This is a genomic window from Arthrobacter sp. SAFR-179 (assembly GCF_059414945.1).
Genome location: NZ_JBPFDM010000002.1, coordinates 463,711 through 520,786, shown reverse-complemented (window position 1 = coordinate 520,786; position 57,076 = coordinate 463,711). Strand labels below are relative to the sequence as shown.

At 66.6% G+C, this 57,076-nt stretch carries 49 protein-coding genes, 4 tRNA genes and 1 riboswitch (1 of these 54 cut by a window edge); of the genes, 38 read left to right on the top strand and 15 right to left on the bottom strand.

Features of this window, described 5'->3' with window-relative positions:
• Nucleotides 1–1,317, top strand: partial view of a polyprenol phosphomannose-dependent alpha 1,6 mannosyltransferase MptB gene (mptB, locus tag ACR65K_RS06785; RefSeq protein WP_440151898.1) — the 3' portion only. It extends 240 nt beyond the left edge of the window; only the last 1,317 of its 1,557 coding nucleotides appear in the window; its start codon lies off the left edge, out of view; the stop codon is at nt 1,315–1,317.
• 25 nt (nt 1,318–1,342) lie between these two features.
• On the opposite strand, the gene ACR65K_RS06780 is transcribed toward mptB, so the two are convergent.
• Nucleotides 1,343–2,050, bottom strand: a complete 708-nt coding sequence (locus ACR65K_RS06780) for a DNA alkylation repair protein (protein WP_440151897.1) — start codon at nt 2,048–2,050, stop codon at nt 1,343–1,345.
• A gap of 80 nt (nt 2,051–2,130) precedes the next feature.
• On the opposite strand from ACR65K_RS06780, the gene ACR65K_RS06775 reads away from it, so the two are divergent.
• The gene (locus ACR65K_RS06775) at nt 2,131–3,033 is read left to right on the top strand and encodes an aldose 1-epimerase family protein (protein WP_440151896.1); all 903 of its coding nucleotides are present in this window, start codon (nt 2,131–2,133) and stop codon (nt 3,031–3,033) included.
• A 32-nt stretch (nt 3,034–3,065) separates the two neighbouring features.
• Here ACR65K_RS06775 and ACR65K_RS06770 read toward each other — a convergent pair whose 3' ends face one another.
• Nucleotides 3,066–3,824 carry an alpha/beta hydrolase gene (locus ACR65K_RS06770; RefSeq protein WP_440151895.1) on the bottom strand — a complete coding sequence of 253 codons (759 nt, stop codon included), beginning with the start codon at nt 3,822–3,824 and terminating at the stop codon, nt 3,066–3,068.
• On the bottom strand, nt 3,824–4,903 hold the full coding sequence (locus tag ACR65K_RS06765) for a LacI family DNA-binding transcriptional regulator (RefSeq protein WP_440151893.1): 1,080 nt from the start codon (nt 4,901–4,903) through the stop codon (nt 3,824–3,826). The genes ACR65K_RS06770 and ACR65K_RS06765 overlap by 1 nt, the downstream gene beginning before the upstream one ends.
• 167 nt (nt 4,904–5,070) lie before the next feature.
• Here ACR65K_RS06765 and ACR65K_RS06760 point away from each other — a divergent pair, with 167 nt between their 5' ends.
• The 3 genes from ACR65K_RS06760 to ACR65K_RS06750 are packed head-to-tail and all read left to right on the top strand — an operon-like array spanning nt 5,071 to nt 8,290.
• Nucleotides 5,071–6,240 carry a Gfo/Idh/MocA family protein gene (locus tag ACR65K_RS06760; RefSeq protein WP_440151892.1) on the top strand — a complete coding sequence of 390 codons (1,170 nt, stop codon included), beginning with the start codon at nt 5,071–5,073 and terminating at the stop codon, nt 6,238–6,240.
• On the top strand, nt 6,240–7,454 hold the full coding sequence (locus tag ACR65K_RS06755; RefSeq protein ID WP_440151890.1) for a dihydrodipicolinate synthase family protein: 1,215 nt from the start codon (nt 6,240–6,242) through the stop codon (nt 7,452–7,454). Before ACR65K_RS06760 ends, ACR65K_RS06755 begins: the two co-directional genes overlap by 1 nt.
• A complete protein-coding gene (locus tag ACR65K_RS06750) occupies nt 7,451–8,290 on the top strand; it encodes a sugar phosphate isomerase/epimerase family protein (protein WP_440151889.1) in 840 nt (279 codons plus the stop codon). Before ACR65K_RS06755 ends, ACR65K_RS06750 begins: the two co-directional genes overlap by 4 nt.
• Nucleotides 8,291–8,418: 128 nt before the next feature.
• Here the strand turns inward: ACR65K_RS06750 and xylB are convergent, their stop codons facing one another.
• Both xylB and xylA read right to left on the bottom strand, forming a co-directional pair.
• Nucleotides 8,419–9,852 carry a xylulokinase gene (gene xylB, locus ACR65K_RS06745; RefSeq protein ID WP_440151887.1) on the bottom strand — a complete coding sequence of 478 codons (1,434 nt, stop codon included), beginning with the start codon at nt 9,850–9,852 and terminating at the stop codon, nt 8,419–8,421.
• 79 nt (nt 9,853–9,931) lie between these two features.
• Complete coding sequence (xylA, locus tag ACR65K_RS06740; RefSeq protein ID WP_440151885.1) at nt 9,932–11,119, bottom strand: xylose isomerase; 1,188 nt, start codon at nt 11,117–11,119, stop codon at nt 9,932–9,934.
• Between the two features lie 147 nt (nt 11,120–11,266).
• Between xylA and ACR65K_RS06735 the strand changes: the two genes are divergently transcribed.
• The gene (locus ACR65K_RS06735; protein WP_440151933.1) at nt 11,267–12,493 is read left to right on the top strand and encodes an ROK family protein; all 1,227 of its coding nucleotides are present in this window, start codon (nt 11,267–11,269) and stop codon (nt 12,491–12,493) included.
• A gap of 51 nt (nt 12,494–12,544) precedes the next feature.
• Here ACR65K_RS06735 and ACR65K_RS06730 read toward each other — a convergent pair.
• Nucleotides 12,545–12,617: transfer RNA gene (locus ACR65K_RS06730), tRNA-Arg, on the bottom strand.
• 206 nt (nt 12,618–12,823) lie between these two features.
• On the opposite strand from ACR65K_RS06730, the gene ACR65K_RS06725 reads away from it, so the two are divergent.
• From ACR65K_RS06725 to ettA, 3 genes are all read left to right on the top strand, one after another.
• The gene (locus tag ACR65K_RS06725; RefSeq protein ID WP_440151884.1) at nt 12,824–13,375 is read left to right on the top strand and encodes a single-stranded DNA-binding protein; all 552 of its coding nucleotides are present in this window, start codon (nt 12,824–12,826) and stop codon (nt 13,373–13,375) included.
• Nucleotides 13,376–13,623: 248 nt separating this feature from the next.
• Complete coding sequence (locus ACR65K_RS06720; RefSeq protein WP_440151883.1) at nt 13,624–14,190, top strand: DUF6993 domain-containing protein; 567 nt, start codon at nt 13,624–13,626, stop codon at nt 14,188–14,190.
• A gap of 61 nt (nt 14,191–14,251) precedes the next feature.
• A complete protein-coding gene (ettA, locus tag ACR65K_RS06715; RefSeq protein ID WP_440151882.1) occupies nt 14,252–15,934 on the top strand; it encodes an energy-dependent translational throttle protein EttA in 1,683 nt (560 codons plus the stop codon).
• Between the two features lie 136 nt (nt 15,935–16,070).
• Here the strand turns inward: ettA and ACR65K_RS06710 are convergent, their stop codons facing one another.
• Complete coding sequence (locus ACR65K_RS06710) at nt 16,071–16,991, bottom strand: acyl-CoA thioesterase (protein ID WP_056336227.1); 921 nt, start codon at nt 16,989–16,991, stop codon at nt 16,071–16,073.
• 63 nt (nt 16,992–17,054) lie between these two features.
• Between ACR65K_RS06710 and ACR65K_RS06705 the strand changes: the two genes are divergently transcribed.
• Entirely contained in the window at nt 17,055–17,714 is a 660-nt protein-coding gene (locus ACR65K_RS06705) for a DUF8185 domain-containing protein (protein ID WP_440151880.1), read from the top strand.
• 42 nt (nt 17,715–17,756) lie between these two features.
• On the opposite strand, the gene ACR65K_RS06700 is transcribed toward ACR65K_RS06705, so the two are convergent.
• On the bottom strand, nt 17,757–18,215 hold the full coding sequence (locus ACR65K_RS06700; protein WP_440151879.1) for a globin: 459 nt from the start codon (nt 18,213–18,215) through the stop codon (nt 17,757–17,759).
• Nucleotide 18,216: 1 nt separating this feature from the next.
• Nucleotides 18,217–18,900 (bottom strand): mechanosensitive ion channel family protein, encoded by a 684-nt coding sequence (locus tag ACR65K_RS06695; RefSeq protein WP_056336230.1) that lies wholly within the window; start codon nt 18,898–18,900, stop codon nt 18,217–18,219.
• A gap of 67 nt (nt 18,901–18,967) precedes the next feature.
• Between ACR65K_RS06695 and ACR65K_RS06690 the strand changes: the two genes are divergently transcribed.
• The gene (locus ACR65K_RS06690) at nt 18,968–19,966 is read left to right on the top strand and encodes an NAD-dependent epimerase/dehydratase family protein (RefSeq protein ID WP_440151877.1); all 999 of its coding nucleotides are present in this window, start codon (nt 18,968–18,970) and stop codon (nt 19,964–19,966) included.
• Here the strand turns inward: ACR65K_RS06690 and ACR65K_RS06685 are convergent.
• A complete protein-coding gene (locus ACR65K_RS06685) occupies nt 19,963–20,436 on the bottom strand; it encodes an OsmC family protein (RefSeq protein ID WP_440151875.1) in 474 nt (157 codons plus the stop codon). The two genes, ACR65K_RS06690 and ACR65K_RS06685, sit on opposite strands and share 4 nt — an antisense overlap.
• Complete coding sequence (pepN, locus tag ACR65K_RS06680) at nt 20,433–23,006, bottom strand: aminopeptidase N (protein ID WP_440151874.1); 2,574 nt, start codon at nt 23,004–23,006, stop codon at nt 20,433–20,435. The genes ACR65K_RS06685 and pepN overlap by 4 nt, the downstream gene beginning before the upstream one ends.
• A 172-nt stretch (nt 23,007–23,178) precedes the next feature.
• Here pepN and ACR65K_RS06675 point away from each other — a divergent pair, with 172 nt between their 5' ends.
• The 3 genes from ACR65K_RS06675 (at nt 23,179) to ACR65K_RS06665 (ending at nt 25,739) form a co-directional block, all read left to right on the top strand.
• Nucleotides 23,179–24,198, top strand: a complete 1,020-nt coding sequence (locus ACR65K_RS06675; RefSeq protein WP_440151873.1) for a hypothetical protein — start codon at nt 23,179–23,181, stop codon at nt 24,196–24,198.
• A gap of 87 nt (nt 24,199–24,285) precedes the next feature.
• Nucleotides 24,286–24,780 (top strand): ribose-5-phosphate isomerase, encoded by a 495-nt coding sequence (locus tag ACR65K_RS06670; RefSeq protein ID WP_056336236.1) that lies wholly within the window; start codon nt 24,286–24,288, stop codon nt 24,778–24,780.
• On the top strand, nt 24,780–25,739 hold the full coding sequence (locus ACR65K_RS06665) for an Fpg/Nei family DNA glycosylase (protein WP_056336237.1): 960 nt from the start codon (nt 24,780–24,782) through the stop codon (nt 25,737–25,739). The genes ACR65K_RS06670 and ACR65K_RS06665 overlap by 1 nt, the downstream gene beginning before the upstream one ends.
• A 154-nt stretch (nt 25,740–25,893) precedes the next feature.
• Here the strand turns inward: ACR65K_RS06665 and ACR65K_RS06660 are convergent.
• Nucleotides 25,894–25,967 (bottom strand) — tRNA-Gly (locus ACR65K_RS06660).
• 131 nt (nt 25,968–26,098) lie between these two features.
• Between ACR65K_RS06660 and ACR65K_RS06655 the strand changes: the two genes are divergently transcribed.
• From ACR65K_RS06655 to ACR65K_RS06630, 6 genes are all read left to right on the top strand, one after another.
• A tRNA-Pro gene (locus tag ACR65K_RS06655) sits at nt 26,099–26,173 on the top strand.
• 81 nt (nt 26,174–26,254) lie between these two features.
• On the top strand, nt 26,255–27,649 hold the full coding sequence (gene tig, locus ACR65K_RS06650; RefSeq protein WP_440151872.1) for a trigger factor: 1,395 nt from the start codon (nt 26,255–26,257) through the stop codon (nt 27,647–27,649).
• A gap of 232 nt (nt 27,650–27,881) precedes the next feature.
• On the top strand, nt 27,882–28,505 hold the full coding sequence (locus ACR65K_RS06645; protein WP_056336241.1) for an ATP-dependent Clp protease proteolytic subunit: 624 nt from the start codon (nt 27,882–27,884) through the stop codon (nt 28,503–28,505).
• Nucleotides 28,506–28,541: 36 nt separating this feature from the next.
• Entirely contained in the window at nt 28,542–29,201 is a 660-nt protein-coding gene (locus ACR65K_RS06640) for an ATP-dependent Clp protease proteolytic subunit (protein ID WP_018769476.1), read from the top strand.
• A gap of 176 nt (nt 29,202–29,377) precedes the next feature.
• On the top strand, nt 29,378–30,658 hold the full coding sequence (gene clpX / locus ACR65K_RS06635; RefSeq protein WP_056336242.1) for an ATP-dependent Clp protease ATP-binding subunit ClpX: 1,281 nt from the start codon (nt 29,378–29,380) through the stop codon (nt 30,656–30,658).
• Between the two features lie 14 nt (nt 30,659–30,672).
• Nucleotides 30,673–31,287, top strand: a complete 615-nt coding sequence (locus ACR65K_RS06630) for a mycothiol-dependent nitroreductase Rv2466c family protein (protein ID WP_056336243.1) — start codon at nt 30,673–30,675, stop codon at nt 31,285–31,287.
• 358 nt (nt 31,288–31,645) lie between these two features.
• Here the strand turns inward: ACR65K_RS06630 and valS are convergent, their stop codons facing one another.
• Entirely contained in the window at nt 31,646–34,267 is a 2,622-nt protein-coding gene (gene valS, locus ACR65K_RS06625) for a valine--tRNA ligase (RefSeq protein WP_440151871.1), read from the bottom strand.
• Between the two features lie 72 nt (nt 34,268–34,339).
• On the opposite strand from valS, the gene ACR65K_RS06620 reads away from it, so the two are divergent.
• A complete protein-coding gene (locus ACR65K_RS06620; protein ID WP_440151869.1) occupies nt 34,340–34,720 on the top strand; it encodes a DUF488 domain-containing protein in 381 nt (126 codons plus the stop codon).
• A gap of 18 nt (nt 34,721–34,738) precedes the next feature.
• On the top strand, nt 34,739–35,497 hold the full coding sequence (locus ACR65K_RS06615; protein WP_440151868.1) for an SDR family oxidoreductase: 759 nt from the start codon (nt 34,739–34,741) through the stop codon (nt 35,495–35,497).
• A 15-nt stretch (nt 35,498–35,512) separates the two neighbouring features.
• Here ACR65K_RS06615 and ACR65K_RS06610 read toward each other — a convergent pair whose 3' ends face one another.
• Nucleotides 35,513–36,520, bottom strand: a complete 1,008-nt coding sequence (locus tag ACR65K_RS06610; protein ID WP_440151867.1) for an endonuclease/exonuclease/phosphatase family protein — start codon at nt 36,518–36,520, stop codon at nt 35,513–35,515.
• Between the two features lie 395 nt (nt 36,521–36,915).
• Here ACR65K_RS06610 and ileS point away from each other — a divergent pair, with 395 nt between their 5' ends.
• From ileS to ndk, 4 genes are all read left to right on the top strand, one after another.
• A complete protein-coding gene (ileS, locus tag ACR65K_RS06605) occupies nt 36,916–40,236 on the top strand; it encodes an isoleucine--tRNA ligase (RefSeq protein WP_056336248.1) in 3,321 nt (1,106 codons plus the stop codon).
• Nucleotides 40,237–40,239: 3 nt separating this feature from the next.
• Nucleotides 40,240–41,598: a bifunctional folylpolyglutamate synthase/dihydrofolate synthase gene (locus ACR65K_RS06600; protein WP_440151865.1), complete on the top strand. Its 1,359-nt coding sequence runs from the start codon at nt 40,240–40,242 to the stop codon at nt 41,596–41,598.
• Nucleotides 41,599–41,600: 2 nt separating this feature from the next.
• Nucleotides 41,601–42,065: a DUF4233 domain-containing protein gene (locus ACR65K_RS06595; RefSeq protein ID WP_056336835.1), complete on the top strand. Its 465-nt coding sequence runs from the start codon at nt 41,601–41,603 to the stop codon at nt 42,063–42,065.
• Between the two features lie 64 nt (nt 42,066–42,129).
• Nucleotides 42,130–42,549 (top strand): nucleoside-diphosphate kinase, encoded by a 420-nt coding sequence (gene ndk, locus ACR65K_RS06590; protein WP_018769466.1) that lies wholly within the window; start codon nt 42,130–42,132, stop codon nt 42,547–42,549.
• Between the two features lie 72 nt (nt 42,550–42,621).
• On the opposite strand, the gene ACR65K_RS06585 is transcribed toward ndk, so the two are convergent.
• Nucleotides 42,622–43,290, bottom strand: a complete 669-nt coding sequence (locus ACR65K_RS06585; protein ID WP_056336256.1) for a vitamin K epoxide reductase family protein — start codon at nt 43,288–43,290, stop codon at nt 42,622–42,624.
• 438 nt (nt 43,291–43,728) lie between these two features.
• Here ACR65K_RS06585 and ACR65K_RS06580 point away from each other — a divergent pair, with 438 nt between their 5' ends.
• The 12 genes from ACR65K_RS06580 to ACR65K_RS06525 all read left to right on the top strand — a co-directional run bounded on the left by ACR65K_RS06580 (nt 43,729) and on the right by ACR65K_RS06525 (nt 57,073).
• Nucleotides 43,729–47,148, top strand: a complete 3,420-nt coding sequence (locus tag ACR65K_RS06580) for an Rne/Rng family ribonuclease (protein ID WP_440151864.1) — start codon at nt 43,729–43,731, stop codon at nt 47,146–47,148.
• A 151-nt stretch (nt 47,149–47,299) separates the two neighbouring features.
• Nucleotides 47,300–47,397, top strand: a riboswitch (TPP riboswitch).
• Between the two features lie 7 nt (nt 47,398–47,404).
• Nucleotides 47,405–48,925 (top strand): bifunctional hydroxymethylpyrimidine kinase/phosphomethylpyrimidine kinase, encoded by a 1,521-nt coding sequence (gene thiD / locus ACR65K_RS06575; protein WP_440151931.1) that lies wholly within the window; start codon nt 47,405–47,407, stop codon nt 48,923–48,925.
• 263 nt (nt 48,926–49,188) lie between these two features.
• A complete protein-coding gene (rplU, locus tag ACR65K_RS06570) occupies nt 49,189–49,497 on the top strand; it encodes a 50S ribosomal protein L21 (protein WP_056336264.1) in 309 nt (102 codons plus the stop codon).
• A 61-nt stretch (nt 49,498–49,558) separates the two neighbouring features.
• Nucleotides 49,559–49,822, top strand: coding sequence for a 50S ribosomal protein L27 (rpmA, locus tag ACR65K_RS06565; protein WP_009372867.1), 264 nt, complete (start codon nt 49,559–49,561; stop codon nt 49,820–49,822).
• A 117-nt stretch (nt 49,823–49,939) separates the two neighbouring features.
• Nucleotides 49,940–51,529 (top strand): GTPase ObgE, encoded by a 1,590-nt coding sequence (obgE, locus tag ACR65K_RS06560; protein ID WP_440151862.1) that lies wholly within the window; start codon nt 49,940–49,942, stop codon nt 51,527–51,529.
• Nucleotides 51,530–51,533: 4 nt separating this feature from the next.
• Complete coding sequence (gene proB / locus ACR65K_RS06555) at nt 51,534–52,670, top strand: glutamate 5-kinase (RefSeq protein ID WP_440151861.1); 1,137 nt, start codon at nt 51,534–51,536, stop codon at nt 52,668–52,670.
• A gap of 26 nt (nt 52,671–52,696) precedes the next feature.
• Nucleotides 52,697–54,061, top strand: coding sequence for a glutamate-5-semialdehyde dehydrogenase (locus ACR65K_RS06550; protein WP_440151860.1), 1,365 nt, complete (start codon nt 52,697–52,699; stop codon nt 54,059–54,061).
• Nucleotides 54,062–54,140: 79 nt separating this feature from the next.
• Nucleotides 54,141–54,380: a hypothetical protein gene (locus ACR65K_RS06545; protein ID WP_056336270.1), complete on the top strand. Its 240-nt coding sequence runs from the start codon at nt 54,141–54,143 to the stop codon at nt 54,378–54,380.
• 1 nt (nt 54,381) lies between these two features.
• Nucleotides 54,382–55,053 (top strand): nicotinate-nucleotide adenylyltransferase, encoded by a 672-nt coding sequence (gene nadD / locus ACR65K_RS06540; RefSeq protein WP_440151930.1) that lies wholly within the window; start codon nt 54,382–54,384, stop codon nt 55,051–55,053.
• Between the two features lie 7 nt (nt 55,054–55,060).
• Nucleotides 55,061–56,431, top strand: a complete 1,371-nt coding sequence (locus ACR65K_RS06535; protein ID WP_440151859.1) for a hypothetical protein — start codon at nt 55,061–55,063, stop codon at nt 56,429–56,431.
• A gap of 39 nt (nt 56,432–56,470) precedes the next feature.
• Nucleotides 56,471–56,872 carry a ribosome silencing factor gene (gene rsfS, locus ACR65K_RS06530; RefSeq protein WP_056336274.1) on the top strand — a complete coding sequence of 134 codons (402 nt, stop codon included), beginning with the start codon at nt 56,471–56,473 and terminating at the stop codon, nt 56,870–56,872.
• Nucleotides 56,873–57,000: 128 nt separating this feature from the next.
• Nucleotides 57,001–57,073, top strand: a tRNA-Ala gene (locus ACR65K_RS06525).
• Nucleotides 57,074–57,076: the final 3 nt, after the last annotated feature.

Below are 57,076 nucleotides of genomic sequence, written 5' to 3'. Positions count from 1 at the left end.
GCGGCTGGGGGCATGCTGCTGGTCCGCGCCTGGCTGCGGCTCGGCCAGAAAGTCCGCGTATGGGGACCGCAGTCCCGGCGGGTCACCTTGGCTGCATTGGTGGCGTGGGGCCTCCCCATGATGTTCACCGTGCCGCTCTTCAGCCGGGACGTTTACGCCTACATCGGGCAGGGCCGCCTGATGGTGGAGGGTTTCAACCCTTACGAGAACGGCATCTCCGCCCTGTCCAATTACTTCCAGCTCGGCGCAGACAAGATGTGGACCGAAGCCCCGGTTCCCTATGGGCAGCTGTTCCTGTGGATCGAGCAATTCGTGGTGTGGGCCACCAATGTCCAGCCCGAGGCCTGCGTCATGCTGTTCCGGCTGGTGGCAGTGGCCGGTGTGGTGCTGTGCGCCATTTACGTGCCCCGGCTTGCCGAGCTGCACGGGGTGAACCCGCACAGGGCCCTCTGGCTGACCGTGGCAAACCCGCTGTTCCTGACCAATTTCATCGCCAGCGTCCACAACGACTCGCTGATGATAGGGCTGGCCCTGGCCGGATTGTATTACTCCGCCACCCGGCGGGAGGTCCGGGGCATCGTGCTGGTGACCCTGTCCATCGCCGTCAAGCCCATCACCATCGTTTTCCTGCCGTTCATCGGCCTCCTGTGGGCCGGGAAGAACGCAGGCTGGCTGCGGAAGGCTGCCTTCTGGGCCTTGACGGCCGGCATCAGCCTGGCGCTCCTGGCCGCGATGAGCCTGGTCAACGGGTTCGGCTTCGGCTGGATCAACGGATTGTCCGCCCCAGGCAGCATCTCCATCTGGTACGCCCCGGTGGGGCTGCTCGGCATGGTGGTGGGGTCCCTGGCCAACGCGTTCGGACTGGACGGGTCCGTGCCCGCAGGCTGGGTGTTCGACGCCGGGAAGCTGCTCGCCGTGGGCATCGTCGCCTGGCAGATCTTCAAGGGTGACTACGACCGCCTCATGCGCCGCCTTACGCTGGCCCTGGCCGCGGTAGTCCTGCTGGCCCCCATCATCCAGTCCTGGTATGTCGTCTGGCTGATCCCGCTCTTCGCCGTGACCGGCATCCGCAACGACTGGCAGGTCAAGGCCCTGTACTTCGTGGTGTCCTTCTTCATGATCTACGCCATCTCGGACCAGCTGGACGTCTTTCCCTACCTGCAGACCCAGGATCTCGGCTTCGCCCTTGCCCTGGCCCGGATCGCCGCGGCACTGACGGCCCTCCTGTTCGCCCTGTACCTGATCTTCTGGGACCCCGGAACCCGTAGCCTGTTCCGCAAAACGCACGAGCCCGTCGTCGAACGCCCCGTGATCTAGCAGTACCCCTGCACAGCGGGCGAGCCTACTGCGGCGCCCGCCAGGCGGCGATCCTGCGCAAGGCCTCCCTGCGGGACAACGGGTTCATGGCGTCCCCGTGCCGGACGACGAAGGCTTCCACCCACCCCGGATCCGTCTTGGCGTATTCACGCAGGGCCCAACCGATGGCCTTCCGGATGAAGAACTCCCGGTCCGCCAGGTTCGGTTCGATCACGGCGGCGAGCAGCGTGGTGTCGGTGGCCCCTTTCGCGCACAGCTGCGAGGTGATGGCGGCTCTGCGCATCCAAAAGTCCGGATCGCGGCTCCACTGCCTGATGGTTGCCGATACCGCTACCGGGTGCGCCTGCAGCAGGCCGCAGATGCGTGCGGCCACTCCGTCCACAAAGTCCCACCACGCGCCGGTGCGGATTATTTCCACGTAGACGGGCAGCATGTCCGGATCCTTGGCCACCAGCCGGATTCCGGTCAGGTCGATGGCCGCATACCGCTCCTCCCGGAATGTGGAGGTGCGCCACAGCTCCAGCACCGTGGCGCGCAGCTGCCCGGGTGACGCGGGCGGGAATTCTGCTGCAGCCCGCGCAGCAATGCGCCGCACGTCGGGAACGCGGACGCCCAGGGAGGGAATCGCGGACTTCATGTAGGCCTGGGCGCCGGCGGCGCGTTCCGGGTTGGCGAGTACCCGCAGCGCACCCCTGACGGCCGCGATGAGGGCTTGGTTGGCAGCCGTTTCCATAGCGCAACTCTAGCCACCCGTAACCGGTCAGGGTGGGGTACGCTAGTGAGCGCTAACACATACCGAACCTGGGGGAATCCATGCCCGGCACCGATGTCCATCTGGCCCACGGACCCTATTCCGCCGTCGTCACCCTGCGCGCCGGCGCCCTGCGCGAACTGCGCCACGGGAACCGGGACCTGGTGGTGGGCTTTGGGCCCGAAGGCGCTGTTCCCGATTACCGGGGCGTTATCTGCGCGCCCTGGCCCAACCGGCTGGCCGACGGTACCTACACCTACGCCGGCAAGTCCTATGCCGCCGCCGTTAACGAACCCGAGCGTGGTGCCGCGCTGCACGGCCTGGCCATCCATCAACCGTGGGACGTGCTTGAGGCGGGAGCGGACAAGGCAGTCCTGGGTTGCCGCATTCCCTCCGGCCCGGATTATCCCGGCGAGCTGGAGCTTACCGTCACCTACTCGCTTTCCGATGACGGACTCCATGGCGCTGTCCGGGCCGTCAACACGGGTTCCGCCGCCGCGCCATACGGGGTGTGCCCCCACCCCTACCTGGTGGCCGGGCCGTCCCCGCTGGATGACTGGTCCCTGGAACTTCCGGCCGATGCCTATCTGGCGGTCACGCCGGACAGGCTCCTTCCCGTGGGCATGCGGCAGGTGGAGGAGGGAGCCTTCGACTTCCGCTCGCCCCGGCGCCTGGGGGACGTGAAGATCGACCACGCCTTCACCGACATCTCCCGGGATCATGCCGGCCTGGCGCGGGTTCGCGTGCTGGACCCATCGGGAACGGGGGTGGAACTGGAATGGGGCGCCGAGTGGCCCTGGGTCCAGGTGCACACCGGGGACAAGCCGGTGGGTCCGGACCGCCTGGGCCTGGCCGTCGAGCCTATGACCTGCCCGCCGGATGCACTGCACTCCGGCACCGACCTGGTCCACCTGCAGCCCGGGGCATCGCATTCGGCGGCCTGGACCATCCGGGCGTTGCCCTAGCAGACCGGGTAGCCCGGCTGCGTACTGGACCTTCAGTTGCCTGCTGCTCCAGCAGCGGAATTGGCCCACCCCGCACGCTCCAGCCACGCTGCGCACAAAGAGGTCCACTGCGCCGGCCCCGGTTCGCCGGCCGCAAGTCCCAGCCCATGCCTTCCTTCCGGGAAGACGTGCAGTTCCGCCGGAACTCCCGCGGCAATCAATGCCCTGGCGTAGTTCAGGCTGTTGCTCACCGGGACTGCCTCGTCGTCGGCCGTGTGCCAGAGGAATGCCGGCGGCGTGCCGGGCGTGACGTTCAGCTCCGCGGAGAGTGCCGTGAGGAGGGCCGACGGCGGCGAGTCGCCAAGGAGGTTCGCCACCGATCCCTCATGGGTTTCGTGCGTCAGGGAAGCGACGGGGTAGCAAAGCACCGAAAGGTCCGGCACGGCCGCGGGAACGTCGAGGTCCCGGCTTCCGGTGGCCGCCGCCGTGCTGAGGGTGGCGGCCAGGTGCCCGCCGGCGGAGAACCCCAGGACGCCAACGCGGTCCGCGTCCACGGCGAGCCCATGCTGCCCGTTCCGGATGTGCAGCATGGCTTCCTTGGCGTCCTCAAGGGGGCCGGGGTGCCGGTCCGGGGCTACCCGGTAGCGGAGCACAAAGGCATGGATTCCCAGGGAAGCAAGCCACTCTGCCACCGGCTCCGCCTCATGGTCGGCCTGGCGGGCATAGCCCCCGCCCGGCAGCACCAGGATGGCAGGACGTGCTTCTGCGGCGTCCGGACGTGCGCGGACCGCTGTCAGCCCCCGTGGTGCCATCAGGCTGCCGCTTCGGTGCTGCGCCGCAGGGTGACCTCGCCGGTGATGCCGTCCGCAGCGGCGCCTTGCGCCTCTTCGGTGTGGTTCCCCGGCCCGGTGGACCGCGTGGCAATGCGTCCGATGTCCTCCAGGGGCAGCCGGACCGTGGAAAGCGCCGGCCGGAAGTCGCGGAGGGTTTCAATGTCGTCAAAGCCGGCGATGGCGGCATCGCGCGGAATCCGCAGCCCCTCGGACCGCAGCGCCGCCGCGGCACCAATGGCCATCACGTCGTTGACGGCGAAGATGCACAGCCTGGGTGCAGGCGCCTCCCCGGACCGGGCGGCCTTGATCCTGGCGGCCAGTTGAAGTCCGGCGTCATATCCACCGGACCGGTTGAATCCTGTCCGGAGCACCTCTGCCGGCCGGCGTCCGGCGCGCTCCAGTCCTTCCTGGAAGCCGCGGACCCGGTCATCCGATGTCAGGAGTCCCTCAGGGCCGCCCACAATGACGAAGTCACCGTCCCAGCCCTCCGCGAGCCCGGTGGCAAGCTGCCGCGCAAGCTCCTGGTTGGGGACTTTGACCACGTGGTATCCCTCTGTTGCGGTTGCACCCACGACGGGATGTCCCACCACGGCAACCTGCCCTCCGTTGCGGCAGTACCGGTCAAGTTCGGCCGCCAGCTCGGTGTTGCCGTCCCGGTCCTCGTCACGGCAGGAGCGCGAGCCGGCGATCACAATGGAATCTGCGCGGCGCGCCGCGAAAGCCGCCACCGCTTCCTTTTCTTCGGCCGGGCCGCCGCCGGTAGTGGCGAGCAGCACCATTTTGCGTTGTTCCCGGGCGGCTTCCTGCACGCCCCTGGCGATGGCCGCGAAGTAGGGGTCGGCGATGTCGTGGACTATCAGCCCGATCAGGCCGGAACTGGACTTCGCCAGGCCCTGCGCCTGCGCGTTGGGGATGTAGCCCAGCGAATCCGCTGCCTGCCGTACGCGTTCGGCAATGTCCTTGCCCGGTTTACGGGCCGAGCCGTTCAGCACGCGGGAAGCGGTGGCGGGCGAGACTCCGGCCAGGCGCGCCACCTCGGTAAGGGTACTTGCAGCCACTGCATCTCCTGGTCGTCAAACGGGCTCAAAGGCTAAGCACATTATGGCAGTTCAAACTACTTCCGGAAAGCGCTTGCCAACTGAAAGCCCGCCGTGCATCATTGAAGCAGTGGGAACGCGCTTTCCCAGACAGCTTGAATACATTGCTCACTCACCGTGGAGGACACATGGGCTTCGAAACCAAAACAATCCGCATCGCCATGAACGGCATTACCGGCCGGATGGGCTACCGCCAGCACCTGCTGCGCTCCATCCTTCCCATCCGCGACGCCGGCGGCTTCACCCTCGAGGACGGCACCCGGGTCCAGGTTGAACCCATCCTGGTGGGCCGCAACGAGGCCAAGATCCGCGAACTGGCGGAAAAGCACAAGGTCTCCGAATGGACCACCGACCTGGACGCCGTGATCAGCGACCCCACTGTCGACGTCGTCTTCGATGCCTCCATGACCAGCCTCCGCGCCGCCACCCTGAAGAAGGCCATGCAGGCCGGCAAGCACATCTTCACCGAAAAGCCCACGGCCGAAACCCTCGAGGAAGCCATTGAGCTGGCCCGCATCGGCAAGGAAGCCGGCGTCACGGCAGGCGTCGTCCACGACAAGCTGTATCTCCCCGGCCTGGTCAAGCTCCGCCGCCTGGTGGACGAAGGCTTCTTCGGCCGCATCCTCTCCATCCGCGGCGAGTTCGGCTACTGGGTCTTCGAAGGCGACATCCAGGCCGCCCAGCGCCCGTCGTGGAACTACCGCAAGGAAGACGGCGGCGGAATGACCACCGACATGTTCTGCCACTGGAACTACGTCCTCGAGGGCATCATCGGCAAGGTCAAGAGCGTCAACGCCAAGACCGCCACCCACATCCCCGCCCGCTGGGACGAGGCGGGCAAGGAATACAAGGCCACCGCCGATGACGCCTCCTATGGCATCTTCGAACTCGAAACACCCGCAGGGGACGAGGTCATCGGCCAGATCAACTCCTCCTGGGCGGTTCGCGTGTACCGCGACGAACTGGTGGAGTTCCAGGTGGACGGCACGCTCGGTTCCGCCGTCGCCGGCCTGAACAAGTGCGTTGCCCAGCAGCGCGCCCACACCCCCAAGCCCGTGTGGAACCCGGACCTGCCCGTCACCGAATCCTTCCGTGACCAGTGGCAGGAAGTGCCCGCAAATGCCGAACTGGACAACGGCTTCAAGCTGCAGTGGGAAGAGTTCCTCCGCGACGTGGTGGCAGGCCGCGAGCACCGCTTCGGCCTGTTGTCCGCCGCGCGCGGCGTCCAGCTGGCCGAACTCGGCCTGCAGTCCAGCGACGAACGCCGCACCATCGACATTCCGGAGATCACCCTCTAATGACTTCCCTCATTCTTCCCTCCGAAGACGGCGGCACCAGGGAGTACCGCCTCCAGGGCGGCACCAGCTGGGCCCGGCCCGCCGCGCCCCTGACGGCACGGCGCGCTTACGCGGCGGCCCACGTCATCCCCGAGGTCCTGGCTGACAACACGCCCGGTGCCCCTGCCCGCCTGGACTGGGACGCCACCATGGCGTACCGCCACGAACTGTGGTCCTACGGGCTGGGCGTAGCCGACGCCATGGACACCGCCCAGCGCGGCATGGGCCTGGACTGGGCCGCCACGCAGCAGCTCATCAAGCGCACGGGAGTGGAGGCCGCTTCGGTGGTTTCCGCCAACAACCCGGCCACCGCCGGCAAATCGGTCCGGGACCTGGTCTCCTGCGGCGCCGGCACCGACCAGCTGGACATCGACGCACTGCCTTCCGGCGAAGCGGGCATCAAGGCGGTGCTCGAGGCGTACCGCGAGCAGATTGCCGTCATCACCGAGGCCGGTCCGAAGGTCATCCTGATGGCCTCGCGCGCCCTGGCCAGGGTGGCCAGCGGACCGGAGGACTACCTGAAGGTTTATTCCACCCTGCTGCAGGAGGTGGACCAGCCGGTCATCCTGCACTGGCTTGGCACCATGTTCGATCCAGCGCTGGCCGGCTACTGGGGCTCCGGCGATGTTCCCGCCGCCACCGAGACCTTCCTTGGCCTCATCCGGGACAACGCGGACAAGGTGGACGGGGTCAAGGTCTCGCTGCTGGATGCAAGCCACGAGGTTGCCCTTCGCGCGGCCCTGCCCGGGGGAGTCCGCCTCTACACGGGCGACGACTTCAACTACCCCGAGCTGATCGACGGTGACGGCAGCCATCACTCGGACGCCCTGCTGGGAATCTTCGCCGCGATCTACCCGGCCGCGTCGGTGGCCCTGCAGAACTACGACGCAGGCAACCCCGGGAAGGCGCGGGAGATCCTGGATTCCACCCGGGAACTGGGCAAGCACATCTTCAGCGCCCCCACCTTCTATTACAAGACCGGCATTGCGTTCATGTCCTGGCTCAACGGCAAGCAGCCTGGCTTCCAGATGGTGGGCGGCCTGCATTCCGGCCGTTCGGTCTGCCACCTGGCCAGGACCTTTGAACTGGCCGACCAGGCGGGCCTGCTCAAGGACCCCGCCCTCGCTGCATTCCGGATGTCCGACTACCTCCGGATCAACGGGGTGGGAGTATGAGCGAGTTCTCCCGCCTGTCCATCAACAGCGCCACCACCAAGAAGTGGACGCTTGCCCAGGTGGTGGAGGGCTGCGTCAACGCCGGGATCCCTGCCATCGGCCCGTGGCGGGACCGGGTGGAGGAAGCCGGACTGGACAAGGCCGCCCGCCTGATCAAAGACGCTGGGCTCCGGGTCTCCTCGCTGTGCCGCGGCGGGTTCCTCACTGCGGCCGACGCCGAAGGCCAGGCCGCCGCGCTGGCTGACAACCGCGCCGCCATCCTCGAGGCAGTTGCGCTGGACACCAGGGAACTGTTCCTGGTGGTCGGCGGCCTGGCGCCGGGGGAGAAGGACGTGGTGGCGGCCCGCCGGCGCGTGGCGGACCGGCTGGCCGACCTGGTGCCCTTCGCGCAGGAAAACGGGGTGCGGCTTGTGCTGGAACCGCTGCACCCGATGTACGCGGCGGACCGGGCGCTCATTTCCACCCTGGGCCAGGCCCTGGACCTCGCAGCGCCCTTCGACGCTTCAACGGTGGGCGTCGCCGTCGATACCTTCCACGTCTGGTGGGACCCCGAACTGAAGGCGCAGATCGAACGCGCCGGCACGGAAAACCGTATCGCCTCCTACCAGGTGTGCGACTTCAACATGCCCATCGCTGCAGATCCTTTGCTGTCCCGCGGCTACATGGGCGACGGCGTGGTGGACTTCGCCACGATCGGCAGCTGGGTGCGCGACGCCGGCTACACCGGCGACATCGAAGTGGAAATCTTCAATCAGGAGATCTGGGACACGGACGGCAACACCGTCCTGGCCACAGTGAAGGAGCGCTACGCGGAGCTTGTCCTCCCGTACGCCTGACACGCCCTGGATGTCCTGTCCAGACCGCGGGCTCCTGCTACGTCACGGCAGGAGCCTGCGCCCCACATGGAAGGACCCGGACCAGCGGTGGATGCACCACCGCCGGTCCGGGTCCTTTTTGCTCTCTGCTACTTATTGCCGTCCTGGGTGTAGAGCGAGGCGAACCGCCGGTACCTGGCCAGCACGTCGCCGTCGTCCGTCCCCTGCGGAAGGTCGACGGCGTCAGCCGCCCAGGCGGGGAAACGTCCGGTGAGTGCCGCGGCTGCCTGGCGCGCGGCGCCGTCGGCAACATACTCACCCGGCTGCGGCACCATGATGACGGTTCCCAGCAGGGCCGCTGCGGCTTCCTGCACGGCGGTGGACTGTGCCCCGCCGCCCACCAGGATGATGCGGCGGGCTTCAACGCCCTGGGCCTGCAGTGCTGCCAGGCCGTCGGCCAGGGAGCAGACCACGCCTTCGACGGCGGCGCGCGCCAGGTTGGCGGGGGTGTAGTTGGCCCGGGTGATGCCATGCAGGGAACCGGTCGCATCGGGCAGGTTGGGCGTCCTCTCCCCGTCCAGGTAGGGGACCAGGGTAAGCCCTCCGGCGGCGGGGCCGGCCGAAAGGGCCAGCCGGTTGAACTCCGGCAGGTCCACGCCCAGCAGGGCAGCCGTGGCATCGAAAACGCGGGTGGCGTTCAGGGTGCAGACCAGCGGCAGGTAATGCCCGGCAGCGTCGGCAAACCCCGCCACGAGGCCCGACGGGTCTGCCGCGGGCGTATCCGAGACGGCAAAAACGGTCCCGGACGTGCCCAGGGACATCACGACGTCGCCCAAGCCCGCACCGGCACCGAGCGCGGCTGCCGCGTTGTCCCCGGCTCCGGCAGCCAGGAGGGCGCCTGCCTTCGTCTTTCCCGCTGCTTCCAACGGCCCGAGGACCCTTGGGAGGACGGGCACGTGCCCAAGGGATGCGGTGAGGACGTCCGGAAGGTAGCTGCCGGACGCCGCCGAGTAATAGCCGGTGCCTGAAGCGTCGGAGCGGTCGGTGGCCAAGGCGGCCAATCCTTCTTCTCCGCTGCCGGGACCGTAGCCTGCGAGCCGCCAGGTAAGCCAGTCATGCGGAAGGCAGACGGCGGCCACCTTTGCGGCGTTTTCCGGTTCGTGGGCTGCCAGCCAGCGCAGCTTGGTCACGGTCAGGGATGCGACCGGCACCGTGCCGGTGGCCTTGGCCCAGTACTGCGCGCCGACGGCGGGATCGCCCCCGCCGGCACTTTCGATAAGTTCCGCCGCTGCGCCGGCGCTGCGGGTGTCGTTCCAGAGCAGCGCCGGACGGATGACCGCACCGTCACTGTCCAGGCAGACCATCCCGTGCTGCTGGCCTCCGATGGAGACGGCGCTGACGTCGTCCAGCCCGCCGGCGTCGGCCACGGCCTTTTGCAGGGCAGTCCACCAGTGGTCCGGGTGGACCTCGGTGCCATCAGGGTGGGCGGCGCGGCCTTGGCGGACGAGCGCCCCGGTGTCCGCATCGCGGATGACTACCTTGCAGGACTGGGTGGAGCTGTCTACTCCGGCTACGAGCGGCATGGTGTTCTTTTCTTTGTGCAGGAATGGAAACGCTGCGGGGCCTGGATTGTCTCCCGGCCCCGCAGCGGGTCTTGGACGGCTAGCGGGCGCCCAGGAGGTGCTCGATGGCGAGCTGGTTGAGGCGGACGAACGCGAAGGAGCGTTCGGCGGCCTTGTCGGCGTCGAAGTCCTCAAATGCCGTGGTGTCGCCCAGCAGGTCGGCGGTGGTTTCGCCGGCGCCGAGGGTGGGCTCGCCGAGCTCGAAAACGCCGGAGGTCTTGAGGGCTTCCTGGACCTGGGGGTCCGCCCGGAAGGCCAGCGCCCGTTCCTTCAGCAGCAGGTACATGGCCATGTTGGACTTCGCGGATTCCCACACGCCGTCGTAGCCATCCGTGCGTGAGGGCTTGTAGTCGAAGTGCCGGGGGCCGTCGTACTTCGGGCCACCGCCCGGGAAGCCGTTCTCGAGGAGGTCCACGGTGAAGAAGGCGCTGGTGAGGTCGCCGTGGCCGAAGACGAGGTCCTGGTCGTACTTGATGCCGCGCTGGCCGTTGAGGTCGATGTGGAAGAGCTTCCCGGCCCACAGGGCCTGGGCGATGCCGTGGGTGAAGTTCAGCCCGGCCATCTGCTCGTGTCCGGTTTCGGGGTTCAGGCCCACGATGTCGCCGTGCTCAAGCTGGGCAATAAATGCCAGGCCGTGGCCCACGGTGGGCAGGAAGATATCGCCGCGGGGCTCGTTCGGCTTGGGCTCCAGTGCGATCCGCAGGTTGTAGCCCTTGTCCTTGATGTAGCCGGCGGCGGTGTCCACACCTTCCTTCATGCGGTCCAGGGCGGCGGCGAGGTCCTTGGAGCCGTCGTATTCGCTGCCTTCCCGGCCGCCCCACATCACAAAGGTTTCGGCGCCGAGCTCAGCGGCCAGGTCGATGTTGCGCAGGACCTTGGACAGTGCGAACCGGCGGATCGACCGGTCGTTGGAGGTGAAGCCGCCGTCCTTGAAGACCGGGTGGCTGAAGAGGTTGGTGGTCACCATGGGAACTTTCAGCCCGGTTTCTGCCAGGGCTGCGCGGAAGTTCTTGAGGATGAGGTCGCGCTCCGAAGCGGAGGCCTCGAACGGGACCAAGTCGTTGTCGTGGAAGGTGATGCCGTAGGCGCCGAGCTCCGCCAGGCGGTGGACGGCTTCCACGGGGTCAAGGGGGGAGCGGGTGGCGACGCCGAACGGATCGGCGCCGGTCCAGCCGACGGTCCAGAGGCCAAAAGTGAATTTGTCGGCAGGGGTGGGCGAGAGAGTCATGATGCGTCCTTGCGATCGTGCGCTCCGCGGGGTTGCGAAGCTTTAGTTCATTGCCTGAACTATATGAGCGGACGTAGGCTGGGGTCAAGAGTCAAGGCTGGGATCAGCCGGAAAATGTGCGAGAAGCCTTACCTGTGGAGGTTTGTGATGGTGATGGCGGCGCCTGCAGTGGCGGGGCCGGGAGGCTCGGCCCCCGGAAGCGTGGGCGATGTCCGGCGCAGCAACCTCGCGCTGGTCCTGGGCGCGATCGCCGAGTTCCCGCCCGGGACCCACCCCAGCCGCGCCCAGGTGGCCGGTGCCACCGGCCTGACCAAGGCATCGGTGTCCAGCCTGGTGCTGGACCTCCTGGACGCAGGGATCATCCGGGAGATAGGCCTCAACCCGCAGGGGCGCGGCCGGCCGGGGGTGGGGCTGGAACTCAGCCCCAGCCGGGCCGTCATGGGGATGGAAATCAATGTGGACTACATCTCCGCAGCCGTGGTGGACCTCTCCGGGACCGTCCTGGTCCGGGAGGAACAGGAACGCGACAACCGCAACGGCCCCGACGGGCCCGTGCTGGCCGCGCTCGCAGCCCTGGCGGCCCGGGTCCGGAGTGGGGCGGGGGAGCAGGGCGTCGAGGTCCTGGGCGGCGGGCTGGCTGTGCCCGGACTGGTTGACCCTGCCCAGGCGCGGGTGCTCACCGCACCCAACCTGGGCTGGGTCAACGTGGACCTCGACCTTGAAGCACTGCTGCCCGAGGCTCCCCTGGGCGTGGAACTGTTCAACGAGGCCAATGCCGCAGCCCTTGCCGAACTGCGGCACCGGCCGGATGGTGCGTCTGACTTCCTCTTCGTCTCCGGCGAGGTGGGCGTCGGCGGCGGGATTGTCATCGGATCCGAGCTGTTCACTGGACCGCACGGCCACGCCGGAGAGGTGGGGCATATCGTGGTGGACCCTGACGGAGGGCATTGTTCGTGTGGGGGAACCGGCTGCCTGGAAACGGTTGCCGGCCAGGACGCCATCTTCGCCGCAGCGGGACTGGCCCCGGATGGGGGTTCACGTTCGGCCCATATGTCCGCTCTTATGCGTGCGCTGCAGGCCGGGGAGCCCCGGGCAGTATCTGCGGTCGAACGGGCCGGCCGCTCCCTGGGGATAGCACTTGCCTCGGCCGCGCGGGTGGTCAACATAGAATCCGTGGTCCTTGGCGGACACTTCGCTGTCCTCGAGCCGTGGCTGCGCGCCCCGTTGCTGGCGGGGCTGGAGAAGTATGCGCCCGGCAAATATGACTCCAGCCAGGTGGCGGTGTCCCTGGTGGGCGACTCGGGTGCCCTGCTGGGGGCCGCCGGCAGCGTAATCCGGTCCCTGGTGGAAGCGCCGCACCGGCTGCACGCATAGCAGCCAACGCGCAGCGCCCCGGTCCAAAGACCGGGGCGCCAGGCACCGCGGTGCCCCAGGAGGGAATCGAACCCCCGACCGGCGGATTAGAAGGCCGCTGCTCTATCCCCTGAGCTACTGAGGCGTTGGCTTCCGGCCTTCAGGCCGGCGCCTCAAAAAGTTTACATTGCCCGGATGCCGGCCGTGTCACCCAGTGGCCACTCCTCCTCCACATTCGATGTCCGGATCGGCGTTGTCCACATAGGAAAACCCGTACCTCCTGCCCGCTGTTGTCCCGCGCGATGCTGGTCTTGCCTGCTACAGGCGCCACCATCCAGACAGGACGTAGACATGAGCGAATCGATCACCATCCGGGGCTTCGTTGCCACCGAGATAACCAGTTCAACCACGCCGGGGGGAGTGGCAACCGCTTCCTTCCGCCTCGGCTCTACCACGCGTCGGTTTGACCGTGAATCCAGGACCTGGGGTGACGGACACACCAACTGGTTCACGGTGCAGGGCTACCGCCAGCTCGCGGGAACCCTGGGCTGCAGCATCAGGAAGGGCCAGCCGGTCATTGTGGTGGGCAAGCTGAAGATCCGTACCTGGGAGAAGGACGGGCGGGTGTACCACTCCACCATCATCGACGCCGATGCTGTGGGGCACGACCTCACCTTTGGATCGGCAAACTTCATCCGTACCGCTTCCAGGCCGGCGCTCTCCCTTGTGGAGCAGCCACCGGCCCCGGAGGACATCCCCGGAGTGGATCAGGAGCCGGACGAGCCGGAGGACCGCGAAGACGAAAACCCCGACGACCACGGGCATGCAGCCGTTGTCGTCGAGGACAACGACGGTGGCCTCGCCTCCCTTGACCTGGAAACGGGGGAACTCGCCGAAGTCTAGGAAAGAAGCATCAGGTATCAACGTTCCCATCCAGTCCCGGACGGGCGGAGCAGCGGCACCCCCGGCCGTCCTCCGCCCGCCCGGCCAATCCAGGACGCCGCCAAACCGGTTGCCGGCTTGCCGGCTGACGTGGAAATCCCGTCCGACGTTTCCCGGCGCTGGACTGGCCATCCACGCCCGCTGTACCCGCGGCCACTGCAGATCCCAGCCGCCCAGCCGCTCCGGCGGCACCATGGCACAATGACACCATGCATCCCACCCCTTACCGCTGGCAGAACAACCGCGCCGGTGCAGCACTGGCATGCGCCGTCGTGGCCAGTCTCCTGTCAGGCTGTGCTGCCGGTCCCTTTGGGAACGGAGCGGCAATCGAGGGCGGCAGCGGCGGGAGATCGGCTCCGGCCACGGCTGCCGGCCCTGATGCAAAGGGGCCGATCACGCAGGCTTCGGCTCCTGCAGTCCAAGGAACCGGCGCCAGTGGTGAACCGCTGGCCAACACATCCGACGGTGCGTCAGCGGCCGCAGCTGCCGCAACCGACACGGTGAAACAAACGGTGACGGATACCCTGACCAAACTGGCCACGGGAACGCCGAAACCGGCCACCGCACAGGTCAGTGACGCCCTGACCGGAGCGGGCATTGCACCGGCAGTGCTGCAGGTCTCGCAAAGCCGGACTCCCACCGGGCTGGAGGCAGATGCCATCGAAGCGGCGGTGCTGCAGGGCAAGGACTGCGTCATCGGGCAGGTGCGTGAAGGCGCGGTGACCGTTACAGTCCTTCCGGTACTGGCCAACGGCAAGTGCTTCGTGGGCTCCTGATCCAGCCCACCGGTCCGCTGCAAATGTGAGATCTGCCCGCCAACCCACTAGATTTGAGACCATGGCGGAATTTATCTACACAATGACCAAGGCCCGCAAGGCCGTTGGCGAAAAACTCATCCTTGATGACGTAAGCATGTCCTTCTTCCCGGGCGCCAAGATTGGTGTTGTGGGCCCGAACGGTGCCGGTAAGTCCACCATCCTCAAGATCATGGCAGGGCTGGACCAGCCCTCCAACGGTGAGGCCCGGCTCAGCCCCGGCTACAGCGTGGGTATCCTGCTCCAGGAACCGCCCCTGAACGAGGAAAAGAGCGTCCTGGGCAACGTCCAGGAAGGTGTGGGCGAAATTTACGGCAAAATCCAGCGCTTCAACGAGATCTCCGAGGAAATGGCCAGCCCCGATGCTGACTATGACACCCTCCTTGAGGAGATGGGCAAGCTGCAGGAGGCCATCGACGCCGCCGACGCCTGGGATCTTGATTCCCAGCTGGAGCAGGCCATGGACGCCCTCCGCTGCCCGCCGGCCGATGCCGATGTCACCAACCTGTCCGGCGGTGAGCGCCGCCGCGTGGCGCTCTGCAAGCTCCTCCTGCAGAAGCCAGACCTGCTGCTCCTCGACGAACCCACCAACCACCTGGACGCCGAGAGCGTGCTGTGGCTTGAGCAGCACCTTTCCAGCTACCCCGGCGCCGTTCTCGCCGTCACCCACGACCGGTACTTCCTGGACCACGTCGCGGAATGGATCGCCGAAGTGGACCGCGGCCACCTCTACCCGTACGAAGGCAACTACTCCACCTACCTGGAGAAGAAGCGCGCCCGCCTGGAGATCCAGGGCAAGAAGGATGCCAAGCAGGCCAAGCGCCTCGCAGAGGAACTTGAGTGGGTCCGGTCCAACGCCAAGGGCCGCCAGACCAAGTCGAAGGCCCGCCTGGCCCGCTACGAGGAAATGGCCGCCGAAGCGGACCGTACCCGCAAGCTTGACTTCGAGGAGATCCAAATCCCGCCGGGACCCCGCCTGGGCGGCCTGGTGCTGGAGGCGAAGAACCTCCAGAAGGGCTTTGAAGACCGGACACTGATCGACGGGCTGTCCTTCACCCTGCCCCGCAACGGCATCGTGGGCGTCATCGGCCCCAACGGCGTGGGCAAGACCACGCTGTTCAAGACGATCGTCGGCCTGGAACCGCTGGACGGCGGCGATCTCAAGATCGGCGACTCCGTCAAGATTTCCTACGCTGACCAGAGCCGCGGCGGCATCGACCCCAACAAGACCCTGTGGGAGGTTGTCTCCGACGGACTCGACTTCATCCAGGTGGGCAACGTCGAAATGCCGTCCCGCGCCTACGTGGCCGCCTTCGGCTTCAAGGGCCCGGACCAGCAGAAGAAGGCCGGTGTCCTGTCCGGTGGTGAGCGGAACCGGCTGAACCTGGCCCTGACCCTGAAGCAGGGCGGAAACCTGCTGCTCCTCGATGAGCCCACCAACGACCTCGACGTCGAAACCCTCAGCAGCCTGGAAAACGCGCTGCTCGAGTTCCCCGGCTGCGCCGTGGTGGTCTCGCACGACCGGTGGTTCCTGGACCGGGTGGCCACCCACATCCTGGCCTATGAAGGTGACGAGGAGAACCCCTCCAAGTGGTACTGGTTCGAGGGCAACTTCGAATCCTACGAGGAGAACAAGGTGGAGCGCCTGGGTCCCGACGCTGCCAAGCCGCACCGCGTCACCCACCGCCGCCTGACCCGCGACTAGCCGCCGGGCGACCGGCAGCGGCCGTAAAGCATTAAGAGGAAGGCCGGCACCTGATCTGGACTGATCGGGTGCCGGCCTTTCCCGTGCAAGGATCCCCGCCGGCGCGGGCGCTTGGGCCAGTGGCGGGGCGCTGGTCCTACGTGTCCGCCGGGTCGGCGGGAACGCGCACCATTCCCTCCTGCGCCACGGTGGCCACATGCTGGCCGTCCCGGCTGAAGATCCTGCCGGTGGCCAGGCCGCGTGCGCCCTGCGCGCTGGGGGACTCCTGGACGTAGAGCAGCCATTCATCCACGCGCGCCGGGCGATGCCACCACATTGCATGGTCCAGGCTGGCAACGTTCATGCCCGGGGTGATCCAGCTCAGCCCGTGCCGCCGAAGGACGGACTCGAGCAGGGTGTAGTCGCTGGCGTAGGCCAGGGCGGCGCGGTGCAGGTTGGTGTTGTCCGGCATGGGGCCGAACGTCTTCATCCAGACGGCGTTGCGGGCCTCCCGCGGTCCCTCGGCCGAGACGTACAGCGGAGGATCGACGTGCCGGATGTCGAAGGGCCGCTCATAGGCCCAGTGCCGCGCCACGGGATGGTCGAACCTTCCCAGCAGGTCGGCGGTGCTGGGCAATGATTCGGGGTCCGGGATTCCTTCCGGCATTGCCAGCGAATGCTCAATCCCTGCGTCCTCGCCCTGGAAAGAGGCAATCATGGACAGGATGGGTACCCCGTCCTGGTAGGCGTGGACGCGCCGGGCGGAAAAGGACCGGCCGTCGCGCAGCCGCTGCACACCGAAGGTAATGGGCTTGTTGGCGTCCCCCGGCCGCAGGAAATACCCGTGCATGGAGTGGACAAAACGTTCAGGATCCACTGTCCGGATGGACGCCACGAGTGACTGCGCCAGCACCTGCCCGCCAAACACCCTGTGGTGCGGCTGCTGCTGTGAGGGGCCCAGGAAAATATCCTCGTCCGTCCGGGCGCCCTCAAGCTCACCAAGGTCCAGCAGTTCGATCAGCGATGAGGTGGGGTCTCCGCTTGGCGGGGCCAGGAGTCCGGCTTCGGCTTCAGTCATGGTCCGACTCTAGACGGCGCCCGGGGAGCCACTCAACCGGAGCGCAGCCGGTAGTGTTTAGGTGTGTCTGAACTTCTCACCTCGTCCTTCCGTTTCGCCGATCCCCGGGATCTTGCCGACCTGAGGACGTTCGCCACCAGGGCCAAGGCCATCGACGACGGCGCCATCCGCCTGCAGGCCGCCGGTTCCGTGCTGGCCGCCTACGTGTGTGTCCTCCGGCCCCGGCTGCTGGGCGAATCGACCCCCACCATCCTGGGCCTGCGCACCATGGCGCTTGCGGAATCATCCGCAACGGATGTCACCGTTGCCCTGTCCGCCGTCCTGGACCGGCTGGCACGGGCGGGGGAGAACGACGTCGAATTGCCCGTTCCGCCCACCACCGTCACCGAATCGTGGACGGGAGTGGGCGCCCCACGGGGCGGATGGGAGTTGCTGGGGGCTGTCAGTGACGCCACCCTGCGGGCAGCGGCTCAAGGCGGCATCGCGGAAGTCGCGGGCATTGTGCCGGACAAACCGGGCGCACTCATCGTCAACAATGCCCGGGCTGCCGTTTGGGGCCGGGAACTGGACGGCACAGGCCTGCCCGCGGGAGCGGCTTTCGCAGCTTTCGCGCTGGGCTTCCTGGCCGACGGCGACCAGAAGCTGTACCGCGCCGGCCGCTGGTTCCGGCTGACCGGTCCACGCGGGCACGTCCTGGCACGGACCGGCAGCGGCCTGCTGTAGCTCAAGGCGGCCGGGCCGCGCCAGGGCCTGGCCGGCAGGCGTTCAGGCCTCCGAGGCGCTGTTCACCATGGACAGCGCCGCCCGCTCCATGTACTCCCACAGCGTGCCCTCGTAAAGCGGCGGCAGCTCCAGGGCGTCCACGGCGGTGCGCATATGGAACAGCCAGCGGTCCTTGGCCTCGGGCGTCACCTTGAACGGCAGGTGCCGCATGCGCAGGCGCGGGTGGCCGCGCTCCTCGCCATATGTGGTGGGACCGCCCCAGTACTGCTCCAGGAACATCAGGAACCGGCGCTTTGCCGGGGCCAGATCCTCCTCCGGGTACATCGGGCGGAGCAGCGGATCGGTGGCCACGCCGTCGTAAAAGACATCGATGAGCTTCACGAACGTCTCGTGGCCGCCCACTGCATCATAGAAGCTGTCGGTGTAGCCCGGCTTGCTGAAGGGATCGTTCTGCATCAACTGGGGCCGCTGCCCCGGGCGCGGTTCGATGGGAAGCGACATGCTATTCCCCGGCTTTCTGGTCTGTCTTCTTGGTATCAACATGGGCCGAGCCCTGGTCGGTGGTCCCGTCGTCGGACTCGTGCAGCGGAACATACCGTCCCTGCGAGCGGTTGCCCACCCGGAGGATCTCGCCGTTGCGCAGGTACCAGATGGCGCCGTCGTCGGAGCGGACGCGGGTGATCCGCAAACCCATGGACTCCACCACGCCCACCACTTCGCTGGTTTCGATAATGTCGCCGATCCCGTACTGGTCTTCAATGGTAATGAAGATGCCGGCCAGGAAGTCGCGGATCAGCTGCTGGGCGCCGAAGCCGATGGCAACACCCAGGATGCCCACGCTGGTCAGCAGCGGAGTGATGTCGATGTCGAGGTTCTGCAGCACGTACATCCCGGTGATGATCACCACCAGCACGCCCACCACGCTGTTCAGCAGCGAACCGATGGTTTCGGCGCGCTGCACCCGCCGCTCATGGTCCAGGGCGCGGATGGCCGGCGCCACCCATTTGAACATGGGCTTCTTGAAGAAATTGCTGCCGGTAGCGATGCGCCTGGTGATGCGGGAGATGATGAAAGTGGCTACCAGCCAGACGGCGACGCCGATGCCCAGACTGATCACAATGCCCGGGACGCTGATGCCGTCCGGCTGGGTGTTGGCGGGGGGAAGGATGGACAACATGCTGACCATGGGTGGAAATAGCTCCTAGCGGTATTGCTCTGTTCTCTTTCAACCCTAGCCCCCGTAGCGTAGGGCAATGCGCATTCTCATCCTCGGCGGAACCGCCTTCCTCTCCAGGGAAATCGCCAGCCAAGCGGTTGCTGCCGGCCATGACGTGACGTGCCTGGCGCGGGGAACATCGGCCGAACCGCCGCAGGGCGCCCATTGGGTCAGGACGGACCGCTCAACGGGTCCGGCCGCCTACTCGGAACTCGCCGGCGAATGGGATGCGGTGGTCGAAGTGGCGCGGGATCCCGAACCTGCCCGGCAGGCACTGGCCGGCCTCGCGGAGAAAGCGGGGCATTGGACCTTTGTTTCCAGCTGCTCGGCGTACGCTGACCACTCCGTCCCGGGAGCGGCGGAAGACGCGGAGCTGCTGCCGGCGCTCGCTCCAGGGGAGACGTCCACCCCGGAAAACTACGGCGAGTCCAAGGTGGCCAACGAAGAGGCAACCCGCAATGCAACAAACGGCAGGGCGCACCTGTGCCGGGCGGGCCTCATCAGCGGCCCGGGTGATCCCACCGACCGCTACGGCTACTGGCCTGGCCGCTTTGCCCGCAACTCCGGGCCGGTGCTGGTCCCCGCTATCGGGCACCACCCCACGCAGGTGATCGACGTCCGAGACCTGGCGGCCTGGATCCTGCTCGCGGCGGAGGAGGGGATCACCGGCCCCCTGAACGCCATGGGGGATCAAGTGCCTTTTGCCGAACTCATCAGCGCCTCCCGCGAAGCGTCCGGCTTCAACGGCACCATCAGCACCGCCGGTGAAGAGTGGCTGGTGGAACAGGGCGTCAGCTACTGGTCCGGGCCTGAGTCCCTGCCGCTCTGGCTCCCGCCCGGTCACGACGGCTTCATGGCCCGCAGCAACCGGAAGGCCAGGGCCGCAGGAATGGTGCTAAGGCCCTGGCGGGAAACCCTGGCCGCCACTTTGGACGATGAATGCAGCCGCGGGCTGGGCCGTCCCCGGAACGCCGGCCTGTCACCCGCCACGGAACGGCGCCTCGTGGAGATGCTCCACACCGGAGGCAGAGCCTAAGCAGCCACCGTCACCGGCTGGTGCTCCACCGGGAAATTCACGCTGCGCGCGATGAAGCAGACCTGGTTCGCCTCGTGGTGCAGGGACGCCGCCAGGCCGGCCTGGCCGGCGTCGGCCACCGTCACGTACGGATGCAGCACCACCCGCTCGAACTGGCCGCTGCCGTCCCGGTTGAGCCGCATCAGCCCGGTGGCCTCGTCCCGGTAGTCCGTGACCACTACCCCGTGCTTCACCGCCACATGCAGATAGGACAGCATGTGGCACTGCGCCAGCGCGGCCAGCAGGAGCTGTTCGGGGTTGTAGCGTTCCCGGTCCCCGTGGAACGTCGGATCCGCGGAGCCCCGAAGGGCCGGCAGGCCCGGTATGAGAATGTCATGGTCCCGGGAGTAGGCCCGGTAGGACGAGGTACCGTCACCCCGGTTGCCGGTCCACTGGACCGTCAGCGCGTACCGGTGCTGATCAAGACTCACTGCGGACTGCCGTCCTGGACAACATCGGCGGCCCGGGCACGCAGGGCGCGCGCAACGCCGTCGCGGTTCTCCAGCATCATCCGCCGCAGCGCGGCGCTTTCCGCCGGCAGCGACGCCAGGAACCCGTCCGTCCGGTCAATGGTGGCCTGCGTGGTCAGCAGCGCCGGGTAGAGGCCGACGACGATCTGCTGGGCGAGTGCGTGGGTCCGGGTTGCCACGATGCCCGGCACGGCCGCGAAGTACTTTTCCGAGTACGGTTCCAGCAGCGTGCGGTCCAGCACGCGCATGAAGCCCGCTACCGCCGATCCCTGCAGCGCGTTGGACAGCTCGCCCTTGACCACGATGGACTCCCAGGCCGCGGCCTTCGCCTCCGGAGTGGGGATGGCCGCCTTGGCCAGGGCCGCCGCATTCTGTCCGCTGGAGGTGTTGTCCCGCGCCAGCTCGGCATCGATCCCGTCCTGTCCCATCCGGCCGCCGGCCACGAGAGACGCCACGAGTTCCCACCGCAGGTCCTGGTCCACGGCCAGCCCGTCCAGGACAACCGTCCCGTCCAGGAGGCCTGCCACCCGGTCCAGCTGGGACGCGCTCCGCGCCAGCAGCGCAAAGGACTTGATGAACTGCAGCTGGGCGTCGGACCCGCCGGGAACCGTCGAAGCCAGGTCCCACAGCCGATCCACGGCGGCAACCGCAGTGGCTTCGCGGTGGTCTTCGGCCACATAGAAGTTGAGGGTGGTGGCCAGCTGGCGCAACTGGACCAGGATCACGGAGGAGTCCGTTTCCGCGGCGACGTTGGACAGGATCAGCTCCACGTACTTCCGGGCAGGAGTCTCGCCGTCACGGGCGGCGTCCCAGGCGGAGTTCCACACCAGGGTCCGGGGCAGGCTGTCACCGAAATCCTTGAGGTGGGCGGTAGCGGTGGCCAGGGACTTCGGATCAAGCCGCACCTTGGCGTACGCCAGGTCGTCGTCATTGATGAGGATGAGGTCCGGCTGGGCCAGGCCGGCAAGCGCCGGCACTTCGGTGCGTTCGCCGTCGACATCCAGTTCCTCACGGTGCACCCGGGTGAGCTTGCCGCCGTCGTCCAGGTTGTAGAAACCCACGGCAAGGCGATGCGGACGGATGGTGGGCCATTCGGGCACCGCGGACTGCAGGATCGCGAAGGACCGCAGCATGCCGTCCGGGTCCACGTCCAGCTCCGGGCTCAGCGTGTTGACGCCAGCGGTTTCCAGCCACTGCCGGCCCCAGATGTCCAGGTCCCGGCCGCTGGCCTTCTCGAGCTCCACCAGCAGGTCGCGGAGTTCGGTGTTCTGCCAGGAGTGTTTGGCGAAATACTCGCGGACGCCGGCCATGAACTGTTCGGGGCCAACCCAGGCCACCAGCTGCCGGAGCACTGAGGCGCCCTTGGCGTAGGTGATGCCGTCGAAGTTAACCTCAACGTCCTGCAGGTCGTTGATCTCGGCGAAGATCGGGTGCGTGGTGGGCAGCTGGTCCTGGCGGTACGCCCAGGACTTCTCCACCGAGGCAAAGGTGGTCCAGGCGCTGGTGAAGGAGGTGGCTTCCACAGCTGCCAGGTGGGACATGTACTCGGCGAAGGATTCGTTGAGCCACAGGTCGTTCCACCACCGCATGGTCACCAGGTCGCCGAACCACATGTGCGCCAGTTCGTGGAGCACGGTGATGGCGCGGCGCTCGATCTGGGCGCCGGTGACCTTGCTGCGGAAAACGTAGCCTTCCAGGATGGTCACGGCACCGGCGTTCTCCATGGCGCCGGCATTGAATTCCGGCACGAACAGCTGGTCGTACTTTTCGAAGGGGTAGGGGCAGCCGAACTGTTCCTCGAAGAACCCGAAGCCCTGCCGCGTGAGTTCGAAGATGTTCTCTGCATCCAGGAACTGCATCAGGGACTTCCGCGCAAAGACGCCGAGCGGGATGATGCGGCCGTCCGAGCTGGTGACCTCGCTGCGGACGGACTGGTACGGACCGGCAATCAGGGCCGTGACGTAGGAGGACAGGCGGGGTGTCGGCGCGAACGTCCACACGGACCTGGCCGTGCCGTCCTCTGCGGGAGTGGCCTGGACGGGCTCCGGGGTGGGGGAGTTGGAGACAACGTCCCAGTGGGACGGGGCCGTGACGGTGAAGGCGAAGCTTGCCTTCAGGTCCGGCTGCTCGAAGACGGCGAACATCCGGCGCGAGTCGGGAACTTCGAACTGGGTGTACAGGTAGACCTCGTTGTCCACCGGGTCCACGAACCGGTGCAGGCCTTCGCCGGTGTTCATGTAGGGCATGTCGGCCACCACGGTCAGTTCGTTGTGCTCCGCCAGGTCCGGAAGCTGGATCCGTACTCCGTCGGACACGGTGGCGGGATCGAGGCTGGTGCCGTTCAGGGTCACGCTGTGCACGGCCCGGGTCACTGCATCGATGAAGCTGGCTGCGCCGGGCGATGCCGTGAATTTCACGGTGGTGGTACTGCCAAAGACCTCTCCGCCGCGGGTCAGGTCCAGGCTGACATCGTAGGACTCGACGGTGATCAGTTCGGCGCGCTCACGGGCTTCGGCGCGCGTCAGGTTCATACCTGGCAAAGGAGGGCCTCCAGAAAAGTTCGGCTGCCGGCCGGTGGTCCCGGTTCCGGCACTGTGATGCATTCTTTCATCCTTGGGATCCTTGGCAAGTTGCGCAGCTCACAGCCGCCTCCGTTGCCCTCAGGACGGTTGGCCGGGCGGCCGCAGGGGTAGCGTTAAATACATGGGAAAGCTGCTGGATTCGGTGGATACCAAGGCCCTGCGCTTCGCCGTCGGGTTCCCCCTCGTCCTGGCCGCCGCCTTCGTCTACTGCGCGTCGCTGCTGCGCCCGGACCTTCCGGAGCCGCTCGCCATCCAGTGGACGGACGACGGCGGTGCCAACCTCGCGCCCTTCGGCGCCTACGTGGGCGTCGGCGCCGCATTCATTGTGCTCGCGGGCTGGCTGGTCCTGCTGCAGGCCGTCCCGCTGGGCAGGCCGGTGATGATGCGCAGGATCATGATGGGGGCCGGGCTGTTCCTGAGCCTGTTCATTACCTCCGCCCTTGCCGCAGGGCTGATCGGCCAAACCGGGCTGGACGACGCCCGGCAGTCCCACGTGGACATGACAGTCCTCGCCCTCGGCAGCGGCGCGGCCGTGTCGCTGGGCGTCGCCATGGCCATGGTCTACAAGGCCGACCGGCAATGGTCGCCGGACGACGACCGGGCGCTGCAGGCCGCCATCACCAGGGAACTCGATCCCGACCTTGCCCGGGACAGTATCCGGCTCTGGGTCCACGCCAGGAGTTCGGTCTTTGTCATGATCGCCATTGCCTCCCTGTTCCCGGCGGTCCTCATCGCCTTGGCGGTGCCGTGGCTGGGGATCCTGCTGGTGGTCCTGGCCCTCGTCGGGGCCGCGTTCCTCTTCGCCCGGATCCGGGCGGACCGGCGCGGGCTGAAGGTCCTGCTGGCCGGAGTAGTCCCCGTCATGGATGTGCCGGCTGGTGCCATTTCGGATGCCAGCGCCGCGGAAGTGCGGGCCGCGGACTATGGCGGGTGGGGCTACCGGCACCACCGCGGGACCGCCGCCATGCTGGTCAGCAGCGGCCCCGCCGTCGTCGTGAGCAAGACCGACGGCCAGCGCCTGGCCGTCAGCGGCGGCAGCCGGGACTCCGCCGCGCGCCTGGCCGAAGTCCTCACCCGGGTGGCCGCCCGGGCCCGGGGCGGCGGGAATACTCCACCTGCCGCAGGGCTTCCGGAGTCCTGACCGGGGCTGCTCCTAGTATCCTTATCGGTGTTGTTCCGGCCTCCACACGGCGGGCCGCCAGCTCCCACAACCGAACGGACTTTGCACGTGACTTCTTCCCCTGCCTTCCCGCGGGTCCACATCGCCACCGACCACGCAGGCATGGAGCTCAGCGCCCATCTGGTGTCCCACCTGACCGGCAAGGGATACGAGGTGGTGGACCACGGGCCCAAGGTGTACGACGCCCAGGACGACTACCCTTCCTTCTGCATCAACGCTGCCCTCGCCGTGGTCGCAGACCAGCAGGCGGGTGTCCACGCCCTTGGCATCGTGCTGGGCGGTTCGGGCAACGGTGAGCAGATCGCGGCCAACAAGGTCAAGGGCGTCCGCGCAGCCCTCGCGTGGAACCTTTCCACCGCCACACTGGCCCGTGAACACAACGATGCCAACGTGGTGGCTGTTGGCGGACGCCAGCACACGGTGGAAGAAGCCACCGAGCTGATCGAGGCGTTCCTGTCCGAGCCGTTCAGCAATGACGAGCGCCATGTGCGCAGGATCGGCAAGATTGCGGCCTACGAGGCAACCGGCGAGGTCATCGAGTAGTGCCTGAGGGCCATTCCGTCCGCAGGCTCGCGCGCCAGTTCGGCGACGTCTTCGCGGGTGACACGCTTGCCGTTTCCAGCCCCCAGGGCAGGTTCAGCGGGGGAGCGGCGCTGCTGGACGGGCATACCCTGCTCGGTGCCGAGGCGCACGGAAAGCACCTGTTCCTGCATTTCGACAACGCGTTGGTGCTGCACGTCCACCTTGGCCTGTACGGCGCCTGGAGCTTCGGCGGCGACAGCACCTTCACCGGGGCCTCCAGCATTGGTGCGCCGCGGCGCGTCGGCGAGCAGGAGGCCTTCGCTGACGGGGACGACGGCGGGGGCGCGCCTTACGCGGGCCCGCCGGCGCCCGTCGGGGCCGTGCGGGTCCGGCTCGCCGGGAGCCACGGCTGGGCAGATCTTCGGGGGGCCACTACCTGCGAAACCATCACTGCGGCAGAAGCCGGAGCCGTGCTTGCGCGGCTGGGACCTGATCCGCTGCGCAACCTCCGCGGCGACGCGGGCCGCTTTGCTGCCAACGTCCAGGCGCGGAAGACGCCGCTGGCCGCCCTGCTGATGGACCAGAAGGTGATTGCCGGCGTCGGGAACGTCTACCGCGCGGAAGTCCTGTTCCGCCGTCGGCTGGACCCCTGGCTGCCCGGAACGTCACTCCCGGACAGCGACGCCCGGAAGCTGTGGCGCGACATTGTTGCCGTTATGGGCGACGGCGTGGCGGACGGCCGCATCATCACCACGCCACCGAAATACTGGGCCCTCGATGGCACCACCGCGGCCAAGGCCGCCGCAGCCGGGGCGCCGGTGCCGGCCAAAAGCGCCCACTTCCCCGGCCGGGATGACGCCCACTTCGTCTACAAACGGCACGGCCTGCCCTGCAGGGTGTGCCGCACCATCGTGCTCATCGCCGACCTGGCCGGGCGGAACCTCTACTGGTGCCCGTACTGCCAACAGCCGCGGGACTAGCCAATCTCCTTCATGCACGCGGAAACGGGGCACTTCGACACGGACACGCCGCCCGCCGTCGTACATTCTTGCCCTGGCGCTGCCAAAGCGCCCCACGACGGCTCCTGCCTGAACACGAAAAGGCCCCTCCGTGGAGGGGCCTTCTTGTTCTCTATGGAGGGGACGACGGGAATCGAACCCGCGTAATCAGTTTGGAAGACTGAGGCTTTACCATTAAGCTACGTCCCCGAAGGAAGATCCGTTTTTCGCGGAAACTCCGGGCTGGCTGTTCAAGCCGGATACAACTAAACCTAATCCATGGCCTACGTGTCAAATGTGCATTCGCGGCGCGTATCACCGTAGACTTGCCTGTGCACTTACGGGGTGTAGCTCAGCTTGGCTAGAGCGCCTGCTTTGGGAGCAGGAAGTCGCAGGTTCAAATCCTGTCACCCCGACTCTGCGTGACCAGGTCCGGTAGGCCTGGAGATCCATTGCGTTAGCAGAAACCAATCCCACAACCCAGGAGTACTTAGACCGTGAAGAGCGCTGTCGAGAACCTCACCCCCACGCGGGTCAAGCTCAATGTTGAGGTCCCCTTTGAGGAACTGAAGCCCAGCATCGACTCGGCCTACAAGACTGTTGCGTCGCAGATCCAGGTTCCCGGCTTCCGCAAGGGCAAGGTTCCTGCCAAGCTCATCGACCAGCGCGTCGGCCGCGGCTACGTCCTGGAGACGGCCATCAATGACGGCCTCAACGGCTGGTACCAGGCCGCCGTGCAGGAGTCGGGCATCCGCCCCCTCAGCCGCCCCGAGGTTGAGATCACCGAGGTTCCCGATCCCTCCGCGACCGACGGCGGCCTGAAGTTCGCCGCTGAGGTTGACGTCCGTCCCGAGATCGAGCTCCCGGACTACGCCGGCATCGAGGTCCAGGTTGCGGCTGCGGAATCCTCCGAAGCCGACGTGGACAAGGCCCTGGACGAACTGCGCGGCCGCTTCGGCACGCTGAAGTCCGTGGACCGTCCGGCAGCCGACGGTGACTTCCTCACCATCGATATCACCGCCACGATCGACGGCGAGGAAGTGGACTCCGCTGCCGGCCTGTCCTACCAGGTTGGCGCCGGCACCATGCTTGAAGGCATGGACGAGGCCGTGACCGGCCTCAGCGCCGACGAGGACGCCATCTTCGACACCACCCTGGTTGGCGGCGACCACGCCGGCGAAGCCGCCCAGGTCAAGGTTGTGGTGAAGGCCGTCAAGGAGCGCGAACTGCCCGAGGCGAACGATGACTTCGCCCAGCTCGCCTCCGAATTCGACACCCTCGCCGAACTCCGCGAGGACCTGGCCAAGCAGGCCGCCGACTCCAAGATCGTGGAGCAGGGCGTTGAGGCCCGCGACAAGGTCCTGGACAAGCTGGTTGAAATGGTTGAGGTTCCCGTTCCGGACTCGGTGGTCGAAGAGCAGCTCGAAGCCCACTTCCAGGAGGGCAACGGCCACGGAGACGGCGAGCACGACACCGAGGAGCACCGCGAAGAGGTCCGCGCCAACACGGCCCGCGCCTTCCAGAACGAGATCATCCTTGACGCCATCGCCGAAAAGGAAGAAGTCAACGTCAGCCAGAACGAGCTGATCGACTACATCGTCACCACCGCCAGCCAGTACGGCATGGACCCCAACCAGTTCGCCCAGATCATCGACCAGAGCGGCCAGGTCCCCATGATGGTTTCTGAGGTCCGCCGCCGCAAGGCACTGGCTGTTGTCCTGGGCCAGGCCACGGTGACCGACACCGAGGGAAACGCTGTTGACCTCAGCGACTTCGTCCGCCCCGGCGGCGAGGAAGCCCCCGCTGCAGAGGCAGCCGACGCTGACGCGACCGAAGCCCCCGAGGCCGAGGTTGTCGAGGCTGAGGACGCCACGGCAGAGGCCAAGGCCTAGTCCTTAACACCCGCAGTGGCGGCCCCCGGATCCTTCCGATCCGGGGGCCGTTCGCGTTGGACCAGAAACCGCACGGTGGGGATTCGGCGATCGTGCGCCGTCAGCGAACAGCCGTCGGTGCGCGAACAAAACGCCGGGGAAACCGGTTAGTGTCCAAGTAGTGATTTTCAGTGATGTCACCGTCACCAGTGAGAGGTAAGTAAACATGTCACAGCACTCAGAGGCCCCCCGGATGGCGACCGTCGATCCTGCAGCCCAGGACAACTACATTTACAACCGCCTTCTCAAGGAGCGGATCATCTGGCTGGGCTCGGAGGTGCGTGATGACAACGCCAACGCGATCTGCTCGCAGCTGCTCCTGCTTTCGGCCGAGAACCCGGAAAAGGACATCTACCTCTACATCAACTCGCCCGGCGGATCCGTCACCGCGGGCATGGCCATCTATGACACCATGCAGTTCATTCCCAACGACGTCGTAACCGTCGCCACCGGCCTGGCCGCTTCCATGGGCCAGTTCCTGCTTTCTTCGGGCACCAAGGGCAAGCGGTACGCCACGCCCAACGCCCGCGTCCTGATGCACCAGCCCTCCGGCGGCATCGGCGGCACGGCCTCGGACATCAAGATCCAGGCCGAGCTCATCCTGCACATGAAGAAGGTCATGGCGGAACTGACGGCGGAACAGACCGGCCAGTCTGTTGAGACCATCCTCAAGGACAACGACCGCGACAAGTGGTTCACCGCTACAGAGGCCCTCGAATACGGCTTCTTCGACAAGATTGCCGCACACGCCGGCTCTGTGTCCGGCGGCGGCGGAACGTCCAACGGATCGTCCGGCGACTCAGCCTCCCAGAACTAACCGGCAACCAGAACACTTCGATCAGGAGCAAAGACAATGAACTACAACTTCGGGTGGTCCGCCGGCAATCTTCCGTCCAGCCGCTACGTCCTGCCGCAGTTCGAGGAGCGCACGCCCTACGGCTTCAAGCGCCAGGACCCGTACACCAAGCTGTTCGAGGACCGCATCATCTTCCTCGGAGTGCAGGTTGACGACGCCTCGGCCGACGACATCATGGCCCAGCTGCTGGTCCTTGAGTCCACCGACCCGGACCGCGACATCACCCTCTACATCAACTCCCCGGGCGGGTCGTTCACGGCCATGACGGCGATCTACGACACCATGCAGTACATCCGTCCCGAAATCCAGACCGTCTGCCTGGGCCAGGCCGCCAGCGCCGCTGCTGTCCTGCTGGCCGCCGGTACTCCGGGCAAGCGCCTGGCACTGCCCAACGCCCGCGTCCTGATCCACCAGCCGGCATTGTCCGGCGGCCAGGGCGGCCAGGCCTCCGACCTGGAGATCCAGGCGGCCGAGGTCATGCGCATGCGGTCCTGGCTCGAGGACACGCTGGCCCATCACTCCGGCCGCACGTCGGAGCAGGTCAACAACGATATTGAGCGCGACAAGATCCTTACCGCCGAAGAGGCACAGGCCTACGGCCTGATCGACCAGGTGCTTGATTCACGCAAGATCAAGCCCCAGGCAATCACGAGGTAGCAGTACCCAAAGCCGGTGCGGCCCAGTTCATTTGGCCGCACCGGCCTTTTCTTTCCACCCTTGAGGGCGAATGTGACCTAGAGTGGATGTTGTCACAAACCGGCTCACTGGGGCCGGTCAACGATTTCAGCAACGGTGCAGGGCTGCCTGGCAGCAGGATACTAAGGGGTTCACATATGGCTCGGATTGGCGAGAGCACGGATCTGCTGAAGTGCTCTTTCTGTGGAAAGAGCCAGAAGCAGGTGCGCAAGCTCATTGCCGGGCCCGGTGTCTACATCTGTGATGAGTGCATCGAGTTGTGCAACGAAATCATCGAAGAGGAGCTCGCGGAGGTCGCAGACCTCGGCAGCTTTGAACTGCCCAAGCCGCGTGAGATCTTCGACTTCCTGCAGGAATACGTCATCGGGCAGGAGCCCGCTAAACGCTCCCTCGCCGTCGCGGTCTATAACCACTACAAGCGGATCCAGGCGGGCCACGCACCCAAGTCCGGGAGCCTGGGGGACGGCGCGCACCACGACGACGTCGAAATCGCCAAGTCGAACATCCTCCTTATCGGCCCCACCGGCTGCGGCAAGACCTACCTGGCACAGACACTTGCCCGGCGCCTGAACGTGCCGTTCGCCGTCGCGGACGCCACCGCCCTGACCGAGGCCGGCTATGTGGGCGAGGACGTGGAGAACATCCTCCTCAAACTCATCCAGGCCGCTGACTATGACGTCAAGAAGGCCGAACAGGGCATCATCTATATCGATGAGATCGACAAGATCTCCCGCAAGAGCGAGAACCCCTCCATCACCCGTGACGTTTCCGGCGAAGGAGTGCAGCAGGCGCTCCTGAAAATCCTGGAGGGCACCGTTGCCTCCGTCCCGCCCCAGGGCGGACGAAAGCACCCGCACCAGGAATTCATTCAGATCGACACCACGAACGTACTGTTCATCGTGGCCGGGGCTTTCGCAGGCCTCGAAGAGATCATCGGCTCCCGCTCCGGCCGCAAGGGCATCGGCTTCGGCGCGCCACTGAACGAGGCCAGCAAGAAGATAGACTCCTACGGCGAAGTCATGCCTGAGGATTTGCTGAAATTCGGCCTGATCCCGGAATTCATTGGCCGCCTCCCGGTGATCACCACGGTGTCCAACCTGGACCGGGACGCCCTGATCCAGATCCTCTCCACGCCCAGGAACGCGCTGGTGAAGCAGTACCAGAAGATGTTCCAGATCGACGGCGTGGAGCTGGTGTTCGACGACACCGCGCTGGAAGCCATCGCCGACCAGGCCCTGGAGCGCGGCACCGGCGCCCGTGGCCTCCGCGCCATCCTGGAGGAAGTGCTGCTTCCCGTCATGTTCGATCTGCCCAGCCGCGAGGACGTGGCCAGCGTGGTGATCACTGAGGACGTGGTCCTGCGCGGGGCCGAACCTACCATGATTCCGCACGTGGCCAAGCGCCGTAAGTCTGCCTGACCGAGAGGACCTTCGTGACTGCACCTGTAAAGAACAAAGCCGACTTCTGGTTCGATCCCCTCTGCCCGTTCGCCTGGGTCACCTCCCGCTGGATTGGTGAGGTGGAAGCCGTCCGCGATATCGAGACGGAGTGGCACGTCATGAGCCTCGCCGTCCTGAATGAGGGACGCGACCTGGAGCCCGCCTACCGGGAGTCCATGGACAACGCCTGGGGCATGGTCCGCGTGATCATCGCCGCCAGGGAAGAGCATGGCCCGCAGGTCATCAAGCCGCTTTACGACGCCATGGGCACGCTGATCCATAACCAGGGCGAAAAGGACCGCACACAGGTCATCACCAAGGCCCTGGCTGAGTGCGGCCTGCCCGCCTCCCTGGCCGATGCCGCCACCACCGATGCCTATGACCGGCAGCTGCGGGCCAGCCACGATGAAGGCATCTCGCTCGTGGGCCAGGACGTAGGCACGCCAGTGGTCGCGTTCAACGGAACCGCGTTCTTCGGGCCCGTGCTGACCCGCATTCCCCGCGGCGAGGAAGCCGGCAGGATCTGGGACGCCACCACGGCCATCGCCGCGTACCCGCACTTCTTCGAGCTGAAGCGCAGCCGCACGGAGAGCCCTGAATTCGACTGATCACCTACCCGCCGCTTGGCGGGTGAGTCCACAAGGGCCCCGGAAGAACTACCAGCGTGTAGTTCCTCCGGGGCCCTTGTGCATGCCATGGGGCAGGAGAACAATGGTTCTTACCCACTTCGAAAGAAGCGGGACGCAGGAACCAAAGATCCAGTGATATGTAATTTGACGCAGCCATCGGCAAAGTTGAATGCAAGCTACCAGTGACGGTGTAGCAAGACCTGGAGTTCAGAGGATCTTGCCAGACCATCGAGATAACGTCACAAGATGGCCGAAAGTCGAAGCCCCACCAACGGCAAAACGCTGATGGGGCTTCCCCTTTGCCCGGAAATGGGACTTGGCTGAATCCGTACGGCTGTCAGGCCTTGGCGGGTTCGTCGCTCGGAGCGAGGGCGACATCGGTCACCGACAGGTCCCCGTCACCCACCACCAGCGTGATCTCGCGCGCGTTGGACGCCGCCTTCAAGTCAGCCAGCCCTGCCTGCAGCTGCGCTGTCAGTGCCTCCGGGGCCGTGATGGTTGCGGACAGAACCTCCGTGCGCTGCTTGACCTTCGCCTCGGACTTGGCCTTGCGGACACCGCTGAGGGCCACGCCCACGGTTGCCAGCATGGTGGTGTCCCCGCCCGGGATCTCCAGCGCAGCCGGCCAAGCGGCCCGGTGCACCGACCCGTTGCGCCACCAGCTCCAGACTTCCTCGGTGGCGAACGGCAGGAACGGCGCAAAGAGCCGCAGCAGGGTGTCCAGGGTGGTGGCCAGGGCAGCCAGCACGGATGCCTGTTCGGCTTCGCCGGCCGCTCCGTAGGCGCGGTCCTTGATCAGCTCCACGTAGTCGTCCGTGAACTGCCAGAAGAACGTCTCCGTAAGCTGCAGGGCACGGGCGTAGTCGTAGTTGTCGAACGCCTTGGTGGACTGGGCCACGACGTCGGCGAGCTGGGCCAGCAGCGCCCGGTCCAAGGAGTTGGTGAGGGCGGAGAGGTCGCCGCCGAGCACCGAGTTCTCGGTGGCGCCCAGGTTCAGCACGAACTTGGAGGCATTGAGCAGCTTGATGGCCAGGCGGCGGCCGATCTTCATCTGCGCGATCTCGTAGGCGGTGTCGGCGCCGAGGCGTGCCGAAGCGGCCCAGTAGCGGACCGCGTCCGAACCGTACTCGTTCAGCACATCGGTGGGGACCACCACGTTGCCCTTGGACTTGGACATCTTCTTCCGGTCCGGGTCCAGAATCCAGCCTGAGATGGCCGCGTGCTTCCACGGGGCGCAGTCCTGCAGGGCGTCGGCGCGCACCACCGAGGAGAAGAGCCAGGTCCGGATGATGTCGTGGCCCTGGGGGCGGAGGTCGAACGGGTAGACCTTGGCGAAGAGGTCCTCGTCACGGCTCCATCCGCCCACGATCTGCGGGGTCAGCGAGGAAGTGGCCCAGGTGTCCAGGACGTCGGCGTCACCAGTGAAGCCGTTGGGCTGGTCGCGCCGTGCCTCCTCGAATCCGGGGGCAGCGTCCGCTGCGGGATCCACGGGCAGCATCGCGTCGGAGGGCAGGATGGGATTGTCGTAGTCCGGGTTGCCCTCCGCGTCGAGCGGGTACCAGACGGGAATGGGCACGCCGAAGAACCGCTGGCGGGAGACCAGCCAGTCACCGTTCAGGCCGGCGATCCAGTTTTCGTAGCGGGAGCGCATGAAGGTCGGGTGGAAGTCGATCTCCTTGCCCCGGCCGATCAGGCGTTCGCGGCGGTCCTCGTCGCGGCCGCCGTTGCGGATGTACCACTGGCGGGAGGTGACCACTTCCAGGGGCTTGTCGCCCTTCTCGAAGAAGTTTACCGGGTGGGTGATCTTCTTGGGCTCCCCGTCCAGCAGGTCGGCTTCCTTGAGCAGTTCCACCACGGCTTCCTTGGCGGAGAAGGCAGTCTTGCCTGCGATCGCGGCGTACGCTTCCTTGCCGGCGTCGCTGGTGATCCATTCCGGGGTCTCGCCGATGATGCGGCCGTCGCGGCCCATGATGGCGCGGGTGGGAAGCTGGAGTTCACGCCACCAGGTGACGTCGGTCAGGTCGCCGAAGGTGCAGACCATGGCGATGCCGGAGCCCTTGTCAGCCTTGGCCAGCGGGTGCGCTTTGACCTCGAGCTTGACGTCGAACAGCGGGGACTTCACGGTCTTGCCGAACAACGGCTGGTACCGCTCGTCGTCGGGGTTTGCCACCAGCGCGGCGCATGCGGCCAGCAGTTCGGGGCGCGTGGTCTCGATGAAGACCTTGTCCCCGTCTTCTGTGAAGAAGGGGTACCGGTAGTAGGCGCCGGGAACCTCGCGGTCCTCGAGCTCAGCCTGCGCCACCGCGGTGCGGAACGTGACGTCCCACAGCGTGGGCGCCTCGGCCATGTAGGCGTCGCCGGCGGCCAGGTTGGCCAGGAAGGCGCGCTGGGATACAGCGCGGGAGGTGTCGTCGATGGTGCGGTAGGTCAGGTCCCAGTCGACGGACAGGCCCAGGGTCTGGAACAGGTTTTCGAAGACCTTCTCGTCCTCAACAGCCAGTTCCTCGCAGAGCTCGATGAAGTTTTGGCGTGAGACGACGTCGAAATCGCGCTGGTTCTTTGCCGGCTGGGCGGGCGGCCGGTAATCGGCGTTGTAGGGAATGGCGGGATCGCAGCGGACGCCGTAGTAGTTCTGGACGCGGCGTTCGGTGGGAAGGCCGTTGTCGTCCCAGCCCATGGGGTAGAAGACGTTCTTGCCGGTCATGCGCATGTAGCGCGCCTGGACGTCCGTCTGGGTGAAGGAGAACATGTGGCCTACATGCAGGGATCCCGACGCGGTGGGCGGGGGAGTGTCGATCGAGTAGACCTGCTCCCGCGTGGTGTCGGGGTTGAACTTGTAGGTTCCCTCGGCCAGCCAGCGCTGGGTGAGCGCTGTTTCGAGGCCTTCGAGGGCCGGCTTGTCCGGAACGTTGATGGGGGCGGTGGTGGGCGTGTCTGTACCCTGCGTGTCTTCAGCCATTAGGCAATTCTTTCATGCCTGCTTCCATCCCACCCAACCCGTGCCGCCCCGCCGGATGTGAAGGCGGGTAGCATGCGGCGTATGGTCCAACGGCACCGCACTTTTGGCATCAAGCGCATCTACGATCCACCGGCGGACGACGACGGCTGCCGGGTGCTGGTGGACTGGCTCTGGCCGCGGGGGATGCCCAGGGAGGACGCGGCCATCGACCTCTGGCTCAAGGACGTGGCCCCGTCCGCAGGGCTGCGCAAGGACTTCAACCACCGCCCCGGGCGGTTCGCCGATTTCAGCGAACGCTACCGGTTGGAACTGGATTCAAATCCCGCGGTGGAGACGCTGCTGGAGCTGGCCGCCGGGCACCCCAGGGTCACCCTGCTCTACGCCGCCCGCAACACCGAAGCGAACCATGCCCTCGTCCTGCTCGATTACCTCCGGGGACGTCCTGCCGGCTGATCCCGTTAGGGTGGTGCCATGACGAAGGACTTGCAGAAAAAGGCAGCACTTGTGACCGGCGCGAGCAGCGGAATTGGTGAAGCAGCAGTACGTGCGCTGCGCGCCGACGGATGGACGGTCTTCGCCGTGGCGCGCCGCGCCGAACGCCTCGCGTCCCTCGAAAGCGAAACGGGCGCCGTCGCGCTTCCAGCTGACATTGCAGAGGACGACGACGTGTCCCGGCTCCTGGCGCGGGTCACCGAAGCCGGCGGCATCGACACGCTGATCAACATCGCCGGTGGCGCCCGCGGCGCCGACAGGATTGGTGACGCCAGTACGGCTGACTGGGAATGGATGTACCAGGTCAATGTCCTGGGCACCATGAAGCTCACCCGCGCCTTCCTGCCCATGCTGCGCGCCACCGGCGAAGGAACAGTCCTGAACCTCACGTCCACCGCCGGGCTGGATGCCTACGAGGGCGGCGGCGGCTACAACGCCGCGAAGTTCGCCCAGCACGCCATGACCAACGCGCTCCGGCTTGAAGAGGTGGAGAACAATGTCCGCGTCATCGAGGTGGCGCCGGGCCTGGTGCAGACCGAGGAATTCGCGCTGAACCGCTTGGGCGACGCGCAGGCGGCGGACAAGGTCTACCAGGGCGTTGAGAAGCCGCTGACCGCAGAGGACGTTGCCGACGTTGTCCGCTACGCCGTCACGGTTCCGCACCACGTCAACCTGGACCAGATCGTCATCCGGCCGGTGGCGCAGGCCGCCAACCACAAGCTGATCAGGAAAGGTTAAGCCGCCAAGGACGTGCTAGGGGACCCGTACGTTAAGCGTGGCCGCCACTGCGGCATGGTCCGTCCCGGCAATCCGGTGGACCGAGTAGCCGGAAGCGCTGATGTCCGGGCTGGTCACCAGATGGTCCAGCGCGATGCCCGGCAGGCGGTAGCCGCGCATCGGCCAGGTAGGCACCAGCCTGCGGCCAGCGGCAGCCGCAACGTCCACCAAGGGCCGGGTGCCGCCCTGTCCTGACAGCAGCCTGCGGAATTCCCGATGGTCATAGGTGGCGTTGAAGTCGCCCGCCATCAAGACGGGACCAGATCCGTTATCTGCCCTGGCCACTGCGGCCAGGTCGCTGCGCCATTGATCGAGGCCGTCCCCCACCGGGGCCAGGGCATGGACGGCCATCACCCGCAGGCTGGTGCCGTTGGCGTCGCCGAGGTCGAGGCGCGCCACCGGCATGGCGAACCGGGTGTACGGGAGTACTCCGCTGGCTGTCAGCTTGTATGAGGAGTAGATGGCGGAGCCGCCGGCGCGCTCCCTGGCATGGGCAACGCGGTGGGGGAGCAGTCCGTCCAGTCCCGCCGCCGTGAGTTTTCGAGCGAGGTCAGGCGTGTACTCCTCAACCGCCAGCAGGTCCACCTGCAGGTGACGCACCAGCGCCACGATGTCGCCTGCGTCCGCGCCGCCCAACTCAGCGTTGACGCTCATGGCAACCAGGGAGGCGGACGTTCCGGCGGCCTCGGCGGCAGGTTCGCGGATGTCCAGCGGGAAAAGCCAGAAGACCTGGCAGCCCGCCAGGACTGCGGCCAGGACCTGCTGCCATCGGCTCCGCCCCGCGAAGGCCAGGAACAGGGCAGCGGCGGCGGGCACCGCGAGCCACGGCGTGAAGGCCACCAGCTGGACACCCAGCACAGGCCAGTCGCCAGGGACCGCCCGGACCGTTGACACCGCTGCCACCGGCAGGGCAAGAGGAATGAACAGCCACCTGCACACTGTCGCTGCAGGCCGCCGGCCGGGGGGACGTCCGGAAGCTGTCATGACGCGAGTCTAGGCAATGCGGCCCCGCGGCGTCAGCCCGGGACTGGCCCGGTCCGCTGAGGACGTCCAGCACGCCTGGAATGGCACTGGACCCTGCGGCGATAGTAGACTCTGGAGTGGCTATGACCCGGCAATCACCGGTGAGCTTCCGGAAGAACGCGCGGCCGCGCCTTGCAGGGCGGTGGGCGTCAGTAGAACCGGACGGGTAAGCCCGTCACAGCAGTAATGAGAGGCCGGAGCCTGCGGCCGTTCCCCAGGGAACACGCAGCGCCGGTAAGTGAGGTGGTACCGCGGTCAAGTGCAGTCTTCGGACGGCACGGCAGCCGTCCTCGCATCCTGAACGGAACGTCCGGCCCTGCCGGGAGTTCACCCACGCTCAACCCAGGATGTCGAAAATGACGTTTTACCCCAAGGCCTCAGCCTCCAGCACCTCTTCCAACGGCAGCAGCGCCGGTGTTACCGCCTCCGTGAAGTTTCCGGAGATCGAAGAGCGCATCCTGAAGTACTGGGACCAGGACGGCACCTTCCAGGCCAGCATCGACCAGCGCAGCGCCGACGTCCCCGGCGGTGAGCCCGGCAGCAACGAATTCGTGTTCTACGATGGACCTCCCTTCGCCAACGGCCTGCCGCACTACGGCCACCTGCTCACCGGCTACGCCAAGGACCTGGTGGGCCGCTACCAGACGCAGCGCGGCAAGCGGGTGGAACGCCGCTTTGGCTGGGACACCCACGGCCTGCCTGCCGAGCTGGAGGCCATGAAGCAGCTGGGCATGACGGACAAGACCCAGATCGAGGCCATGGGCATCGACAAGTTCAACGACGCCTGCCGCGCCTCGGTGATGAAGTACGCCGATGAGTGGCGCAGCTACGTCACCAGGCAGGCCCGCTGGGTGGACTTCGACAACGACTACAAGACACTGAACGTCGAGTACATGGAGTCGGTCCTCTGGGCATTCAAGCAGCTGCACGACAAGGGCCTGACGTACAACGGCTACCGGGTGCTGCCGTACTGCTGGAAGGACGAGACGCCGCTGTCCAACCATGAGCTGCGCATGGACGACGACGTCTACAAGAACCGCCAGGACCAGACCGTCACCGTCACGTTCCCCATCCTTGCCGGGGACTCGGAACTGTCCAAGGAGCTTGCCGGCGTGCAGGCGCTGGCCTGGACCACCACCCCCTGGACGCTGCCCACCAACGCCGCGCTCGCCGTCGGGCCCTCCATCACCTATGCCGTGCTGCCGGCCGGCCCCAACGGCATCAAGGCCGCCTCTGCGGACGCCCCGGTCACGGGCAGTTTCCTGCTCGCGGCGGACCTCCTGGGTGCCTATGCGAAGGACCTCGGATACGGGAGCTTCGAAGACGCGGAAGCCGCGGTGGTGTCCACCCACACCGGCGCCGAACTGGAAGGGCTTGAGTACCAGCGGCTCTGGGACGACTTTGCCGACAACGAAAAATACGGCATGGAGAACGCCTGGCGCTTCGTGGTGGCCGACTACGTCACCACCACCGATGGCACCGGCATCGTGCACCAGGCGCCGGCCTACGGCGAAGACGACCAGAAAGTCTGCGAGGAGGCAGGCATCCCTGTGGTGCTCTCCGTAGACGAAGGCGCCAAGTTCCTGCCATTGTTCAAGCACGGCGACCTCCACGACATCGTGGGCCTGCAGGTCTTCGAGGCCAACAAGCCCATCACCCAGGTGCTGCGCGCCCAGGGTCGGCTGGTCCGGCAGGCCAGCTACGAGCACAGCTACCCGCACTGCTGGCGCTGCCGCAACCCGCTGATCTACCGTGCGGTGTCCTCCTGGTACGTGGAGGTCACCAAGTTCAAGGACCGGATGTCCGAACTGAACCAGGAGATCAACTGGATCCCCGGCAACGTCAAGGACGGCCAGTTCGGCAAATGGCTGGAGAACGCGCGCGACTGGTCCATCAGCCGCAACCGTTTCTGGGGCAGCCCCATCCCGGTGTGGCAGTCAACCGATCCCGAATACCCCCGCACCGACGTTTACGGCTCCCTGGCCGAGATCGAGGCGGACTTCGGGCGGCTCCCGCTGAACAAGGACGGCGAAGTGGACCTCCACCGGCCCTTCATCGACGAACTGACCAGGCCCAACCCGGATGATCCGCGCACCCCCGAAGAGGGCCAGTCCGTCATGCGCCGCGTGGAAGATGTCCTGGACGTGTGGTTCGACTCCGGCTCCATGCCCTACGGCCAGGTGCACTACCCGTTCGAAAACGAGGCCTGGTTCAACACCCACAACCCCGCGGACTTCATCGTGGAGTACATCGGCCAGACCCGCGGCTGGTTCTACATGCTGCACATCCTGTCCACCGCGCTGTTTGACCGGCCCGCCTTCCGCAACGTCATCAGCCACGGCATCGTGCTGGGCTCCGACGGCCAGAAGATGTCCAAGAGCCTGCGCAACTACCCGGACGTCTCAGAGGTCCTGGACCGCGACGGTTCCGACGCCATGCGCTGGTTCCTCATGTCCAGCCCCATCCTCAGGGGCGGCAACCTGATCGTCACCGAGCAGGGCATCCGCGACGGCGTCCGCCAGGTCATCCTGCCGCTCTGGAACGTGTACAGCTTCTTCACCCTGTACACGAACGCCGCGAACGGTGGCGCCGGCTACGACGCCAAGCTCCGCTACGAGGGCTACCGGGACACCCTTGACCAGTACCTGCTGGCCAACACCGGTGACCTGGTCCGCACCATGACGGCGCAGCTGGACACCTATGACATTTCCGGCGCCTGCGACTCCCTGCGCAGCTACCTGGACATGCTCACCAACTGGTACGTCCGCCGCAGCCGCCAGCGGTTCTTTGACGAGGACCAGGACGCCTTCGACGCGCTGTTCACCGCGCTGGAGACCGTGACCCGGGCGGCGGCATCGCTGCTGCCGCTGGTCTCCGAGGAAATCTGGCGCGGCCTGACCGGCGGCCGGTCCGTGCACCTTGCCGACTGGCCGGACGCGGACCTCTTCCCCGCGAACCCGTCCCTGGTGGAAGCCATGGACCGGGTCCAGCAGATCTGCTCCACCGGTTCCTCGCTCCGCAAGGCAGCCAACCTGCGGGTCCGGCTGCCGCTGCAGGAACTGACAGTCGTGGCACCCGGCGCGGACGCCCTGCAGGGGTTTGCCGCCGTCGTCGCCGATGAACTGAACCTCCGTTCCGTCCGCCTGCTGGACGCCGCCACCGCTTCACCGGAGGAGTTCGGGATCCAGCAGAAGCTGGTGGTCAACGCCCGCGCTGCCGGGCCGCGCCTGGGCAAGAACGTCCAGGTTGCCATCAAGGGGGCCAAGTCAGGGGACTGGTCCGTAAACGACGACGGCGTGGTCACCTCCGGGGGGCTCCAGCTGGAGCCCCAGGAGTACACGCTGGAGACAGTGGTGGCCGAGTCCGAGGGGGCCTCGGCAGCTGTCGCCGTGCTGCCCGGCGGCGGGTTCGTCGTCCTGAACACGGAAGTCACCCCCGAACTTGAGGCCGAAGGGCTGGCCCGCGACATGGTCCGGGCCATCCAGCAGGCCCGCAAGGATGCCGGGCTCAACGTCAGCGACCGGATCCGTACCACGGTCACCGCACCGCAGAACGTCGTGGATGCCCTGCTGGCCAACGCCGAACTGGTAAAGGGCGAGACCCTCACCGTGGACCTCACGGCAGAACCGGGCACAATGTCTGAACCCGCCGTCGCGGTTGAAAAAGTGGAGGCCTAGGACATGACTGACGAATTTTCCGTGGAGAGCGTCTACGCCGAACTGCTGGGACGGGCGCCGGAAAACAAGATGGAGCCCCGTCTGGCTCCGCTGTTCCGGGCAATGGACGTGCTGGGTGAGCCCAACAAGGCGTTCCCGATCATCCACGTGACCGGAACCAACGGCAAGACGTCCACGTCCCGGATGATCGAATCGGTGCTCCGCGCCCACGGCCTGAGCACCGGACGCTACACCAGCCCGCACCTGTCCAAGGTCACCGAGCGGATCAGCATTGACGGCCATCCGGTATCCGACGAGACATTCGTCAGGATCTGGGACGAGATCAGGCCCTATCTGCAGATCGTGGATTCCGAGCTCGAAGCCGAGGGGCAGCCGCGCCTGACCTACTTCGAGTGCCTCACCATCCTGGGCTTCGCCATCTTCGCCGACCAGCCAGTCAACGTGGCCATCATCGAGGTGGGCCTGGGCGGGATCACCGACGCGACCAATGTGGGTGATGGGCAGGTATCAGTCGTCACGCCGATCTCGCTGGACCACACCGAGCTCCTGGGGGACACCACCGAGGACATCGCCCACGAAAAGGCAGGCATCATCAAGCCCGGCGGCTACCTCATCAGCGCTGCCCAGCCCCTCGATGCAGCCCAGGTGCTGCTGGAGAAGGCGAAAGAGGTGGGCGTTCCGTTCCGCTTCGAGGGCGTGGAGTTCGGCGTCGAGTCGCGGACGGTGGCTGTTGGCGGGCAGATGGTGACCATCCAGGGCATCGCCGGCCGCTATCCGGACCTCCTGGTGCCGCTGCACGGTGCACACCAGGCGCAAAACGCTGCCGTGGCGGTAGCCGCTTTGGAGGCATTCTTCGGCGGTGAAAAGGAACTCGACCTCGAAGTGCTGCAGGAAGGCTTCGCGAAGGTAACGTCGCCCGGCCGCCTGGAGGTGGTCCGGACCGCGCCCACCATCATCGTGGACGCCGCCCACAACCCCGACGGCATCAAGGCCTCCGCCGCCGCACTGCAGGAAGCATTCACGTTCACCAGGCTGGTTCCGGTGGTCGGCGTCCTCAAGGAGAAGGACGCCGAGGAGATCCTGCGCGAAATCAGGGAATCGCTGGGGGACATGGCGGTGGAGTACTGCTTCACCCAGTCCAACTCTCCGCGGGCGGTTCCGGCTGCGGAGCTCGCCGAGCTGGCGATCGACCTGGGATTCGGTGAGGACAACGTTCACGTCGCCGAAAAGCTGGATGATGCGCTCGAATGGGCCGTGGAACGTGCCGAAGCCAATGACGACCTTTCCGGCGGCGTCCTGGTCACGGGTTCCATCACCCTGGTGGCAGAGGCGCGGATCCTGCTCGGAAAAACGGAGGCGTGACCGTGGCCAGACTGACCAAAGCCCAGCGCGAGTGGCGCCCCGGCATGCCCAAAAAGCGCCGGTCCACCAAGGTGATGTTCGCCTCCACCGTGCTGCTCCTGGAAGCATTCGTCATGTTCTTCGCCACCCTGGTGGTGTTTGGACTACGCCGCGGAGAGTTCCCGCCGGCCCTGATCCTGGGCGTGGGCATCGCCCTCAGCGTGGTCATGATCTTCGCCTGTGCGGTCCTCAACAAGCCCTGGGGGATCGGCCTGGGATGGATCCTGCAACTGGTCCTGATCCTCACCGGCATCTTCGAGCCCGCCATGTTCCTGGTGGGGGCGCTCTTCGCGGTGGCATGGTGGTACGGAATCCGGACCGGCATCCGCCTGGACCGGGAGGCCGCGCAGCGCGCACGCGAACAGGCAGAATGGGAAGCCGCCCATCCGGACGGGGCCGCTGGTCCCGCCCAGCCGCAGTCCCCGTAGCCTGTCCGGGTAATCCCATCCCCTTAGACTTATCCCGAAACCCCACCAACGCATTGGAGCAGTTGTGACTACTGAGCGCACCCTCGTCCTGATCAAGCCCGACGGCGTCGCCCGTAACCTGACCGGCGCCATCCTGGCCCGGATCGAAGCCAAAGGCTACAGCCTTGTTGAACTGAAGAAGGTTGACGCCACCCGCGAACTGCTGGAGCAGCACTACGAGGAGCACGTGGGCAAGCCGTTCTACGAGCCGCTGGTGGAGTTTATGCTGAGCGGACCCGTAGTGGCGGCCATCTTCGAAGGCCACCGCGTCATTGAGGGCTTCCGGTCTCTGGCCGGTACCACGGACCCCACGACGGCGGCCCCGGGCACCATCCGCGGCGACTTCGGCCGGGACTGGGGCCTGAAGGTCCAGCAGAACCTGGTGCACGGCTCCGATTCGACCGACTCCGCCGAGCGCGAGATCAAGATCTGGTTCCAGGGCTGAGCCCACCGAAATGACAGATAAGGCCAATGTTCTTCGCGAACATTGGCCTTATCTGTCATGTGGCGGTGTGGGCTAGAAGCCGGAGGTTCCCGCAAAGACCTGGATGAACGCGAAGAAGATGGTGGCCACGACGGCAACGTACAGCAGTGCCGTGATGATCCAGCCGGAATCACCCAGCACCCGGGCGGCCCCCGCGGGCATGGGAATCACTCCGGCAGTGATGTTCCTGATGGTGGTCCACACGAAGAGCGGAATCATGGCCGCCCAGACGATCATGCAGAACGGGCACAGGATGTGGATGGAATACAGCGCCTGCGACCACAGCCAAACGACGAACGCGAAGCCGAGCGTGACGCCCACCTGCAGCCCCACCCAGTACCAGCGGGCGAAGGCGGCGCCTGACAGCAAGGCCATGCCCACCGTGATGGTGATGGCGAAGGCCACGATGCCAATAAACATGTTGGGGAAACCGAACAGGGAACTCTGCCACGTCTGCATGACCTGGCCACAGGAGATCCAGGGGTTCACGTCGCACACTGTGGTGTGGTTGGGGTCCTTGAGCACCTCGAGCTTTTCCAGGACCAGGGTTCCGGAGGCCAGCCAGCCCACGATTCCGGTAATGACCAGGAGCCAACCGAACGGCCGGTTCCGGGCCATCCGCGGAACGCCTGCGGCAGCAGTGGTCTGCGGATTCGTGGCCCTTTCCTGCTCATGGGCGCTGACGGGGGAGATGCTGGGCATGGGTGTTGCGTCCTTTTCGTCCGGTGCTCCTGTGCCTGATTGTAACGCCGCAGGCTGGAGCCACTACACAGCAACGGGATCAGCATCCCCTGCTTCCGCGGCGATCCGGCCCGGATGTGAGAGAATGAACGTGGCTGGAAGCCGATCCACATTCGGACTCCGGTCCGGTGGTATGTTCCCAAGACCGCCAATGATGGGCAGGGCAGGCTTCGGATTCTTCCGGCACTCCCGCCACTCCATTGGGCGGCACCTGGTTGTGGCACGCAGAACAACGGGTTTTCAGAACATCCGCCGGCTCCCACGGGCTGCCGCACCCCACTGACGGTGCGAACCTGGGAGTATCCACTTGACTTCTGTCAACGCCTGCGGGTTTTGACAATATGTGCCCCAATGGGTGCCGGATGTGGCGGTACGTCAGGGGCAGGAGTGTTGCCACATATGGACAATGATCAGGAACTGGCCGTTAACGAAGATGCAGCGGCTGCCGGGGCTGCCGCTCCCAAGAGGGCTGTACGCACCCGCCGCAAAGCGGCTCCCAAGACCGACGATGCGGTGACGGATGCAGTGGCCACGGCCCCGGAGGCCGCTGTCCCCGAAGCAAGCGGCGACGCGCCGGTGGAGGAAGCGGCCAAGGCGCCGGCGCGGCGCACACGCGCCCGCAGGAAAGCGGACGCAGCAGAACCCCTGCCAGCCTTTGCTGAGGAACCAGAAGCGGTGTCCGCCGATGCTGCGGCCCCCGACACTGTTGCAGTGGAACCGGCCGCAACCGCTGAAAGCCCTGCCGCAGTCCTGGCCACTACCGCCACGGCAGAGGCCGAAACCAGGCCCGTTCGCCGCCGTCGGGTAGCCACCCGCAAGGCTGCGTCCCCCGCCGCCGCGACTGCAGCGGAATCCGGAGCAGCGGACTCCGCGGGTGCAGAATCAGCGGCTCCGGAAGCCGCAGCCCAGGTCGCCGCCCCGGAACAGGGTGCGGTACAGGAAGACGTTGCAGCGCAGGAGCAGGTCGCCGGGCAGGAAGCCGTTGCCGCCGCCAAGCAGACCCAGGAGCCCAGCGCGGCCCCGGACATTGCGGCCCCGGAAGCTGCCGGCACCCACGAGCCTGCCCAGGAAACCCCGGCCGGGGACAAGGGCGAGGCCGCACCTGCCGCGGCTGCCAGCCCCTTTGGTTCCCTCTTCCTGGAACCTGCATCCCCCACGTCCGTGCTCTTCCAGGCACCGGACCTCAGCACCGTGGTCCGTCCCGCAGCCCCCGCCGTCGAGGAGCCTGAAGAGGAAGAAACCGAAGACGGCGACGATGCCTCCGGCCGCCGCCGGCGCCGCAGCCGGGGCCGCAGGGGCCGCAGCCGCATCGGCGACGGTACGGACCAGGACAGCGAGGGCGGCAGCGCCGAAGCTGACGCCGAGGACGAGGCGGACGAGGACAACGCCACGCAGCCGGAGGACGGTGTGACGTCCCGCCGCCGTCGGCGCCGCCGCCGCGGGGACCAGGACCTTGAACTCACCGGCGGCGGGGATGACGATCCGCCCAACACGGTCACGAGGGTCCGTGCGCCCCGTGCCGTCACTGAAGCACCGGTCAGCAACCGCGTCACCAGCGTGAAGGGCTCCACCCGTTTGGAGGCCAAGAAGCAGCGCCGCCGCGAATCCCGCGACACGGGCCGCCGCCGCACGGTGATCACCGAGGCCGAGTTCCTGGCCCGCCGCGAATCCGTTGACCGGCAAATGATCGTCCGCCAGCGCGACGACAGGATCCAGATCGCCGTCCTCGAAGACGGCGTCCTGGCCGAACACTTCGTGTCCAAGACACAACAGGACTCACTCATCGGCAACGTGTACCTGGGCAAGGTCCAGAACGTGCTGCCGTCCATGGAGGCGGCGTTCGTTGACATCGGACGCGGCCGCAACGCCGTGCTGTACGCCGGTGAAGTGAACTGGGAAGCGGTCAACCTTGAGGGCAAGCAGCGCCGGATCGAGAATGCGCTGAAGTCCGGCGACACCGTCCTGGTCCAGGTGACCAAGGATCCCGTGGGCCACAAGGGCGCCCGGCTCACCAGCCAGATCTCCCTTCCGGGCCGCTACCTGGTGTACGTGCCCGGCGGCTCGATGACCGGCATCTCCCGCAAGCTGCCCGACGTCGAACGCAACCGCCTCAAGCGGATCCTCAAGGACCGCCTGCCCGAGCACGCGGGCGTTATTGTCCGCACCGCCGCGGAAGGCGCATCGGAGGAAGAGTTGACGCACGACATCAACCGGCTCCGCGCCCAGTGGGAAGGCATTGAAAGCCAGTCCGCATCCACCAAGATCCTGGCGCCCGAGCTGCTCTACGGCGAACCCGACCTGACCATTAAGGTGGTCCGCGACGTCTTCAACGAGGACTTTTCCAAGCTCATCGTGTCCGGTGAGGAAGCCTGGGACACCATCGAGGCCTACGTCACCTACGTGGCGCCGGACCTGGTGGGACGCCTGGAGAAGTGGACCAAGGACCAGGACATCTTCTCCGCCTGGCGCATCGACGAGCAGATCCACAAGGCCCTTGAGCGCAAGGTCTTCCTGCCCTCCGGCGGCTCCCTGGTGATCGACCGCACCGAGGCCATGACGGTGGTTGACGTCAACACCGGCAAGTTCACCGGCAGCGGCGGCAACCTTGAGGAAACCGTCACCAAGAACAACCTGGAAGCTGCCGAGGAAGTGGTCCGGCAGCTGCGGCTGCGTGACATCGGCGGCATCATCGTGATCGACTTCATCGACATGGTGCTCGAATCCAACCGTGACCTGGTCCTGCGCCGCCTGGTGGAGTGCCTGGGCCGCGACCGGACCAAGCACCAGGTTGCCGAGGTCACGTCGCTGGGCCTGGTCCAGATGACCCGCAAGCGGATGGGTACGGGCCTGCTGGAAGTCTTCGGCGAGCAGTGCGAGGCCTGCGCGGGCCGCGGGGTAGTTACCCATGACGATCCCGTGGAGCACCGGCGTGCCAACATCGTGGCGGCCGAGCACCACGTCCAGCGCACGGACAACCGCCCCGAAGCCCGCGGGGAAGCCCACCGCACCGAGACGCAGCGGCCCGACGCCGGCCAGCCCGGAGTCCGTCCCGAGCGGAAACGGCGGCGCGGACGCGGCGGCCAGCAGCCCGAGGCTGTGCCGGCGCCTGCAGTGCACGTCCACACCGTCCTGCCGGACGCTGCGGATGCTGAGCGGCACGCCAAGGCAGAGGCCACCCGGCTTGCCCTGGCGAATATTGCGGCTGCGGCCCATGCCGCGCACCTGCATGACGATGAGGTGGCAGCAACCCGGCAGGCACCGCAGGCTGAGCCTGCGCCGGCTCCCGCAGAGGAGAAGCACGACGCCGATGCCCCGGCACGTCCCGCAGCTGTCCTGACCTTCGGCGGCGAGGAAGTCCCGCTTCCGTTCGTGGAGCACGCCGAGGAGCAGCATCCCAAGCCCGCCCTCACCCTGGACCGGCTGGCGGAAGCGTTCGCCCACCTGGGCCAGCCGGCTTCGCCCATGGTGGATGCGCCGGTCAAAGCCGCAGAGGACGTAAAGGCAGCCGAACCGGCAGCGCCCCAGCAGCAGGCAGGGGGAGCGGCAACCCGCGCCACCCTGGAAGCGCCGGCGGAAAAGGACTACTCCGACCACACCCTGGAGCAGTCCCGGCAACGCAGGCCGCGGCGGCACCGCGCTGCCAGCCGTGCCCAGGGCGCAGCCAACGAGACCGCTGTCCAGCACCACGAGAACGTGCAGTCGACGGCGGCAGGGCATTCACACGCAGCCAAGGCCCCCGACACCGCCAAGGCGGAAGCCGCCAAGCCGGCAGATGAACCCATCATCCTCGGCGTCGGAGTCCCTGCCTCCGAGCTCTAAGCCAAGACAGGACCAACGCGTCACCAAGGAAGTCCCCGCCATGTGGACCATTCCCCCCGAAATTCGCGGGGGAGTGGACCACAAGGCGGGGACTTCTCGCATCAACAGGAGCTGTCACCTTTCCGCCGCGTAGGCCCCAGCCGCTACGCTGGACAGCGACACGGGGTGCCGCGCATAAGGCCGGCTGAGATCCAGACCCGTTGAACCTGTCCGGCTAGTACCGGCGAAGGGATGTCTCTTGTCTTCGACCCTTTCCATGCCCCTGCCAACCGCGTCCCGCGTTCCTTTCGGGCTTCCCGCGGGCCGTGACGTCCCGCGGGTCCTCTCCATCGCCGGTTCCGATCCGTCCGGGGGAGCCGGAATCCAGGCGGACCTCAAAAGCATTGCCGCGCATGGCGGATACGGCATGGCAGCGATTACTGCCCTCACCGCCCAGAACACCCGCGGCGTGCAGTCCGTCCACGTCCCTCCCGCCGCGTTCCTGGCCCAGCAGCTGGATGCAGTCAGTGATGACATCAGTATCGACGCCGTCAAGATCGGCATGCTGGGCGACGAATCGGTGATCCGCGCCGTCCGCGAGTGGCTCGGAAAAGTCCGGCCCGCCGTCGTTGTCCTTGACCCGGTGATGGTGGCCACCAGCGGGGACCGGCTGCTGCAGGAGTCCGCCGAAGCCGCGCTCCGGGAGCTCCTGCCGCTTGCCCACCTCCTCACCCCCAACCTGCCCGAGCTCGCGCTGCTGCTTGGCACGGAGCCGGCCCAAAACTGGGATGCCGCCCTGGACCAGGGCAGGCGCCTGGCCGATGCCACCGGAGCCACCGTGCTGGTCAAGGGCGGCCACCTGGCAGGCCTGGACTGCCCGGACGCGCTGGTGAACACCGCGGGCCTTCTCGACCAGGAGGTGGTGGAAGTGCGGGCGAAGCGGATTTCAACGCGCAACAGCCACGGCACGGGATGTTCCCTGTCCTCCGCCATGGCAACCGTCCAGGCCCGCCTGGGTGACTGGGAGGCGTCGCTGCGGACCGTTAAGCCCTGGCTGGCCGGCGCGCTCGAGAACTCAGGCCAGCTGGAGGTGGGGCAGGGGAACGGACCCGTGCACCACTTCCACCACGTGCCGCCGGTCCTGGCGGAAGGCAGCTTCGCGGCCCGGCTGTGGGCCGAAGCCCGGCAGGACCTCGACGACATCTATGCGCTGGACTTCATCGGCGGACTGGCCTCGGGCGATCTTCCTGAGAAGGACTTTGCCTATTACCTGGCGCAGGATGCCCTTTACCTGAACGGCTATTCCCGCGTGCTGGCACGTGCCAGTGCCCTCGCCCCCTCGGAGGCCGAGCAGCTGTTCTGGGCACGGTCCGCGCAGCAGTGCCTTGAGGTGGAATCGGAACTTCACCGCTCGTGGCTCAGCACCCGCCCGGCCCCGGACGGGCTAGGCCCCGTCACCAAGTCTTATGTGGACCACCTCACCGCAGCGTCGGCGTCGGGCAGCTACGCGGTCCTCGCCGCCGCCGTCCTGCCCTGCTTCTGGCTCTACGCAGAGGTTGGTGCCACGCTGCACGTCCGGTTCCTTGCCTCCGGGGAACCGGCCGGGCACGCTTACGCGGACTGGCTCCGCACCTATGCAGATGAAGGCTTTGCCGAAGCCACGCGCCAGGCCATTGCCATCGTGGATGCGGCCGGACGGCGGGCTTCCGACCATGAGAAGGCCGCGATGGTGACGGCGTTCAAGCAGTCCTGCCGGCTCGAGGTGGACTTCTTCGACGCGCCGCGCCTGCACTCCTGAACCGGGGCCGGCGGGTGAGCCGGTACTATGGTGGGGCATGGTGCGGACGCCGGACCTGAGCTGTGGTACCTATCACAGCAACCCGCCGGGAACCAGCCTCATTTGCGGCCGAAGACAAAATTAGCGTAATCTAGATCTTCGGTGCTTACGCCAACACTTGGGTTATGACCCCACGGCGTTGAGGCACAGCGAGAAACCAGGCTTTTGATAGTCGGTTCCGCACGCAAATTTAGTTATAAACGTCGAGAGAAGTGAGTTCCCAAGTGGTGTACGCGATTGTCCGCGCAGGCGGCCGCCAAGAGAAGGTTTCCGTTGGAGACTTCGTTACCCTGAACCGCGTCGCCGGTGGAGCCGGCAGCACCATTGAGCTGCCCGCACTGCTCCTGGTTGATGGTGACAAGGTCACCTCCGCCGCCGCCGACCTGGCCAAGGTAACTGTTACGGCTGAAATCCTCCAGGACCTGCGTGGTCCTAAGATTGTCATCCAGAAGTTCAAGAACAAGACCGGCTACAAGAAGCGCCAGGGTCACCGCCAGGAACTGACCAAGGTCAAGATCACCGGCATCAGCTAACCTCCGGTTAGTGTTCAGGCATTTCAACAGATTCCCCAGAATTTAGAGGCAGGCATTTCAGATGGCACATAAAAAGGGCGCGAGCTCCACTCGCAACGGTCGCGATTCCAACGCTCAGTACCTCGGCGTCAAGCGCTTCGGCGGCCAGGTTGTTTCCGCAGGCGAGATCATCGTCCGCCAGCGTGGCACCCACTTCCACCCGGGCGCCGGCGTTGGCCGTGGCGGGGACGACACCCTGTTCGCACTGACCCCGGGCGCCGTTGAATTCGGTACCCGCCGCGGTCGTCGCGTGGTCAACATCGTTGCTGCTGCAGCTGCAGAGTAACAACAAGTTCTGAAGCGGTGGAGCGGGCCTAAGGGTCCGCTCCACTGTTCTTTTAACCGCATTACAATCGATGTGGCGCCCCGCGGTGCCAGGTAAACAGTTTCTGAGGAGATCCACGTGGCCAGCTTTGTAGACCGGGTAGTACTGCATGTATCCGGCGGAACCGGCGGCCACGGTTGCGTCTCCGTCCACCGTGAAAAGTTCAAGCCCCTGGGCGGGCCCGACGGCGGCAACGGCGGCAACGGCGGCGACGTCATCCTTCGCGTTGACCACCAGACCACCACGCTCCTTGACTACCACCACGCACCGCACCGGCACGCCAGCAACGGCGGGCCCGGCATGGGTGACTGGCGCGGCGGCAAGAACGGCGAAACCCTCATCCTGCCCGTCCCGGACGGCACCGTGGTCAAGTCCAAGGACGGCACCGTACTGGCCGACCTCGTGGGTGAGGGCGCGGAGTTTGTGGCAGCTGCCGGTGGCATTGGCGGCCTGGGCAACGCCGCCCTGTCCTCGCAGAAGCGCCGCGCCCCCGGGTTTGCGCTGCTGGGCATCGAAGGCGAATCCAGGGACGTCGTCCTTGAGCTGAAGTCCATCGCCGACATCGCCCTGGTGGGCTTCCCGTCAGCCGGCAAGTCCAGCCTGATCGCCGCGATGTCCGCGGCCCGCCCCAAGATCGCCGACTACCCCTTCACCACCCTGGTCCCCAACCTCGGCGTGGTTCAGGCCGGCGACGTACGGTTCACCATCGCCGACGTTCCCGGCCTCATCGAAGGCGCCAGCGAGGGGCGCGGCCTGGGCCATCACTTCCTGCGGCACGTGGAGCGCTGCGCAGCGCTGGTGCACGTGCTTGACTGCGGCACCCTGGAGTCCGAGCGCGACCCCCTGTCGGACCTCGCCATCATCGAGGGCGAACTGGAAAAGTACGCCGTCGACATGAGCTACGCGGGCCAGGACGGCGAAGTGGTCCCACTGAACCACCGGCCCCGGCTGGTCGCCCTGAACAAGGTGGACCTTCCCGACGGCAAGGACATGGCCGAATTCGTGCGTCCGGAACTGGAATCGCGCGGCTACCGCGTCTTCGAGGTGTCCGCCACCAGCCATGAGGGCCTGCGCCAGCTGGGCTTCGCCATGGCAGAAATCGTCAAGGCCGCCCGCGACGCCGTGGCTGCCGCCCCGCCCAAGGTCCAGCCCGCGGTACTGCGTCCGCGCGCCGTCAACGAAACCGGCTTCAAGATCCGCCGCGAGGAAAAGAACCTGGAGCCGCTGTTCCGCGTCCTGGGCGAAAAGCCAGTGCGCTGGGTCAAGCAGACCGATTTCACCAACGAGGAAGCCATCGGCTACCTGGCAGACCGGCTGGCCAAGCTCGGCGTGGAAACCGAACTGTTCAAGCAGGGCGCCAAGCCCGGCGACACCGTGGTCATCGGCGAGGACGACGGCGTGGTCTTCGACTGGGAGCCCACCATGATGGCAGGTGCCGAACTTCTCGCGTCGCCGCGCGGCACCGATGTCCGGTTCGCCGATATCGGTGACCGCCCCACCCGCAGCCAGAAGCGTGAAGAGCAGCAGGAGCGCCGGGATGCCAAGGCAGCCGCCCGGGCCGAGCTTGAGGCGGAGCGGAAAGCCGGTATCTGGACCGAATCCGTCAGCGGCCGCCGCGCCGCCCACCCCGTGAAGGAGATCGGACTGGAAGCGGACGATGACCTCTAGGGGCATGACCGCGGAACCCGCTGAACGCGCCTCCGACAGGAGCGCCCTGGCCGGTGCCCGCCGGATCGTCGTGAAGGTGGGGTCCTCCTCGCTCACCAGCATCAAGGGCGGCATTTCGGAGGAATCCCTGACCGCCCTGGCAGACGCGCTGGCGGCCAAAAGCAACGCGGGTGCCGAAATCATCCTGGTGTCCTCTGGTGCCATCGCCGCCGGGCTGGCCCCGCTGGGGTTGGCCAAGCGTCCCCGCGACCTTGCCACCCAGCAGGCGGCAGCCAGCGTGGGCCAGGGGCTGCTGATGGCCCGGTACACGCAGGCCTTCGGTGCGCACGGCGTCACAGTCAGCCAGGTCCTGCTCACAGCCGAGGACCTGATGCGCCGCAGCCAGCACACCAACGCCCTCCGCGCCATGGACCGACTGCTGAACCTGGGCGTGGTCCCCGTGGTCAACGAGAACGACACCGTGGCCACCCACGAAATCCGCTTCGGTGACAACGACCGGCTTGCGGCACTGGTGGCGCACCTGGTGCGCGCCGATGCACTGGTGCTGCTGTCCGACGTCGACTCCCTCTATGACGGGCCGCCCGCCCAGGGTGCCAGGCGCATCCCCCTGGTCACCGGCGCGCACGACCTCGAAGGGATTTCCATCGGCAAAGCCGGCAAGGCCGGCGTGGGCACCGGCGGAATGATGACCAAAGTGGAGGCTGCCACCATGGCGGCCGGCTCGGGCATCCATGCCCTGGTGACCTCCACGGCCAACGCCGCCGCGGCCCTGAACGGCGAGGACGTTGGCACGTGGTTCTCCGTCAACGGTTCCCGCAAGCCGGTCCGCCTCCTGTGGCTGGCCCACGTTGCCTCCGTCCAGGGCCGCCTTGTCCTGGACGACGGGGCAGTGCGGGCCGTACGGCACCACCGCACCTCCCTGCTGCCGGCAGGCATCTCCGCCGTGCATGGGGACTTTGAAGCGGGCGACGCCGTGGAGCTGGCGGGAGCCGACGGCACCGTTGTTGCCCGCGGCCTGGTGAACTACTCGTCGGAGGAGTTGCCCCGCATGCTGGGACGTTCCACGCGGGAGCTGGGCGAGGAGATGGGAAGCGGCTACGACCGCGAAGTTGTTCATGTTGACGACCTGGTGCTGGTCTGAGTCCAGGGCTCGCCTAAACTTGGATCATGACTGAAGCCCTGATCCATACTGCTGACACCACCGGAACCACTGCTGCGCAGGCGCAGCCGGGTCCCGCGGCAGAACCGGGATCAGCTGGGGCGCCGCTTTCCGCTGCAGAAGTTGAAGCGGCAGTCCACTCCATCGCTGACCGGTCCCGCCACGCCGCTCGCCGGATGGCCACCGCCAACCGCGCCTGGAAGGACCGTGCCCTCCGTGCCGTCGGAGCCGCCCTGCAGGAGAATGCCCAGGCCATCCTCACGGCCAACGCCATGGACGTGGACAAAGGCAAGGCCAACGGCACTTCCAAGGCGCTCCTGGACCGCCTCACCCTTACCGAAACACGCATTTCCGGGCTGGTGGCCGCCCTTGAAAACCTGGCAAACCTTCCGGACCCCGTGGGCAACGTAGTCCGCGGCCAGACGCTTCCCAATGGGCTCCGCCTTCGCCAGGTCAACGTGCCCATGGGCGTCGTGGCAGCCATCTACGAGGCAAGGCCCAACGTCACGGTGGACATTGCGGGGCTGGCGCTCAAGAGCGGCAACGCCGTCATCCTGCGCGGCGGCAGTGCCGCTGAGGCCACCAACCAAGTGCTGGTGCGGGTGCTCCGCGAAGCCCTCGAATCCGTTGGCCTGCCCGCCGATGCCGTCCAGACCGTGGACCAGTTCGGCCGTGCGGGCGCCAACGTGCTGATGAAGGCCCGTGGCCGGGTGGACGTGCTGATTCCGCGCGGCGGCCGGGACCTGATCCAGACCGTGGTCACCAACTCCGCTGTCCCCGTCATCGAGACAGGGGAGGGGAACGTCCATATCTTCATCGACGAGTCCGCTGATGAAAACATGGCCGTGGAGATCCTGCTCAACGCCAAGACCCAGCGCCCCAGTGTCTGCAACACGGTGGAGACGCTGCTGGTCCACTCGGGCTCAACGGTCCTGCCCTCGGTCGCCGCCGCCCTGCGCGCCGCCGGCGTCCGCCTGCACGTCGACGAACGGATCAGCGCCGCACTTCCCGGGATCGAAACCCAGCCGGCCACGGACGTGGACTGGGGCACCGAATACATGGACCTGGACCTCGCCGTGGCCATGGTGGACAACCTTGATGAAGCGGTCCAGCACATCCGCACCTGGTCCACCGGCCACACCGAAGCCATCCTCACCAACAGCCTTGCCAACGCCGAACGGTTCATCGCGGAGGTGGATTCAGCAGCGGTGATCGTCAACGCTTCCACGCGGTTTACCGACGGCGGGGAACTGGGCCTGGGCGCGGAGGTGGGCATTTCCACGCAGAAGCTGCACGCCCGCGGCCCCATGGGCCTGACCGAGCTCACCACCACCAAGTGGATTGTCCAGGGCGAAGGCCAGGTCCGCGGGTAGCAACGCGGTAACATAGACCAGAACCCGGAAAGCAGCGGTAGGTTCCGCTGCCCATAAAGCCTTGAACATAGGGGAGAAAATGCTGCTCCAGCAGATTGCCACGTCCGTCGCCGCCGCAGGTGAATCAGGCCATGAGGAGCTTGCGCCGCTGTGGGCTGAGCCGTGGGTCTTTGGCGTGTCCATGTTCGCCATCCTGCTGGTCCTGATGTTCATTGCCTGGTCCTACAACAACCTGGGCAACCGGCACGCGGCCACGGACGAGCACGCCGATCCGCACCGCCAGCACCCCAATAAGCACGATCGCGGGCAGGGCCACTAAGATTTCCCACAACCTGCACCGCAATGGTGCCCGGGGACGGCTGCGGCTTGGAGTGATGGGCGGGACATTCGATCCCATCCACCACGGCCACCTTGTCGCAGCCAGCGAAGTCGCGGCGGAGTTCGACCTCGACGAGGTGGTCTTCGTCCCCACCGGGCAGCCATGGCAAAAGTCCCATAAACAGGTCAGCGAGCCCGAGCACCGCTACCTGATGACCGTCATCGCCACGGCGTCCAATCCGCGGTTCACCGTCAGCCGCGTCGATGTTGACCGTCCAGGTCCCACCTACACCATCGACACCCTCCGCGACCTCCGGGCCCAGCGTCCCGACGCTGACCTTTTCTTTATCACCGGCGCGGACGCCCTGGCACAGATTTTGTCCTGGAAGGACATTGACGAACTGTGGTCGCTGGCCCACTTCGTGGGTGTTACCCGCCCCGGCCACGTCCTGGACGGCATGGGCCGGGACGACGTCAGCCTCCTGGAAGTTCCGGCCATGGCCATCTCGTCGACGGACTGCCGGGCCCGCGTGGCAGTGAACCACCCGGTCTGGTACCTGGTCCCCGACGGGGTGGTCCAATACATCGCCAAGTACGGCCTGTACTCGGACCCGCCGCCTGCAAGCGCGGATGAACCAACTTCCGAAGCACGCGAACCAGCCAGTACTGAATGAGTTCACAATGAGTCAGGAACAGTCCCCAATCCGCAGCCGCCGGGAACTCCGGAAGGCCAGGGATGCCCAGCAGGCCACCCTGCCTGCCGCTGGGCTGCGCCCGCCTGCCGCGGACCGGCCGGCCGGCCCGGCATCCGCGCCCGCAGGGCAGGACGTGGCGGCCAACTCCCGCTCCGCAGGCACCGCATCGCCCGAGCGGCCCCCCGCAACAGGCCAGGCTGCCGCAGAACAGACCGCCACCCAGCGTTCCTCCCAGATCCGGGCCCGCGACCGGGCCGCGCTCCGCACCATCAAGGAACTCGAGGAAAAGGAAGGCCAGCTTGCTGCGGGCGGTCCGCCCACCCGGCGACAGTTGCGGCTGCAACAACTCAAAGAGCAGGCGCTGACCGCTGCCAACCCCATAGTTCCCCCCGCTGCCGCCCCGGCAAGTACGGCAACGCCCGCGCGGAATGCCGCTGCACCGGCAAAGACGGACAGCCCTGCGAAAACCGACGGCACGGCGAAGGCAGGCAACACAGCAAAGACGGCAGGCCCGGCAAAGACTGACCGGCCCGCGGCATCGGACGCCGCAGCCGCCGCTGAAAGTCCGGAACCGGCTTCCGGAAGCGTCCCGGAAGGGATGACGGTGGAACAGGCCCTGGAAGCGCGGGCGCTGATTGCCGCGCAGGCCAGGAACCAGATCGCCAAAATGGAGCACATTGCCTCCATGGATCCGGAAGCCGTGGATCCGGAGATCCTGGCGGAGCAGATTGCCCTGGCGGAACGGGCGGCGGTCCTCAACCGCAGGGCCATGGCCCGGCAGAAACTTGCCGAACAGGCCGGCAATCCTGCAGGACCGGTCAGGGAGGCGTCTCCCAAGGATGCCGCTTCAAAGGATGCTGCACCGAAGGACAAACCCGGCCCCTCCACTGCCAACAACCTGGCAATGGTGACGCCCCTCGAGTTCGTCCAGGTGCCCGGCGTCGAACGTCCGGTGATGAAGCCGCCGGCAACGTCGCATGTCCCGGTGACCACCAGGCCCGGCACCAAGGTTCCGGGTCAACGGAAACCGGCTGCCCGTCCCAAGGCGCCCGCGCCTGATTCCGCGGCGGGGCGGTCCCAGGTCATTGCCCGTGCTGAGGCAGCGGCCAAAGCAGCCAGCCGTTCCAAACGGGTGTCCATTCCGGATAACCGCGAAGAGAACCACCCGGAGGATCTCTTCGAGGACCTTCCCCGCGTTCCTGCCCGCTCCGCTTATGGCCTCGACCCCCTGGACGCGGCAACTGCCGGCCTGACCAGGGCCCGCCGGAACCGGATCCTCCAGTTCTGCATCCTCGCGTTCGGGATCCTGGCCCTCGTTGCCGGCATCATCCTGATCGTCAGCGGCATGTCCCGCTGACCCGCACCGGCATCAACACTTAACCAAACAAGGAGTCCCGTGACTGCAACAGAATCGTCCATCGCCATAGCCCGCACGGCCGCAAAAGCCGCTGCCGACAAGATCGCGCAGGACATCGTCGCCATGGATGTGAGCGAGCGACTGGCCCTGGCCGATGTCTTCCTCATCGCGTCCGCACCCAGCGAACGCCAGGTGAACGCCATCGTTGACGGTATTGAGGAAGAACTCGCCAAACAGGACCTGCGTCCGGTGCGGCGCGAGGGCCGCTCCGGCGGCCGGTGGGTCCTGCTGGATTACGCCGACGTTGTCATCCACGTCCAGCATGAGGAGGACCGTGTGTTCTACGCGCTGGAGCGGCTCTGGAAGGACTGCCCCGTGGTGGACCTGCAGCTTGGGGATGACGCATCCGCCAAAGCCGGGGCGATCGCCGACACCGAGTAGGCGCCGCAACCTGACGGTGTGTGGAAAGTGAATATTCCCGATTTGGAATTTTCGGAATTGCTGTTCTAAGATATTTGAGTTGCTTCGGGGGAGACCCTGAAGAAAGCTTCTTGGAGCAGCAACAATCCGGGGCTGTGGCGCAGCTGGTAGCGCACCTGCATGGCATGCAGGGGGTCAGGGGTTCGAGTCCCCTCAGCTCCACCG

Bases quoted from the DNA above. Each gene is read 5' to 3' on its own strand.
- ACR65K_RS06780 (WP_440151897.1), bottom strand. From the start codon at position 2,050: ATGGAAACGGCTGCCAACCAAGCCCTCATCGCGGCCGTCAGGGGTGCG.
- ACR65K_RS06775 (WP_440151896.1), top strand. From the start codon at position 2,131: ATGCCCGGCACCGATGTCCATCTGGCCCACGGACCCTATTCCGCCGTC.
- ACR65K_RS06770 (WP_440151895.1), bottom strand. From the start codon at position 3,824: ATGGCACCACGGGGGCTGACAGCGGTCCGCGCACGTCCGGACGCCGCA.
- ACR65K_RS06760 (WP_440151892.1), top strand. From the start codon at position 5,071: ATGGGCTTCGAAACCAAAACAATCCGCATCGCCATGAACGGCATTACC.
- ACR65K_RS06755 (WP_440151890.1), top strand. From the start codon at position 6,240: ATGACTTCCCTCATTCTTCCCTCCGAAGACGGCGGCACCAGGGAGTAC.
- ACR65K_RS06750 (WP_440151889.1), top strand. From the start codon at position 7,451: ATGAGCGAGTTCTCCCGCCTGTCCATCAACAGCGCCACCACCAAGAAG.
- xylB (WP_440151887.1), bottom strand. From the start codon at position 9,852: ATGCCGCTCGTAGCCGGAGTAGACAGCTCCACCCAGTCCTGCAAGGTA.
- xylA (WP_440151885.1), bottom strand. From the start codon at position 11,119: ATGACTCTCTCGCCCACCCCTGCCGACAAATTCACTTTTGGCCTCTGG.
- ACR65K_RS06735 (WP_440151933.1), top strand. From the start codon at position 11,267: ATGGTGATGGCGGCGCCTGCAGTGGCGGGGCCGGGAGGCTCGGCCCCC.
- ACR65K_RS06725 (WP_440151884.1), top strand. From the start codon at position 12,824: ATGAGCGAATCGATCACCATCCGGGGCTTCGTTGCCACCGAGATAACC.
- ACR65K_RS06720 (WP_440151883.1), top strand. From the start codon at position 13,624: ATGCATCCCACCCCTTACCGCTGGCAGAACAACCGCGCCGGTGCAGCA.
- ettA (WP_440151882.1), top strand. From the start codon at position 14,252: ATGGCGGAATTTATCTACACAATGACCAAGGCCCGCAAGGCCGTTGGC.
- ACR65K_RS06710 (WP_056336227.1), bottom strand. From the start codon at position 16,991: ATGACTGAAGCCGAAGCCGGACTCCTGGCCCCGCCAAGCGGAGACCCC.
- ACR65K_RS06700 (WP_440151879.1), bottom strand. From the start codon at position 18,215: ATGTCGCTTCCCATCGAACCGCGCCCGGGGCAGCGGCCCCAGTTGATG.
- ACR65K_RS06695 (WP_056336230.1), bottom strand. From the start codon at position 18,900: ATGGTCAGCATGTTGTCCATCCTTCCCCCCGCCAACACCCAGCCGGAC.
- ACR65K_RS06690 (WP_440151877.1), top strand. From the start codon at position 18,968: ATGCGCATTCTCATCCTCGGCGGAACCGCCTTCCTCTCCAGGGAAATC.
- pepN (WP_440151874.1), bottom strand. From the start codon at position 23,006: ATGAACCTGACGCGCGCCGAAGCCCGTGAGCGCGCCGAACTGATCACC.
- ACR65K_RS06675 (WP_440151873.1), top strand. From the start codon at position 23,179: ATGGGAAAGCTGCTGGATTCGGTGGATACCAAGGCCCTGCGCTTCGCC.
- ACR65K_RS06645 (WP_056336241.1), top strand. From the start codon at position 27,882: ATGGCGACCGTCGATCCTGCAGCCCAGGACAACTACATTTACAACCGC.
- ACR65K_RS06640 (WP_018769476.1), top strand. From the start codon at position 28,542: ATGAACTACAACTTCGGGTGGTCCGCCGGCAATCTTCCGTCCAGCCGC.
- clpX (WP_056336242.1), top strand. From the start codon at position 29,378: ATGGCTCGGATTGGCGAGAGCACGGATCTGCTGAAGTGCTCTTTCTGT.
- valS (WP_440151871.1), bottom strand. From the start codon at position 34,267: ATGGCTGAAGACACGCAGGGTACAGACACGCCCACCACCGCCCCCATC.
- ACR65K_RS06620 (WP_440151869.1), top strand. From the start codon at position 34,340: ATGCGGCGTATGGTCCAACGGCACCGCACTTTTGGCATCAAGCGCATC.
- ACR65K_RS06615 (WP_440151868.1), top strand. From the start codon at position 34,739: ATGACGAAGGACTTGCAGAAAAAGGCAGCACTTGTGACCGGCGCGAGC.
- ACR65K_RS06610 (WP_440151867.1), bottom strand. From the start codon at position 36,520: ATGACAGCTTCCGGACGTCCCCCCGGCCGGCGGCCTGCAGCGACAGTG.
- ileS (WP_056336248.1), top strand. From the start codon at position 36,916: ATGACGTTTTACCCCAAGGCCTCAGCCTCCAGCACCTCTTCCAACGGC.
- ACR65K_RS06600 (WP_440151865.1), top strand. From the start codon at position 40,240: ATGACTGACGAATTTTCCGTGGAGAGCGTCTACGCCGAACTGCTGGGA.
- ACR65K_RS06585 (WP_056336256.1), bottom strand. From the start codon at position 43,290: ATGCCCAGCATCTCCCCCGTCAGCGCCCATGAGCAGGAAAGGGCCACG.
- ACR65K_RS06580 (WP_440151864.1), top strand. From the start codon at position 43,729: ATGGACAATGATCAGGAACTGGCCGTTAACGAAGATGCAGCGGCTGCC.
- thiD (WP_440151931.1), top strand. From the start codon at position 47,405: ATGCCCCTGCCAACCGCGTCCCGCGTTCCTTTCGGGCTTCCCGCGGGC.
- rpmA (WP_009372867.1), top strand. From the start codon at position 49,559: ATGGCACATAAAAAGGGCGCGAGCTCCACTCGCAACGGTCGCGATTCC.
- proB (WP_440151861.1), top strand. From the start codon at position 51,534: ATGACCGCGGAACCCGCTGAACGCGCCTCCGACAGGAGCGCCCTGGCC.
- ACR65K_RS06550 (WP_440151860.1), top strand. From the start codon at position 52,697: ATGACTGAAGCCCTGATCCATACTGCTGACACCACCGGAACCACTGCT.
- ACR65K_RS06545 (WP_056336270.1), top strand. From the start codon at position 54,141: ATGCTGCTCCAGCAGATTGCCACGTCCGTCGCCGCCGCAGGTGAATCA.
- ACR65K_RS06535 (WP_440151859.1), top strand. From the start codon at position 55,061: ATGAGTCAGGAACAGTCCCCAATCCGCAGCCGCCGGGAACTCCGGAAG.